Raw genomic sequence first — 43,316 nt, forward strand, 5'->3', positions numbered from 1 at the left:
GGGGCGGGGGCCCCGGGCGGCGGGGGGCCCCCCCCCCCCCCCCCCCCCGCGGGGGCCCCCCGCCCCCCCCCCCCCGGGGGGGCCGCCCCCCCCCCCCCCCGCCCCCCCCCACTTCCCGGGGCTCGGGTTAATCTTGCCGCCGTACCGGACACGGGGTGCCCCGCTCGGGGCTGAGATCACACCCGTCGAACCTGAACCAGTTCGTACTGGCGGAGGGATGTCTTTCATGCCTTTGGCGCATGTTCCCGGCGGGCTGCCCGCCGACAGTCGGCGAGCCGTCTTCGACGGGCGGATGCCCACCGCACCCGGCGACCTCCGTATCGAGGGGCACGGCATCGAGCCGGTTCCGGAGACCCATCGCTACGGAGGCGCGGGCCGCCTGTTCACCGTGTGGTTCGCGCCCAATCTGACCATGACCGGTGTGTTCACCGGGACCATCGGTATCGCGCTCGGGCTCGACTTCACCACCGCGCTCGCCGCGGTCGTCCTCGGCACGGTGCTCGGCGCGGTGCCGACCGCGTATCTGAGCACGTGGGGCAGCCGCACCGGTGCCGGTCAGCTGCCGCTCGCCCGGCTGGCGTTCGGGCGGGCGGTGGCCCTGCCCGGTGTGCTCCAGTGGCTGTCGTCGGTCGCCTGGGACGCGCTGATCGGGCTCTTCGGCGGGGACGCGCTGGCCCGGCTGTGCGACTGGCCCTTCTGGGTGGGTGTCCTGGTGATGATGCTGGCGCAGGGAGCCCTGGGCGTTCTCGGATACGAGGCGATCCACCGCCTCCAGATCGTGATGACCTTCGTCCTCGCGGCCGCCTTCGCGCTGATCGCCCTGCGGATGTCCGGCAGCGTCCACCCGGCCGCCACCGGCAGTGCGCACGGCGCCGACCGGGCGGGCGCGTTCGTGCTGACCAGCACCATCGCGCTCAGCCTGGCCCTGTCCTGGGCGCCGTACGCCAGCGACTTCAGCCGCTATCTGCCGCGTGCCACCTCCCGCTCCCGGATGTTCTGGTGCACGCTGCTCGGGCTGGTGGTGTCCTTCGTGGCCGTGCAGGTCCTCGGGCTGTGGGGCGCGTCCGCGCTCACCGACCAGACGGCGGCGGGGGTCGAGGCACTGCTGGGCGGGGGCGCGGCGGGGGCCTTCGGGCTGCTCGCCGTGGCGCTGGCGGCACTGTGCAGCAACGCGATGAACGACTACAGCGGTTCCCTGGCGCTTCAGACCGTGGGCGTGCGCGTGCCGCGTCCGGCGGCGGCCGCGCTCGCCGTGGTGCTCGGCTTCCCGCTGGTGCTGTGGATGCACGCGGCCGACACGACCGCGCGTTTCCAGAACGTCCTGCTGTTCGTGAGCTACTGGATCCCCGGGTTCGTGGCGATCGTGATCACCGACTGGCTCGCCCGCCGCGGCACCGGCATCGATCTCGCCGCCGAGACGGCCCGGCCGCGACCGGCGTGGCCCCCGCTGCTGGCGTTCGCCGTGGCGTTCGCGGCGGCGGTGCCCTTCATGGACACCGGCCTGTACGTGGGTCCGGTCGCCCGCGCGCTGCACGGCGCCGACGTCTCGTACTACGTGGCGTTCCTGGTGGCGCTCGCGGTGTACGCGCCGCTGCGCGCCCGAGAGAGCCGAGAAGCCCGGAGGGCCCGGCCGTCCCGAGAGGAGGGTCGCGCATGACCGCGCCGCCCCGTGTGCTGACGATCGCCGGATCCGACTCCGGCGGCGGTGCCGGTATCCAGGCCGACCTGAAGACCATGCTGGCGCTCGGCGCCCACGGGATGAGCGTGGTCACCGCGGTCACGGCCCAGAACTCCGTGGGGGTGCAGGGTGCCTGGGAGCTGCCCGTGGAGGCGGTTCGCGCCCAGTACCGCAGCGTCGTCGACGACATCGGCGTCCAGGCGGTCAAGACGGGGATGCTCGCCTCGCCCGCGCTGGTCACGACGGTGGCCGAACTGCTCGCGGACATGGCCGCCCCGGTCGTGGTGGACCCGGTGAGCGTCTCCAAGCACGGGGACCGGCTGCTCGCCGACGACGCGCTGGACGCCGTGCGCACCCGGCTGCTGCCGCTCGCCACGGTCACCACACCCAACCTGGACGAGGTCGCTGAGCTGACCGGTCTGGAGGTGACCGACGAGCCGGGCATGCGCCGCGCGGCCGCGCGCCTGCTCTCGTACGGGCCCCGGTGGGTCCTCGTGAAGGGCGGGCATCTGCCCGGGGCTGCCGTGGACCTGCTGACGGACGGCCGCGAGGAGCACTGGCTGCGCGCCGAGCGCCACGACAACCGGCACACCCACGGCACGGGCTGCACCCTCGCCTCGGCCGTCGCGGTCGGGCTCGCGCAGGGCCTCGCGGTGCCCGAGGCGGTACGACGGGCCAAGGAGTACGTCACGGCGGCCATCGCGGCGGGCTTTGCGCTGGGCGCCGGCATCGGGCCGGTGGACCACGGCTGGCGGCTGCGGGAGGCGGGAGCGTAGACGGCGCCTCTTCCGCCGTGACCTCGCCGCCGGTGCCACCGCCGGGGACTTCGGCGCACCGCAGCCGCTGCCGTTCGCGCTGGTGAGCGTCGGCTGCACACTCGCCGGGTTCGTGGTCGCTTCCACGGCCGGCAGCGACCCGGCCTGGCCGGCGCTGGGCGGGGCACCGGTCCTCGCCGGCCGTGCGCTCGTCCGGCGCCGGGCCACCCGCTCACGGTGGGACGGGCCGCGGCGCCGTCCTTTCCGGCCCTCGTCCTGAAGCCGGGCATCGTGGTGCGGGCCGTCGTCGGCAACGGGCTCGCGGACGCCCTCGGCCGGCTCGTCCCGGACGGGACGGGGCTGCCCGCCCGGCTGCGGATCGCGGCCCCGGCGGCCCTGCCGGCCAACCTGATCGACAACCTGCCGGCGGTGCCGGTCCGGCAGCCGCCGACCGCGCCGCCCGGGCCCTGCGCGGTGCTCGCCGTCCTGCTCGGCGTGGACACCCGCCCCGATCTCACCTATGCGGGATCGCCGGCCAGGCTGCTGTGGCGGCGCATCGTCCACCAGCACAGCCACGGCGTCGACCTCAGGGAGCTCACCCTGCTCGGAGCCATCGCGGTACCGGCCGCGCCGGCGCCGGGCGAGACCCGGCGCAGATCGCTCTGCTCGCGGTGAGCAACCGGCATCCCGCCGTCCGTACTTGACCGGTACAGCGGTACGAGCCGTACCGAGCGACATCCGCCGCACCCGCCGGGCACGCGGGCACGCGGCGGATCCGGACCCGAGGAGCACAGCATGCAGGCGACCGCGCAGATCGGCGTCACCGGACTCGCGGTGATGGGCCGCAACCTGGCCCGGAACTTCGCCCGGCACGGGTACACCGTCGCCGTGCACAACCGCACCCCGACCAGAACCAAGGCGCTGGTGGAGGAGTTCGGGCACGAGGGTGCCTTCGTGGCCGCCGAGACGGCCGAGGAGTTCGTGGCGGCGCTGGAGCGTCCCCGCCGCCTCATGATCATGGTGCAGGCGGGAGCGGCCACCGACGCGGTGATCGAGGAGTTCGTCCCGCTGCTGGAGCCCGGCGACATGATCATCGACGGGGGCAACGCACACTTCGCGGACACCCGGCGTCGTGAGCGGTCGCTGCGCGAGCGCGGCATCCACTTCGTCGGCGCGGGCGTCTCCGGAGGCGAGGAGGGTGCCCTTCACGGGCCGAGCATCATGCCCGGCGGTTCACCGGAGTCGTATGCCGCGCTCGGTCCGATGTTCGAGAAGATCAGTGCGAAGGTCGACGGCGAGCCCTGTACGACGCACGTCGGCACGGACGGCGCGGGGCACTTCGTGAAGATGGTGCACAACGGTATCGAGTACGCCGACATGCAGCTGATCGGCGAGGCGTACGACCTGCTGCGCCAGGTGGCCGGGCTCTCCCCCGCCGCGATCGCCGAGATCTTCCGCGAGTGGAACAAGGGCCGCCTCGACTCCTATCTGATCGAGATCACGGCCGAGGTGCTGTCCCATGTGGACGCGGCCAGCGGCAGGCCGTTCGTGGACGTCGTCGCCGATGCGGCGGGGCAGAAGGGCACCGGGCGCTGGACCGTGCAGACCGCGCTGGAGCTGGGCTCGCCCGTGACCGCCATCGCCCAGGCCACCTTCGCCCGCGCCGCCTCCGGCCAGGCGGCGCTGCGCGGCGCGTACCGCGGGCTGCCCGGCGGCACCCGGTGGGACCTCACCCCGTACGAGGCCGAGCGGTTCACCGCGCAGGTGGAGCAGGCCCTGTACGCGTCCAAGTTGATCGCCTACGACCAGGGCTGGAAGATGATCCTGGACGCCGCCGAAGAGTTCGGCTGGACCATCGACCTCGGGGCGGTCGCCAGGATCTGGCGCGGGGGCTGCATCATCCGGGCCGCCTTCCTGGACCGCATCCGCGCCGCCTACGCGGTGGACCCGGGCCTGGTCAGCCTGCTGTCCGACGCCGGATTCGCGGCGGAGATCAGGGACGCGCAGGTGCCGTGGCGCGAGGTGATCGCCACCGCGGCCCGCCGGGGCGTGCCGGTGCCCGCTTTCTCGGCCGCGCTGTCGTACTACGACTCCCTGCGCGCCGAGCGCCTGCCGGCCGCGCTCACCCAGGGCCAGCGGGACTACTTCGGCGCCCACACTTACCGGCGCGTCGACCGCGAGGGCAGCTTCCACACGCTGTGGGGCACGGCCGACCGTGCCGAGATGGAGGCCTGAGCGGGACGGCTGACGGCTGACGGTCCGGGCTCACGCGGCAGGAGCCCGGACCGGGCGGGCCCGGCGACGCCGTACGCGGTCGGTCACGGCCGGGGGTGCCGTCGCGGTGCCGCCTCGCCGTGGCGTCGTGGCGCCGTCTGCTCGTGCCGCGATGCCCGCCGCGTCGCCGGTTCGGTGCCGACATGCCGTGCAGCCGGGCCGCGCTTAGGCTGACCAGGGCCGGCAACGGCCTGCCGGTCGGCCGACGGGCCGCCGCCGGCATGCCGTCGCCGGGGCGGTGCCGGCCGATCGTCCGGACCGATCGACCGGACCGGTCGTCCGGCCGTCCGGACCCTCGCATCGATCCGAGACGTCAGGAGCCATCGTGGTCGACAGCCCGCTGATTCTGGTGACCGGGGCGGCCGGGAGTGTGGGATCGGTGGGACGCCGGGTGGTCGACGACCTTCGACGACGGGGGCACGCGGTGCGCGCGCTCGTACACCGGGAGGACGAGCGCGCCGACGCGCTCCGCGAAATGGGTGCGGAGGTGACGGTGGGAGACCTGGCGCGCCCGGCGGACGTGGTGCGGGCGCTGGACGGCTGTCACCGCATGTATTTCGGCATGGGCGTGTCGTCGCAGTACCTGGAGGCGGCTCTCGTCAACGCCGCCGCGGCGCGCGCCCGGGGCCGTCTGGAGGTGTTCGTCAACATGTCGCAGATGACGGTCTCCCAGATGGACCTCACCAGCACCGCCGAATCGACGCAGCAACGCGAGCACTGGCTCACCGAGCAGGTGCTGGACTGGTCCGGTCTTCCCGTCACCCAGGTGCGGCCAACGGTCTTCATGGAGAATCCCTTGTTCCGGATCTTCTGCTTCGCCTCGATGGCACGGGACGGGACGATCCGGCTTCCTTTCGGGCAGGGCCGCACCTCTCCGGTGGCGGCCGAGGACGTCGCGCATGTCGTCGCCGCCGTTCTCGCCGATCCCGCCCCTCACATCGGCCGCGTCTACGAGCTGACCGGTCCGGTCTCGCAGGACATGCGGGCCATGGCGGAGGAGTTCTCCTCCGCGCTGGGCCGTCCCGTGACCTACGTCGACCCGCCCTTCGACGAGTTCGAGGACGAGCTGCGCCGGCAGGGCCTTCCGGACCATGCCGTCGAGCACCTGACCACGATGGCGCGGCTGCACGCGCAGAACCGCTATGACCGCGCGACCCAGGACGTGGAGAAGGTCACCGGGCGGCCCGCGTGGGGCGTACGGGAGTTCGTCGAGCACAACCCGGAGCTGTTCCGGTCCGCCGACGCGTCATGAGCCGCCGCTGCGGGTCCGAGTACCCGGAGTACCCGGTGTCCGCCGACCTCAGCGACGTGCCCCTCTTCGAGCATGAGGCCGAGTCATGAACACAGACTTCGATGTGGTGGTCCTCGGTGCGGGGCCGGGTGGATATGTGGCAGCCATTCGATGCGCCCAGCTGGGTCTCCGGACCGCCGTCGTCGAAGGGCGGTTCTGGGGCGGAATCTGCCTGAACATCGGCTGCATCCCGGCGAAGGCTCTCCTGCGCAACGCGGAAGTGGCACACCTTGTGCTGCATGAGGCGGACACCTTCGGCGTGCGGTTCGACGGTGCCGTGAGTCTCGACTACCGGGCGGCGTACCTCAGGAGCCGCAAGGTGGCCGACGGGCGCGCGAAAGGCGTCAACTATCTGATGCGCAAGAACGGCATCGCGCAGTTCGAGGGACAGGGATCGTTCGTCGATCCCCACACCCTGAACGTCCGGATGCCCACCGGGGAGACCACCCTCACCTTCGCCCACTGCATCATCGCCACCGGCTCCACCGTGAAGCTGCTGCCGGGGACCCGCCTGGGCAGACGCATCGTGACCTACGAGGAGCAGATCCTCTCCGACCACGTGCCCGGGAGCATCGTCATCGCCGGAGCGGGCGCCATCGGAGTGGAGTTCGCCCACCTGCTGCGGGCCTACGGCGTCGACGTCACGCTGGTCGAGTTCTTCGACCGGATCGCCCCCCTGGAGGACGAGGAGGTCTCCGCGGAACTGGCCCGGCAGTTCCGTCGGCAGGGGATCACGGTGATGACGTCCACCCGCGTGGAGTCGATGCAGGAGTCGGCCGACGGAGTGCGTGTCGTCGTCTCGCAGGGCGGCCAGGAGAAGGTTTTGGAAGCGGACACGGTGCTCCAGGCCCTGGGGTTCCAGCCGCGCACCACCGGGTACGGGCTCGGGCAGGCGGGCGTCCGGCTCACCGACCGTGGTGCCATCGACATCGACGGCCGGTGCCGTACCAGCCGGCCGCACATCTTCGCCATCGGGGATGTCACGGCGAAACTGATGCTCGCCCATGCCGCCGAGGCGATGGGAGTCATCGCCGCGGAGACCATCGCCGGTGAAGAGACGATGGAGCTCGACTACCGCATGATTCCCCGGGCCACGTTCTGCCGGCCCCAGATCGCGAGTTTCGGCTGGACCGAACGGGAGGCGAGGGACGCGGGGTTCGATGTCCGCGTCGCGAAGTTCCCCTTCACCGCGAACGCGAAGGCGCACGGCTTCGGCGACACGGCCGGCTTCGTGAAGCTCATCAGCGACACCCGCCACGGCGAACTTCTGGGCGCGCACCTGATCGGCCCGGACGTCACCGAGCTTCTTCCGGAGCTGACCCTGGCGCAGAAGTGGGATCTGACGGTGACCGAGCTGGTGAGGAACGTGCACGCGCACCCCACTCTGAGCGAGGCGGTCCAGGACGCCCTGCACGGCCTGGCCGGGCACATGATCAACCTGTGAGCGAAGCGGCCACACGCCTCGGGCGCACGGCGGTGCGCCGGGGGCCTGCGCGAGGCCGCCGAACGGTCCCCTGCCGTCGGGGCGACCTGAGACTCCCTCCGGTCGAGCGCTGATGTCGCGTCATATGTGCGGCACGGGGCAGCGTTTGCTCAGCTCCACGGTTCGGCCGGTGCGGCGCGCCGGTCGTGCGGGACGTGCCGTTCCGTGGGGGCGTCTTCGCAGGGATGCAATGTGCGCGTTACCTACCCCGAGTCGTCATGTGCTTAGGGTGTGAATGTGGCGGGAGGGTTCGAGTCGTTTCGCGGGCCGGCGATGGCGGAGCCGCCCACGTCCGGGGGCGGATCCGTGCCGGGCATCGGCGTCCCGTCCCGGCTGAGTGCGCTGCGCTCGACGGCGGCGCGGATCGGCACCACGCTCGACGAGGACACCACGTGCGCGGAGCTGGTGCGCGAGGTCGCCGGGCAGGTCGGTGGTGCGGCCGCCGTGCTGCGCGGCGGGCGTGAGTTCCGCTCGCGGTACGAGGCCGTCGCCGGGAACCCGGCCGTGCTGCCCGACCCCTGGTCGACGGCGGCTGCGGCGCAGGAGGCGGCGGGCCCGCGAGAGAGCGCAGTCCCTTTCCCGGTGGCGGGGTACCCCGGGCTTGCGCTCTGCGTGCCGCTGGCCGCGAACGGTCACTCCTACGGCGTGCTGGTGAGCGCCCGGCAGGGGACACCGTTCACCCACGAGGAGACGGAGGTCCTGACGTTCCTCGCCGAACATGCCGCTTCCCACATCCGGCACGCCCGGGAGCATGACGCGGTGAGCGGCATCGTCGGAAAGCTCCAGCGTGCTCTGCTGTCGGCTCCCGGCCGGCCGCACCCCAATCTGGATGTGGCCGTCCGCTACCTCCCCGTCGGGCAGAGCGCGCTGATCGGCGGGGACTGGTGCGAGACCGTCCGGCTGCACTTCGGCCGTACGATGCTCGTGGTCGGCGACGTGATGGGCCACGGTCTGGAGGCCGCCGTCGACATGACCGCCTACCGCTCGTCCCTGCGCTACAAACAGGTCGACCCCAATCGCAGCCAGGTGACGATCACAAGCGCGGGCCATCTGCCCCCGGTCGTGATCGACGAACAGGGCCGCGCCTCCCTGTTACCCATACCGGTCGGCCCGCCTCTGGGCACCGGCCTGGGCGGCTACGAGCCCGCCACCTACCGGCTGGATCCGTCCCAGACGCTGGTCCTCTTCACCGACGGGCTCGTCGAGCGCCGCGGTGAGGACATCGAGCAGTCACTGCGCCGGCTCGCCGGGGTCGGCTTCGAGGCCGCCTCGGGGGTCGAGGACGTCCTGGACACGGTGCTCGCCCGCCTCGACGCCCGGCACGCGGAGGACGACGTCGCGGTACTGGCCGCCCGGCTGCACCACCGGTCCGCGCAGGCACACGACACGCGGACCTGAACCGTCGACCCGGCGTCGGCCTCGGATCCGGAAGGGTCCGGACTTTGCGCCCGCCAACGCGACAGGGGCCCTCCGAAGAGAGCCCCTGACCCGTGGAAACTTCCGACACTCACTGTCGGGACGACAGGATTTGAACCTGCGACCCCTTGACCCCCAGTCAAGTGCGCTACCAAGCTGCGCCACGTCCCGTTGCCCGCCTGACCTGGGGTTTCCCCCGGCCGAACGTGCACAGAAACAATACCGCACTCGGGACGGTGGTCGCGCACCCGTTTATGCGCCGTTCACCCTTGTCGTCGCTCTCCTGCCTCGCTCTCCTGTCGTCACCCTCCGGCCGCAAGGCCGAGCTCCGGGTGGTGGTCGAGGAGCCGGGGCGGGGCCGCCTGGCGCCAGGAGTCGGCGAGGATGTCCCGCAGTTCGGCCTCGTCCTCCAGGGCGGCGAGGCGCACCCGGATCCAGGCGAACTGCGCCTCGTGCCCGGCGACCCAGAACTTCCCGGGCTCGGCGAGCACCAGCTCGTCCCGCTCCTCTTTGGGACAGCGCACCGCCATGGACGTCTCGTCCTCGGGCAGCGTGACGAACATCTTCCCCGCGACCCGGAACGTGGGCATGCTCCAGGCGGTCTTCTCGGCCGTCTCGGGCAGGGACAGGGCGATACGGCGTACGTCTTCGGCGTCCGGCATGCCCCGCACCGTAGCCAATGGCACTGACAGTCGGCTCGCGCTCAGGGGGCGGAGACTCCGACCCGTTTGTAGAAGAGCGTGGTCGGGCACAGCGCTCCGGCCGGTGTCGTCGCGTAGTCCGGTATCTCTCCCGCGCGGGTCCAGCCCGCGGAGCGGTACAGGGACTCGGCCGGGCTGCCGGTCTCCGTGTCCAGGTGGAGCAGGGTGATCCCGACCTCGGCAGCGGCCCGCTCCGCCGTGGCCAGCAGTCGGCGTCCCAGGCCGCGGCCGCGGGCGTTGCGGTGCACCATGAGTTTGACCAGTTCGGCGCGGTGGCGGCTGTTCGCCTTGTCCGGGAAGGCGAGACTCACGGTGCCCGCGACCCGGCCCCCCGCCGACGCCGCCCATACGGCGAGACTCCCCGTGTCGACCGCGGCCGCCCGCTGCCGCCACCAGGCCAGGGCCTCGGCCCGGCCGAGCGGGGCGAGGAATCCGACGGAGGCGCCGTCGTCGACGGTGTCGGCCAGCAGGTCGGCCAGTTCCTCGGCACGGGCGAGCACGTCGGAGCCACCGAGCCGGACGATCACGGTCATGGGAGCACCACCACGAGCGCGTAGCGCACATCGCCGGGGCCCGGGCAGCGGAACCGCGTCGGGCCCCAGACCCGCAGCCGCAGGCAGTCACCGGCGGCGAGCCGGTGCTCGACGTCCTGGGCGGTCACCTCCAGCGTCCCGTCGAGGACCCAGATGTGCTGTTCGAGCCCGGGCACGGGCGGCCGGTCGTAGGCGATGTCGGCGCCCGCGGCGAGCCGTCCCTCGACGAGTTCGCCGCGCAGCCCGGGGTGCGGAGGAGACACGGACCGCCGTACGAAGCCGGAGGCCGCGTCCTGCCAGACGGCCTGACCGGCGGCGCGCACCACCTGGGCCGGCTCCGCCTCCACCTCGCTCAGCAGCCGGGACATGGTGCGGCCGTAGACGCCGCAGAGCCGGTTGAGCATCGAGGCGGTGGGGCTGATCTCGGCGCGTTCGGCCCGGGAGAGGGTGGAGCGGCTGACTCCGCTGCGGTCCGCCAGCTCGCCCAGTGACCAGCCCCGCTCCGCCCGCAGTTCGGCGAGGCGTACGGCCAGCCGGGCGTCGACATCGGCGGAGCCCATGACGTCGCTTTCCATGCGGGGAGCCTATCGCGGCCGTCACCATATCTGAGACGCATTCCCGAATGTGGGATGAAGAGGAGTGGTGCCGGGCTCGGCGGTCCGGCCGTCAGTCGACCGCCGCGGCGGCGGTCCGGCCGTCAGTCGACCGCCGCGGCCTCCGTGAGCGCATCCAGTACCGGGCGTATCAGCGGGTGCGCCTCCGCTCCCCGGCGCACGGCCGCGAAGACCCGGCGGGTGGGCGCTACGCCGTCGACCGGGCGGACGACCACACCGCCGAGGTCCATCCCGCGCAGGGCGGAGCGGGGCACGAGGGCCACCCCGGCGCCGGCCGAGGCGAGCGCCACGACCGCGCGGAAGTCGTCCGAGGAGTGCTCGAGGCGGGGCTGGAACCCGGCGTGCTCGCAGGCCAGGACGACGACGTCGTGACACGGGTTGCCCGGGTAGGGGCCGATCCACGGGTCCTTGGCCAGGTCGGCCAGCGGGACCTCCGGTGCGTCGGCGAGGCGGTGGGTGACCGGCACGACCGCGTCGAAGGGCTCGGCGTAGAGCGGGATGGGCGTGAGCCGGGGGTCGTCCGCGTCCGGTGCGCCCCGGTACTCCACGGCGACCGCGACGTCGACCTGCCGGTCCAGGACCATCGGCAGGCTCGCGTCGCCCTCGGCGTCCTGGACCCGGACCCGGATGCCGGGCGCGGTGCGCGTGAGCCGGGCCAGCGCGGGGGCCACCACCAGGCCGATGCCGGTGGCGAAGGAGGCCAGTGTCACCGTGCCCGCCGATCCCGCGCCGTAGGCGGCCAGCTCGGCCTCGGCACGCTCCAGCTGGGCGAGAACGGCGTTCGTGTGGCCGAGCAGGATCTCACCGGCCGGGGTCAGCCTCACACCCTTGGCGCTCCGCTCGACCAGCCGGTGGCCGGTCTCCTGTTCCAGCGCGGCGAGCTGCTGGGACACAGCGGAGGGGGTGAGATAGAGCGCGGCGGCAGCAGCCGTGACGGTGCGGTGGTCGGCCACCGCACGGAGGATGTGCAGCCGCCGCGCTTCGATCATGCAAACGATTATCGCAAGACGCGCGGGCCGGTCAGCCCTCCAGCTCCGCCCGGGCCGCCACGAACGCGTCGACCGCACGGTTGACATCGTCCGTGGAGTGCGCGGCGGACAGCTGCACCCGGATGCGGGCCTGGCCCTGCGGGACCACCGGGTAGGAGAAGCCGATGACGTATACGCCGCGCTCCAGCAGCAGCTCGGCCATGCGTCCGGCCTTCGCCGCGTCGCCGATCATCACCGGGGCGATCGCGTGGTCGCCCGGCAGGACGTCGAAGCCCTTCTCGGTCATCCGGCGCCGGAAGAGAGCGGTGTTCGCGGCCAGCTTCTCGCGCAGGTCGCCCGCCGACTCCAGCAGGTCGAGCACCTTGAGCGAGGCCGCCGCGATCACCGGGGCGAGCGTGTTCGAGAAGAGATACGGCCGCGAGCGCTGGCGCAGCAGGGCGACGATCTCGGCACGGGCGGCGACATAGCCGCCGGAGGCGCCGCCGAGCGCCTTGCCGAGGGTGCCGGTGATGATGTCGACGCGGTCCATGACACCGTGCAGCTCGGGGGTGCCGCGGCCGCCCGGTCCGACGAAGCCGACGGCGTGCGAGTCGTCGACCATGACCATGGCGTCGTACCGGTCCGCGAGGTCGCAGATCTCCCGCAGCGGCGCCACATAGCCGTCCATGGAGAACACACCGTCGGTGACGACCAGCTTGCGGCGGGCACCGCCCTCGGACGCCTCCTTCAGCTGCCGCTCCAGGTCCGCCATGTCGCGGTTGGCGTAGCGGAAGCGGCGGGCCTTGGACAGCCGGATGCCGTCGATGATCGAGGCGTGGTTGAGGGCGTCGGAGATGACGGCGTCCTCGGGGCCGAGGAGGGTCTCGAAGACACCGCCGTTGGCGTCGAAGCAGGAGGAGTACAGGATCGTGTCCTCCTGGCCGAGGAACGCGGACAGCCGTGCCTCCAGCTCCTTGTGCACCTCCTGCGTGCCGCAGATGAACCGCACGGACGCCATGCCGTAGCCCCAGCGGTCCAGGGCCTGGTGGGCCGCGGCGATCACCTCGGGGTGGTCGGCGAGGCCGAGGTAGTTGTTGGCGCAGAAGTTGAGCACCTCACCGGGGCGGCCGCCCGCGGTGACGTTCACGGTCGCGGACTGCGGGGTGCCGATCACACGCTCGGGCTTGTGCAGGCCGGCGGCCCGGATCTCGTCGAGGGTGGCGCGCAGGTCGTCGCGCACGGAATCGAACATGGGGAAGCTCCTCAAAGTGCTTACGCGGTAAGGCGGGCGATACGGGGGACGAGCGCGGAACGGAGCTACGCGGTCCAGTCCAGGATGATCTTGCCGCCCCGGCCGCTCGCCGCGTCCTCGAACGCCGCCTCGTGGTCGCGGTAGTCGTACCGGCCGGTGATCACGGGAGAGAGGTCGAGCCCGCCCTCGAGCAGAACCGACATCGCGTACCACGTCTCGAACATCTCGCGGCCGTAGATGCCCTTGATCGTGATCATGGAGGTGACGATCCGGGCCCAGTCGACGGGGAACTCCTGGGACGGCAGGCCGAGCATGGCGATCCGGCCGCCGTGCGTCATGTTGGCGATCATGTCGCGCATCGCCTCGGGGCGGCCGGACATCTCCAGACCGATGTCGAAGCCCTCGCGCAGGCCGAGCTCGCGCTGGCCGTCGGCGATCGTCGCGTCGGAGACGTTCAGCGCGAGGCTGACACCGATCTTGCGCGCCAGTGCCAGACGCTCCTCGCTCACATCGGTCACGACGACGTTGCGTGCGCCCGCATGCCGGGCCACGGCCGCGGCCATCAGGCCGATCGGGCCGGCACCGGTGATCAGGACGTCCTCGCCCACCAGCGGGAACGACAGAGCGGTGTGCACCGCGTTGCCGAACGGGTCGAAGATCGCGGCGACGTCGAGGTCCACGGGGGCTCGGTGCACCCAGACATTGCCGGCGGGCAGGGCCACGTACTCGGCGAACGCGCCGTCGCGCCCCACACCGAGCCCGACCGTCGCCCGGCACAGATGGCGGCGCCCGGCCAGGCAGTTGCGGCACTTCCCGCACACCAGATGGCCCTCGCCGCTGACCAGGTCGCCCACCTTGACGTCCATGACGTCCCGGCCGGTTGCCACGACCTCGCCGACGAACTCGTGCCCGACCACGAGGGGGGTGCGGATCGCCTGCTGCGCCCAGCCGTCCCAGGCCCGGATGTGCAGATCGGTGCCGCAGATACCGGTCCGCAGGACCTTGATCAGTACGTCACCGAATCCCACGGCGGGCTCGGGGACGTCCGTGAGCCGGAGCCCGGGCTCCGCCTTCTCCTTGACCAGCGCCTTCAACGCTACGGCTCCTGTGATTGAGGTCCCGGTTACGGGCACGGCAAACGAACCCGCACCGGGGAGAGGAGTGGAATCGCGTAGCAATCTGCCCTACGGCGACGCACCGGTCCATCGAGGATTTCTTAAGCGCCGCCACAGCTTTGCTTCACGCCGCCTCAGGTCGCGTCGTTCTCCCGTCGGCCGATTCCCTCCGCCAGCTCCGCGGCCAGTGTCTTGATGGTCTCCAGACCCGCCCGGCCCCAGGGGCGCGGTTTCACGTCGGCGGCGCAGACCGTGCCGAGGGCGGTGCCCGTGCGGTCGACGAGCGGCGCGCCCAGGTAGGAGCGGATGCCGATCTCGTCGACGACGGGGTTGCCGGCGAAGCGCGGATAGTCGCGGACGTCCTCGAGGACGAGCGCTTTGCGCCGGACGACCACATGCGGGCAGAAGCCGTACTCGCGGCCCAGGTGACGGGCCCGCTGCCCGGTGCCGTCCGGGGTGGCGACGGCGGTGAGCGGGCGGTCGCCGGGCTGGTGCAGCCCCGCGAAGAACTGCCGGTGCTCGTCGATGAAGGTGACCATCGCGTACGGCGCCGCGGCGAGTTCCGCCACCCGGTCCGCGAAGGCGTCGAACTCCGGATCGGCGCGCTCTCCGAGTCCGAGCCGGCGCAGCCTGCGGACGCGCTCGGGTGCGTCTCGGTCCTCGGGGGTCAGCAGCAGTCGGCTCAGGGTCATGTGCGGGCTCCGCGCTTCGGGGCCGGTGCCGCCGGGGCGTGCGCGAGGAGGTGGCGGACGAGCGTGAGCAGGGTCTGCACGCCGGAGCTGGAGATACGGGCGTCGCAGCGCACCACGGGGACCTCCGGGCCGAGGTCGAGGGCGGTGCGCACCTCATCGGGGTCGTAGCGGTGTGCGCCGTCGAACTCGTTGACGGCGACGATGAATCCGACTCCGCGCTGCTCGAAGAAGTCGACGGCGGCGAAGCAGTCCTCCAGACGGCGGGTGTCTACGAGAACGACCGCTCCGAGCGCGCCCTCGGACAGCTCGTCCCACATGAACCAGAACCGTTCCTGTCCGGGCGTGCCGAAGAGGTACAGCACGTGCTGCGGGTCGAGGGTGATACGGCCGAAGTCCATCGCCACGGTCGTCTCGACCTTGTTCTCGATCCCTTCGAGGCTGTCGGTCGCGGCGCTGACCGTGGTCAGCAGTTCCTCCGTGCTCAGCGGCGCGATCTCGCTCACCGCGCCCACGAAGGTCGTCTTGCCCACTCCGAACCCTCCCGCCACCAGGATCTTCAGCGCGGTGGGGAAGGGATCAGAGCTGTCGTCGTAGTCCATCGAGCACTGCCTCCAGAAGAGACCGGTCAGTGGGGTCGGGGTGGAATGAGGGGGGTTTGGTGGTGAGTGCCCCGCAGTCGACGAGGTCGGACAGCAGCACCTTGGTGACCACCGCGGGCAGCTTCAGATGCGCGGCCACCTCGGCCACCGAGACGGGGAGCCGGCACAGTCCGAGCGCCTGGGCGTGCTCGGGGCCGAGATGGCCGAGGGGGGCGGTGCCGGTGGCTCTCACCGCGGAGAGCAGCGTGAGGACGGTGCTCGGCCGGGTACGGCCGTTGCTGACCGTATAGGGGCGGATCAGCCGTCCGGCGGCGGCGTCGAGCCAGGGGCCGTCACCGGCCGCGGTCATGCTCAAGGCCGGGTCACCGAGGGCTGGGCGGCACTCCGGCGGGGCGCGGTGGCCAGATAGGGCCGCATGCTCTTGACCAGCATGGCCATCTCGTAGCCGAGAACCGCCGCGTCGGCCTCGCGGTCGGCGAGGACGGCGAGACAACTGCCGGAACCTGCGGTGGTGACGAAGAGCAGGGTCGAATCGAGTTCGACGACGACCTGCCGTACGTCGCCGCTGTCCCCGAAACGGACGCCCGCGCTACGGCCGAGCGAGTAGAGGCCTGAGGCCAGGGCGGCCATGTGGTCGGCGCTGTCGGTGTCGAGGCCGTGCGCGGACTTCACCAGTCCGTCGCAGGAGAGGAGGACCGCGCTTCTGGTGTGGGGTACACGCTGCACGAGTCCGCTCATCAGCCAGTCGAGATCGGAGACATGGGCCGTCGGCACGTCACTCGCCATAGTGGATCGACTCCTTGGGGTACGCGGGTCCGCGAGAGCGGATGGGAGTGAGGGTGGGGGCGGGGGCGGCGTGGGGGTCATCCGGCGGGTGTGTTCCGGTGATGACGCCCCGTCGGGTCGTGATCGGGTGGACGCGGGGCGGCTGCGGGCTCCGCACGGGCGGTCGTCTCGGTGCCGTCCGGCTCCGACTGCTGCCGCGCCTGCGCGAGGAGGATTCCCCGCTGGAACGCGGCCATCAGGCCCGGGTCGTGCCCGGCCAGCGGGCCGGCGTCCTGGCGGACGGGCGGGGTGGGGGCCCCGCGGAGCTGTGGTGCGATGTGTTCCTGGGCGCGTCTGCGGGGCAGCCGGGGCTTGCCCATGGTGCCGCGCACGGCCCCCGTCGGCGACGTCGGATGTCCGCCGGGAGCAGCCACCTGCCGGCCGGGGGCCGTCACAGGGCCGCCGGCGGCCTCCACGGGGACCGGACGGTCGCCGGGGCGGCAGCCGGGCAGCGCTTCGGCGGGGTTGGGACGCGGGGCGTCGGCATAGCGCACGGGCAACGGTGACCGCGCCCGGTCGGCCGGGGCCCCGTGCTCCCACGACTGCCGGGGGCCGGTCGGCACGGGATGCTCCGAGGCGCCCGGCGAAGCGCCGGCGGCCTGACTTTCCCACGGCGGCGGCGCCGGGGCGTGCGCATCCGCCGGATCCGGTTCCCGTGCGCTTGCTCCACCAGGGGGCGCGAGCGGTGTCCGCCCCGTGTGCGTCGTCTGCGGAACGACCGGCGTCCTTCCCGTGTCCCTCGCCTGGGGAATGGGCGGAGTCATGGCCTCGGTCGTGCTCGTGGTGCCCCCGAGCAAGCTCTGGGGCACCACGAGCACGGCTTGGACACCGCCGTAGATGTTGGTCTGCAAGCGGACGTGGATGCCGTGCCGGCGGGCGAGTTGGGAGACCACGAACAGGCCGATGCGGCCGTCCGCCAACAGACCGGCGACGTTGACCTGGTCGGGGTCGGCGAGCAGGGCGTTCATCCTGTGCAGTTCGGCCGGCGGCATGCCGAGCCCGCGGTCCTCGACCTCCACGGCGAGCCCCGAGGTGACGAGGCCCGCGCGCAGCAGCACTTGAGTATGCGGCGCCGAGAACACCGTGGCGTTCTCCACGAGTTCGGCGAGCAGGTGGATCACGTCGGCGACGGCGTGCCCACGCAGGGTGCCCTCGGTCGGCGGCACGAGTCTGACCCGCGCGTACTGCTCGACCTCGGCGGTCGCGGAGCGCAGCACCTCGGTCATGGGCACCGGGGTGCTCCACTGGCGGCGGGAGACGGCGCCGCCGAGCACGGCGAGGTTCTCGGCGTGGCGCCGGATGCGGGTGGCGAGGTGGTCGACGTGGAAGAGGCCCTTGAGCAGGTCGGGGTCCTCGAGCTCGTTCTCCAGCTCGTCGAGGATCGAGATCTCCCGGTGCACGAGGGACTGAAGACGCCGGGCCAGGTTGACGAACACCTCCAGTTTCTGCTCGCTGCCGGCCTGGCTGGAGAGCTGCGCGGCCTGCACGACCGCGGCGACTGCGCCGTCGTGGGCGCGCGCCAGCTCGGCGGCGAGCAGCTCGAAGTCGTCGGCGTCCTCGGTGGGTTTGCCGTGCGGCCTGTGTGCGGGCGGCGCCTCGCCGCGGCGCAGTGCCTCGACGAGAGCACGCAGATCGGCCTCGCCACGCGCGCTGGCGCGTCGCAGCGCGTCGAGGCGGTCCCGCACGGAGGTCGCGGTGCGTTCGGCGGCCACCGCGGCGATCACGATGCCCGCGAGGGCCACGGCCAGGGCGCCCGCGAGAACGGCCCAGAGGGTGATGGTGGGCCGCGCGCCGGCGGTGCGGACGGTGAAGAGCACGGCGGCGCAAGCGCTGAGGGCCACCGCGACGGGCGGCAGGATCGCCAGGCGGAGCAGCTGGGGCCGCAGGGGGGTCTCGGCCGGTGAGGGGGTGGTGTGGGCGACCGGTCGCCCGTGCCGCCCGCCCTCACGGAGGTCTGCGCGTGCGGCCGGTGCGCGGAGGTGAGACATCGGCGTCCTCGTACTGGGTGCGTCGGGGCGTGGGGCTCCCGCGGGTGTGCGCGACTCCGGCGTGCGGCATCGCGGCGCCGGTCGAGACACCGCATATTTCGGCGCTGCGTCGACTGACGGCAACTCAGAGTAGTCGCCCTCCGGGTAAGTGCGGTGGGCTGTTGATAACTCCTCCGGAGAGCTTCCCGCTCTGGTATGAGCCCTCGTACGACAGGCCGATAACCGCGTCGGAGACTGCGCTCACCGCCGCTCCGGAAGCGATCGAGGTCGATCGGAAGCGATCACGGAAGCGATCACCGGAAGACGCCTATTGTTTCGTCCTACACCTAGATGCATAATGCGCTTATGCATAAGCGGCTTATGGACTCGGACGAGTCCCAGGTCTCGCCCCAGGTCTCATCCCAGGTCTCGCCTCAGGTCTCGCCCCAGGTCTCATCCCAGGTCTCGCCTCAGGTCTCGTCTCCGGTCTCGTCCGACGTCTCCCCCGACGTCTCGCCCGAAGACCTGATGATCGCCGTGGAGCGGATGGTCCGCCACGTCCGTCACAGCGCCACCACCGGCGGCCTGAGCACCGCAGCCTCGTCCGCCTTGGCCCGTCTGGGGCGGGAAGGACCGCACCGGCTCACCGACCTGGCCCGGGCCGAGGGCGTCTCCCAGCCCAACATGACCCAGCTCGTCACGCGCATGGAACGGGCGGGCCTGGTACGGCGGTCGACCGACAGCACCGACGGACGGGGCGTCCTGGTCGCGGTCACCGAAACCGGACTGGATGTCTTCCGGGAACGACGCGCCGAGCGCACACGCGCCCTTGTGCAGCTGATCGAGGAGCTCACCGAACCGGAGCAGCACGCGGTGAAGGTGGCCCTACCGGCCCTCGCCCGCGTGATCCAAGACCGTCAAGAGCGTTCCTGAACCGTCCCGCTCACCCCTCACCACCCCACGACGTCACACCCACCCTGTCACACCTCACACCCCGGGAGAACGAGCGCGCATGAGTGCTCCACACGGAGGAGCCGCGAGCCCCTTCAAGCAGCCCAAGGCCGTCTGGGCCGTCGCATTCGCCTGTGTCATCTCGTTCATGGGCATCGGCCTGGTCGACCCGATCCTGCCCGCCCTGGCCGAGAACCTGCACGCCTCGCCCAGCCAGGTCTCCCTGCTGTTCAGCAGCTACCTCATCGTGACCGCGGTGGCGATGCTGATCGTCGGCTGGGTCTCCAGCCGCATCGGGGCCAAGCGCACCCTGGTCACCGGTCTGACGGTCATCGTCGTCTTCGCCGCCCTGGCAGGCACCTCCGGCTCCATCAACGGGATCGTCGGTTTCCGCGCGGGCTGGGGCCTGGGCAACGCCCTGTTCATAGCCACCTCCCTGGCCGTCATCGTGGCCTCCGCCAGCGGCGGCTTCGGCGGCGCGATCATCCTCTACGAGGCCGCGCTGGGACTCGGCATCGCCGTGGGCCCGCTGCTGGGCGGCGAGTTGGGCGCCATCAGCTGGCGCGGCCCGTTCTTCGGCGTCGCCGTGCTGATGGCCATCGCCCTCATCGCGACCCTCGCCTTCGTCCCCGCCCTGCCCAAGCCGGAGCGCCGCACCTCGCCGATCGCCCCGCTCAGGGCACTGCGCCACCGTGGGCTGCTGACCATGGGCGTCATGGCGCTGCTGTACAACTGGGGCTTCTTCACGATGCTTGGCTACGCGCCGTACCCCATGAAGCTCAACGCCCATCAGCTTGGGCTGGTCTTCACCGGCTGGGGCCTGCTGGTGGCCGCGTTCAGCGTCTTCTTCGCCCCGCGTCTGCAAGGCCGTTACGGCACCGCTCCCGTGCTGTATGCCAACCTGCTGGGTCTCGGTGCCGTGATGGCCGTCATCGCCGCCGGCGTCGGCAACCCGACCGTGGTCATCGTGGCGGTCATCGTCAGCGGCGCCTTCATCGGCATCAACAACACCCTGACCACCCAGGCCGTCATGCTGGTCTCCCCGGTCGAGCGCCCCGTGGCCTCCTCCGCCTACGGCTTCCTGCGCTTCATCGGCGGCGGCCTGGCCCCGTACGTCGCCGGCAAGCTGGCCGATGCCACCGACCTGAGCGTCCCCTTCTACGTGGGCGCCGGTACCTTCCTCCTGGCGATCCCCGTCCTGGCCGGCGGCCACCGTCTGCTCCGCCGGGCCGAACAGGACACCGGCGAGGGACGGCCCGTGACCCCCACGCCCACGCTCACCCCCGTCGGCGCACAGGCCGCCGCCACACCTCCTGTGGTGGTCGCCGTCGGCGATCACGACAGGGCCGCCGTGATCGTCGACACCGCGGCACGGCTCGCCCGCGACGCCGGCAGCCCCTTGGAGGTCGTGCACGTGCTGCAGACCGCCGTCGTCGACGAACAGGCCGTCGACACCGAGGACTTCGACCAGGCCCGCGCCGCCGTCACCGCTCACCTCGACCGGCTCTCCGCGCAGGGCATATCCGCCACCGGCCAGATCCTGGCCTCCGTCGGCGACCACGCCGCGGCCGGCCGGGCCCTCGCCCGGCACGCCGCCGAGATCCACGCTCCCACCGTCGCCGTCGGACGCTCTCCGCGCGGCCCGCTCACCCAGTTCGCCGACGGCAGCTTCACGACCGCGCTGGCCCATGCCGCCGACTGCACCGTGGTCCTGGTCGACCCGGACCACATCCCTCGGCCGCTGACCGCGTCCGCCTTGACGGAGCTGCGCAACAGCCCGGCCTGACGCGTCCGAGCCGACAGCGGCCGCAGGTCCAGGGCGACGGGCCCGGACCCCCGCGGCCGCCGCCGCGCGACCTCCGCACGGAATTGTGGCCTCCGCCACAGCGCGGAGCAGCGTGTGCCTGATGGGGTGATCCCCATGAGCGACGGACTCACCTGGCTCGCCGAGCCGAAGTCGATCGACTGGGGCGGATACAGCGTCGTCATCGCCCAGGACCTCGCCGGAGAGACACTGGCGGCGCGTGTCGCCGCCGGCCGGTACGGCCGGAACAAGCAGCGGCCACGCTTCCTCGGAAGCCTCACCGGCGGGCAGGCCGACGACGTCATGAGCGGCCTGTTCGGGGACACCCACAACGCCATCGCCCTCCGCTACGGCGAGATCGGCGAGTGGTCCTACGTCGTCCAGCACGGATTCTGGTACGGGGAGTTCGGCCCGGAACCGCCCGTGTCACGAGGTGGCGCCCACATCTACCGGCTGTGGTACGAGGAAGAGAACGGCAAGCCCGTCCCGCCGTTCTTCTCCTACGAGCACGACGGCCGCACCGTGTGCGGCTTCAACCTGCACCTCGACGGCTCGTGGGGATCCGGCCGGGTCGACGGCGACGCGGACGTCGCCTCCGCCCTCGAAGCGGAGCTGACGGCCGCGGGCCTTCCCCTCGATGATCCCGAACGGCGCGGGGACGACCGCCGCGCGGTGCACCGGACATGTCTGGGCGTCATCGAACGGCACTTCGGCCTCACGCTACCGCGCAACGAGATCCTCAACAGCCCGCTGCCCACGCTGCTGATGAAGGCGAACGTGGCCAAGTGCCCCTTCTGCGGCGCTCAGCAGCCCTGAGAGCCGCACCCGACCGCGGTCGGTCCCCCGGCACCAGGTCGAGATCTTCCCGAGTCGTCGTCCCGGCCGGGCCGGGGACCGGCCATGTCCGGTCGGGCACGTGTCCCAGGATCACGCCGTGCGGCCCCCCGTGCGGGACCAGGCTGATGCCATGTGAGGTATCGAACGCGGTCAGGGCCAGTGTCCATGTGCTGTGTGGCCGCTCAAGCGGCGACGCCGAGCAGGCGCCGCACGCCACAGCCTGCGTGCCGGAACGGCCCGTCACGTCAGGCTCGACGGGACGATCCCGTAGCGGCGCATCTTGCGGTACATCGTGGCGCGGGAGATTCCGAGGTCCTGCGCGGTCCGCTGGACGTTGGAGTTGCGGTCCATCAACCCGCGCAGGATGGCGTCGCGTTCCAGCGCCTCGATGGTGGTGAGGACCTTGTTCGACGACACCCGGCATTCCGGCGGCAGGTCCTCCACTTGGATCATCCGGCCCGAAGGCCGCCGCGCCAGGCCCCGGATCACGGACTCGAGCTGCCGGACGTTCTCCGGCCAGGGGCATCGCTGCAGCATGGTCAGCACATCCGGGGAGAACCTGCTCTCGCCGCTCGGCCGGTACTTGCGCAGGAGGAACTGCGCCAGGTGCTCGATGTCCCCATAGCGATGACGCAGGGGAGGCACCTCCACCGAGGCGCCGCAGAGCTGGTCGAGCTGGTCGTCGGAGCTGACCATCGACGGCTGGCTGGTCATGACGAGTTGCCCGGTCGCACTGCCGTCCAGCTGCATCAGCAGGTTCGCCAGCCGCTGCCGCAGCTGGTCGCCCAGCAGGTGGACATCGCTCAGGACGAGTACGTTGGACGGCACGACAAGCAGCTCTCCGATGTCATGCAGTCAGCGCTCGGTGACGGCCGGTGAATCCGAGGGCGGCGCTTCCGTCATCTCCAGCCGGCGTCCGGCGCCATGGGCCCGGTGCAGGGCCTCGACCAGCGTCCTCTTGCCGACACCGGCTTCGCCCAGGAGATGAAGCCAAGTCCGGGCGACGAACGCTGTTTCGCTCTCGGCGACCGCGCGCAGCCAGTGCGGGGACGAGCCCACGAGTCCCAGGTTGAAGCGGGCGGGGGCGGCGGAAACGGCAGGTGTGGGCTGGGGCCGTCCGATCAGCCGGACTCGGAAGACGGCGCCCGCGTCGCTGTCCTCGCGCCGACAGCGACTGACCCTGAGTTCGGCGACCCGCCCCGAGGGCAGCGCGATGCTGCGTGTCCCCTCCAGCCGGGAGTGGTCGGCGATCTCACGGGCGTGGTCGAGCAGTGCATAGTGATCCGGCCCGGTCACGGCGACACTGAGCTGCTCGTTCATCATGACGACATCGCGGTTGAGGGCCAGCACGGGTCCCGGGCGCACCGAGGAGCACGCCTCCATGTAGTCCTGGAAGAGAGCCCGCTCGCGCCGCGAGGTGATCGCCGCGATTTCGGCCTCGATCTGGGCCGCGACGGAGCGGGCGAAGGCCATCAGCATGCCGTCGGAGCCCTGACGGATGGTGGTGAGGTTGAAGGCTCCCAGCAGGGTGCGCCGGGTGGGATGAAGGATCGGTACGGCCGCGCAGTGGAAGTCCCGCAACGCCTCGACGTAGTGCTCCATTCCGGCGATCACGACCGGGCGGCCGCTGGCCAGCGCGGTCCCGATGCCGTTGGTGCCCACATAGCGCTCGGCGAACACATGGCCCGGGGCCAGGTGCACGCGGTTGAGGTTCGTCGTCAGCCCCTCGTGGGAGACCTTCCGGGAGAGGACCACGCCGTTGCGGTCTGTGATCATCGTGGAGACCGGGTCGTCGGCGAGCTGCTCGTGCAACCTGTCCAGGATCGGCAGCGCAGCCCTTGCGAGGGGGCTGTCCAGGTTGGGGTTGTCCCGGTACGGAGCGTCGAGGCTGCCCGGCTGCACCTCGTATTCCATCGAGCGATGCCATGAAGCCACCACGAGCGGCCGGGCGCTTGGATCCTTGGTGACTTCCAGGTAGAGCTCTCTGGCTGCTCTCAGTGAGCTTCCGGGTTGTTGGCGGGGCATTAGCACTCCCGTACTGCGCGCTTCACAATCCCTCGGTGCAGTGATTGGACCAGTTCGACGGCTTGGCGCCTACCGCGTGTGCCACATTGAGACATTCGCGGACGGATTCTGAGACATCGACCTGCGATCGGCGGCCTGTGTAATCGGCGCACCACCCACCCGCCGACTCGCAGGGAGCCGCTATGAAAGCCGTGCAGGTCATCGAGTACGACGAGCCGCCCGTGCTCGTGGACGTGCCGAACCCGCAGATCACCGGTCCGCTGGATGTGATCGTGAAGATCGGGGGCGCCGGAGTCTGCCGGACGGATCTGCACATCCTCGAAGGACAGTGGAAGGAGAAGAGCGGGGTCACCCTGCCGTACACGATCGGTCATGAGAACGCCGGCTGGGTCGCTGAGGTCGGGCAGGCCGTCACCCACGTCCAGGTCGGCGACCCGGTCATCCTGCACCCGCTGGCGACCTGCGGTCTGTGCCGCGCCTGCCGGGCCGGCGACGACGTGCACTGCATGAACTCGGCGTTCCCCGGCATCGACGTCGACGGGGGCTACGCCGAGTACGTGAAAACCAGCGCCCGTTCGGTCGTGCCCCTCGACCCGTCCCTCGAGCCGGCCTCGGTGGCGGCCCTGGCCGACGCCGGGCTCACGGCGTACCACGCCGTCGCCAAGGCGGCACAGGTGCTGCGGCCCGGGGACAAGGCCGTGGTCATCGGCGCCGGCGGACTCGGACATATCGGAATTCAGGTGCTGCGGGCCCTGTCGCCGGTGGAGATGATCGTCATCGACCGCAGCCCGGAGGCCTTGGCGCTGGCCAAGGAACTGGGCGCCGACCACACCCTCGTCGCGGACGGAGGCGAGGCCGAACGCGTACGGGACCTCACCGGCGGTCATGGGGCGGAGGCTGTCCTGGACTTCGTCGGCGAAGGCGGCGCCGTCGAGACGGGCGTGGCCTGCCTGCGCCGCCACGGCAACTACTACGTCATCGGATACGGCGGCAACTTGAACGTTCCGACGATCGACGTCATCTCCACGGAGATCAACTTCGTGGGCAACCTCGTGGGGTCGTACAACGACCTCTCCGAGCTGATGGTCCTGGCGGCCCGCGGCAACGTCACCCTGCACACCCAGCGGTACCCCCTGGCCTCTTTCCGGCAGGCCCTCGACGACCTGGCCGCCGGTGTCGTACGCGGCCGAGCGATCTTGATCCCCTGACGCGTCCAAGGAGCAGTTCCATGCGCACCAGACCCTACAAGCGGTTCGCCGCCGTCGCGGCCGTCGCGGCCCTGACCGCCACCGCGTGCACCGCCCCGAACCAAGCACAGGACAAGCCGAAGGAAAAGGCCCCGCTCTTCAAGCTCGGCTCGGAGATCAGCTACAGGAAGTACGGCAAGGACTACCCGGACACCAAGGTCGAGGACGTCCCGGGGCCGTGCAGCTATGAGGCGATCAGCCGGAAGGACTACTCCGGGCAGACGCTGAAGATCATCAGCCATGCCGTCCCGGTCATCGGCGAGCCGACCCAGCTGCACGCCAAGCAGTTCGAGGAGATCACCGGGGCGAAGGTCGAGGTGGTGAACGTCCCCTTCGGCGAGCTGCATCAGAAGATCCTCACGCCTCTTCAGGCGGGCCAGCCCGCCTACGACGTGATGTTCTATCCCTCGCTGTGGATCGGCGACATGGCCCCGTATCTCGCACCGGTGCCCGGGAAGTATCTGAACACTCCCGGCATGAAGGATGTCACGGGTACCTACATGGACGTGGCGACCTGGAACGGGAAGGTCGTGCAGTACCCCGTGGACGGGGACCGGCACTACCTCAAGGTCCGCACCGACGTGCTGAACGACCCCAGGCAGCAGGCTGCCTACAAGGCGGCCACGGGCAAGGAACTGAGAGTTCCGAAGACCTGGGCCGAATACCAGGACGTCGCCGAGTTCTTCAGCGGCAAGGACTTCGACGGCGACGGCAAGCCCAACTACGGCAGCGCCGAGGTGACCAAGCGCGACGACCTGACGTTCTCCGCCTTCATCAGCCGGGCCGCGCCGTATGTGAAGAACCCGGACGTCAAGGGCGGTGTCTTCTTCGACGTCAAGACCATGAGGCCGCTGATCAACACGCCGGGCTTCGTCCGCGCGCTGGACGACATGGTGAAGGCCAAGTCGACCTGGGCACCCGGTGGCGCCAACTTCGGCCTGGGTGACGAGATCTTCTCCTTCGGCGGCGGCCAGACGCTGATGTCGTACTCGTGGGACGACGCCTTCATTCAGGCCCAGCAGCCCGACAGCAGGATCCGCAACAAGGTGCAGGCGGCGCCGCTGCCCGGATCCAACGAGGTGTACAACCGCACCACCAAGTCGTGGGACGTGAAGGCGAACCAGGCTCCCTACTTCACCTGGGGCTGGACTTCGGCGGTGGCCAAGGCATCACGCCACCAGCAGATGGCGTTCGACTACCTGTGCTTCTTCAGCAACGAGGCCAACACCGCCCTCGACCTGACCATCGGCCGGTTCGGCGTCAACCCCTACCGCTACGCCCACTTCGACCCGAACTTCTGGGAGCGGCTGGGCTGGGCCCCGAAGGTCGCCGAGTCGTACGTGAAGACGCTCTCCGGCATGGAGGACAGCCGCAACCGCGTCTTCGACCTGCGCGTTCCCGGTGTCAACCAGTACATGTCCGCGCTGGCCAACGGCGTCGCCGCGGCCTTGGCGGGCCAGGACTCCCCGCAGGACGCGCTGGACGGCGTGGCCAAGGAATGGTCCAAGATCACCGACCAGATCGGCAAGGACAAGGTCCAAAGCGCCTACCGCAACGTGGTCGCGCTTGAGGACCACTCCTGATCCGACCGCAGGACGCCCCGGGTGGCCGAACCGGATCGGCCACCCGGGGACTCCCGCCCCCTTCCGCAAGGAGAACCATGGACGGCCTGCGCCGGCACAAGAGCATGTTCCTGCTGCCGGGACTGCTCACACTCTTTCTGATCATCATATTTCCGCTTCTGTTCACCATCCGCGTCAGCTTCTCCGGCTGGAACGTCAGCAACCCTCGGATGAACTTCATCGGAGGGGCCAACTACGCCGCGATGCTGCACGACGGCCGCTTCTGGGCCTCTATCACCCGGCTGATCCTGCTGGCGGGCGGCACGGTCGTGATCCAGTACGTCATCGGGTTCGGCATGGCCCTGCTGGTCTGGCGCGAGGTACGCGGCCGCAGATTCTGGAGGGTGCTGTTCCTCGTTCCCATGATGACCACGCCCGTGGTGATGGCCGCCATCTGGCAGACGATCTTCCATGAGTCGCTGGGGCCGGTGAACGATCTACTGGGGACACTGGGCCTGAGCAGGATCCCCTGGCTGACCGAGTCCGGCCCGGCGCTGGCCGCCCTGATGATCGTCGAGGTCTGGCAGTGGACCCCGTTCATGTTCCTGCTGCTGCTGGCCGGCCTGCTGAGCCTGCCGAAGGAACCGTTCATGGCCGCCGCGATCGACGGCGCCGGCACCTGGCGCACCTTCTGGAAGGTGACCTTCCCGCTGATGGCGCCGGTGTCGGTCGCGGCAACCATCATCCGGCTGATCGAGGCGTCCAAGCTCTCCGACAGCGTCTATGTACTGACCTCCGGCGGGCCGGGCTCCTCGACGGAGACCCCGGGTTACTACCTCTACATCCAGGGGCTCCGCGATCAGCAGACCGGGTACAGCGGGGCGATGTCCCTGACGTACCTCGTCCTGATGATCGTCACCCTCACGGGCGTCGCCGCCCTGCTCACCAGGGCCTTCAAGCTGAAGGGGGACTCATGAGGTCGCACCTTTATCCCATATTCAAATACACCGTGATCGCCCTGTGGGCCTGCTTCGTCGCGGGACCCTTCTTCTGGGCGATGACGACCAGTTTCAAGAACGCCAACGCGGTCCAGGGCGGCCCCACCTACATCCCCTGGGTGCAGTACAAGCCCACCCTCACCGGCTGGCGCAACATCTTCGGTGGAGCCGGTGGTATCGATGTGATCCATCCCTTCGTCAACAGCGCTGTCATCACCATCGCCGCGTCCGCCATCAGCCTGGCCCTGGGGTCCCCGGCCGCCTACGCGCTGTCCCGTTACCGGTTCAAGCTGGGCTTCATCAAGAACAGCGACATCGTCTTCTTCTTCGTCTCCCAACGGATCATGCCGCCCGTCGTCCTGGTGATCCCCTTCTTCTACCTCCTGCAGTGGGGTGGCCTCCTGGACAGCACCCCAGGCCTGGTCATCGTGACGGTCGCGCTGCTGCTGCCGATCGCGGTCTGGGTGATGGTGGACTTCTTCAACGGCATCCCCCGGGAGATCGACGAGATGGCGATGCTCGACGGCTGCCCCCCGTTCCAGACGTTCGTACGGGCGATCCTGCCGAACTCCCTGCCCGGGCTGACCGTGGCGGCGATGTTCTGCGCCGTGTTCGGCTGGAACGACTTCTTCTTCGCCTTCCGGCTGACCTTCACCGAGGTCCAGACCCTGCCCCAGGCGGTCGTCGCCCTCAACTCCTCCATTCCACCGTGGTGGACGCTGTCCGCCGCCGCGCTCTTCGGCGTGGCACCACTGATCCTGCTCGCCCTCTGGGTGGAGCGCTATCTGTCCAAGGGGAACCTGTCGGGAGCGGTCCGATGAACCTCAGCGCCACTGATCTGTGCCTGACCGTCGACGGCGTCGACCACCTCAAGAACGTGACCGCCACCTTCCAACCGGGACGGCTCCACACCGTCATCGGCCGCACGATGGCCGGGAAGACGACACTGCTGCGGGTCCTGGCCGGCCTGCAAAAAGTGGACTCCGGCTCCCTGACCCGGTCGGGAGCGGACTTCCTGAAGACACCGGTGTGGCGGCGCGACACCGCCATGGTCTACCAACAGTTCATCAACTACCCGCATCTCAACGTGTTCCACAACGTGGCCTTCCCGTTGAAGCGGGCCGGGCTGTCACGGCACGAGATCCAGCGACGGGTCCGGCAGAGCCTCGCGCGTGTGGGGCTTGCGGAGTTCGAGAAGCGCAAGCCCTCACAGCTCTCCGGCGGTCAGCAGCAGCGCGTGGCGATGGCCCGCGCCCTGGCACGCGGTACCGGCATCCTCCTGCTCGACGAGCCGCTGGGGAACCTGGACTACAAGTTGCGCGAACAGTTGCGCGACGAGTTCAAGACCCTCTTCTCGGACCAGGGCGACACGATCGTCATCTACACGACCACCGAACCCGCCGAGGCGATGATGCTCGGGGACGTGGTGCTCGTCATGCACGAGGGGCGGATCCTCCAGACCGGCACCCCGCAGGAGGTCTTCGAACGCCCCGCGACCACCACGGTGGCGTCCATCATCAACGACCCGCCCATGAACATCTTCGCGGGCCGGCTCGAGGGCGGTCAGGTCACGGTGGCCGGCTTCCAGGCCACGCACGTCTCCGCGCACCTGGCCGACCTGCCCGACGGTGCCTACCAGTTCGGCCTGCGCGCCACCGACGTCAGCCTGGCTTCCAGCGGGGTCGAGGGCGAGGTCACCTTCGTCGAGATCTCCGGCTCCGAAACCTTCGTCCACGTGGTCGTCGGCGAAACCCCCTTCGTCGTACAGATCGAGGGCATCCACGACGTGGCCCTCGGCGACCTGGTCAAACTGCGGCTCCGCCCCGACCGGCTGTTCGCCTTCGACGATAACGGGGCGCTCGTGCGCACTCCTTCACACGCTCTCGCCTCAATGGAAGGCCGTTGACATGGCACAGTTGGACATCGTCGACGTCGGGCACGCGTACGCGCCGGGCGTCGAGGAGGAGCGGTGGGCTCTCAAGCCGCTGAAGCTGACCTTCGAGTCCGGCAAGACCTATGCGCTCGTCGGCCCCTCGGGCTGCGGCAAGACGACACTGCTGAACATCCTGTCCGGCCTGGTCACACCCTCCCGGGGACGGGTGCTCTTCGACGGTGCCGACGTCACCGCCCTGCCCACGAAGGCCCGCAACATCGCCCAGGTCTTCCAGTTCCCCGTCATCTACAAGTCGATGACCGTCTACGAGAACCTCGCCTTCCCGCTGCGGTGTCGGCGCTGGGACAGGGCGAGGATCGACGCCAAGGTCCAGCAGGTCGCCGAGGCCCTGGACCTCCACGACCGGCTGGGGCAACCCGCCCGCAGGCTCACCGCCGACGACAAGCAGCTGATCTCACTCGGCCGCGGCCTGGTCCGTGACGATGTGGCGGCCGTCCTGATGGACGAGCCGCTCACCGTCATCGACCCACAGCTGAAGCACTCACTGCGGCGCAAGATCCGAGAGATCACCGAGCAGTTCCGGCCAACGGTGATCTACGTGACGCACGACCAGTACGAGGCGATGAGCTTCGCGCAGGAAGTGCTCGTCATGAAGGACGGCCGCGCCGTGCAGCAAGGCACCCCGGAGCAGCTCTTCGAGGCACCCTCCTCCACCTACGTCGGCTACTTCATCGGCTCACCGGCGATGAACTACCTGACCGTGGACCGGAACGACGGGCCCTTCACGCTGGGCGGCCGGACGCTGTCCGTCGCCTGGGACATCCCCCACAGCGCGACCGAGGTCCACGTCGGCGTCCGACCCGAATACGTCAAGGTCGTCACGGACCCGGGCCCCAACACCTTCCCCGGCAGGCTGCGGGGCATCAGCGACCACGGCGCCCAGCGCGTGCTCGAGGTCGAGGTCGCCGGGCAACTCGTCAGAGCGAAGACGCCGCGGGAGGAGGGAGTACCGGCCGGGGAGGAGATCCTCGTGCACCTGCCGCGGGCCAAGGTCCTTCCGTACGCGGACGGTCAGTTGGTACTCCGATCGTAACGATCCGTCGGGCATGCCCGCGCCGCCTACCCACCCGGGGCGGCGGGCCGCCGATCAGGTGACCCGCCGCGACGGGCAGGGCGCCGCGGCCGTGCGGCGGAGTGCCGACGCGGGGTGTCGTGTGGTTCCCAACTCGGCGACGGCGAACGGAGGTCGTACGATCATGTCGCCATGAATCCTGGTGGCGCGGCCGGAAAGCAAGCGAAGCCCCGCCCGTCCGTGGATGCGGAGCCGCCCCGCCCGTACCGTACGCGGCTCCTGTCTCGATGCAGGTGGATGCCCTGCGCCGACCGGGGCGACCGCTTCCCCTCCGCCGCGCCACAAACGGCGCAGAAGACGCACAGACATCAACGAAGGAATCCCATGATCTTCATCACCGCCAAGTTCCGAGTCCGTCCCGAGCACGCCGACCGCTGGCCCGAGATCACCGCAGACTTCACCCGGGCCACGCGCGCCGAGCCCGGCTGCCTGTGGTTCGACTGGTCGCGCAGCGTGGCGGACCCGACGGAGTACGTCCTGGTCGAGGCCTTCCGCGACGACGAGGCCGGGGTCACGCATGTGCAGTCCGCCCACTTCAAGGCTGCGCAGCAGACGCTGCCGCCCCATCTGGTCGAGACGCCGCGCATCGTGAACGCGACCGTTCCGCAGGACGACTGGTCGCTCCTTGGGGAGATGGCGGTCCCCGGACAGGAATAGCTCCCTGTCTGGAGGCATCCTCACGAGGCGTCAGCGACCACTGCGCTCACAGCATGACCGGCTGCGACTCCCCGCTCCGTGCGCTGCGGTCGCGGCAGGGCGAGTGCGGTCATGCCGAGGGCAGGGCCGAGCAGATTGCCTGCGATGTCCTGGGCGTCGGCGGCGCACAGCAGAGTGACAGCCGACCGAGGACACGCGCCGTGCTGACGGCCGTGGGGCCGTCGTGGCGCCGTTCGGTGTCGAGGTCAGCCCTCGCCCACAAGGTCGAGGTCGTCACGAGACACCTCCGGGGTGATCTCCGGAACGGGCCACTTGTGGTCCGGTACGTACCCCACACCGCGCCACCACGGATCCGTGGGCAGCACTCCGGCAGGCTCGAACGGCCGGCCCGGGACGGGGAGGGCGGCCGCCTGTCCGACGGCGTCGGCGGCGGCCTTGGTCCACTCGCCGGGCTCGGCCCAGGCGTGCGGTGCCAGGTTGAAGGTGCCCCAGTGGATCGGCAGGAACACGCCGTGCGGCCGCCCGCCCTGGAGGTCGAGGTGGGCACGCATGCCCTCCTCGGGCGTCATGTGGATGTCGGGCCAGAACTCGGAATAGGCGCCGATCTGGATCATCGTGGCGTCGAACGGGCCGTGTTCGGCGCCGATGTCCTTGAAGCCGTCGAAGTATCCGGTGTCACCGCTGTGGTAGATCCGGTGCCGGTCGCCTGCCACGGACCACGACGCCCACAGTGTGTGCTGTGCGTTGCGCAGGCCGCGGCCGCAGAAGTGGCGGGCCGGGGTGGCGGTCAGAGTGATGCCGCCGACCTTCGTCGACTCGTGCCAGTCCAGCTCGCGCAGCCGGTCCGGGGACACACCCCAGTGCTCGAGGTGGGCGCCGACGCCGAGGGGTATCGCGAACACGGTGTCCGTGCCGGCCAGGGCCTTGATGGTGGGCAGGTCGAGGTGGTCGTAGTGGTCGTGGGAGATGACGACGACGTCCACCGGGCCGAGCGCGGCGAGCGGCAGGGGCACCGGGTGCAGCCGCCTGGGGCCGACGAAGTCGAGGGGTGAGCAGCGCTCGCCCCACACCGGGTCGAAGAGCACCCGGTGCCCGTCGATCTCGGCGAGCACACTGGAGTGCCCCATCCACGTCAGCCGCAACCCGCTCGCCGGGGGCTTGGCCAGATCGGCGTACGTCGTCGGGTGCACCGGAACCGTGCCGGTCGGGACGCGGCGGGCCCGGGAGTCCTTGCGGAGGAAAACCTTCGCCAGTTCCAGCGTGGAGTTCCCGGACGGGCGGATCCGGGTGCCTTCCGGGTTCACGAAGACACCGTCCGCGAAATGCGGTGATCTGTGGATGCGCGCCAGGCGCTCCCCGCTCGGATCCGCGCCGAAGGCGGCGGGCCGCAGCGCGCGGAGGCCGGAGCTCAGGGAACGGGAACCGGTCACGGGACCTCCAGTGGAGTGGGTGAGGCCCTCCATTATGAGCGGGCCCCTCCGACAGCGCCGGGTCGGCCGTGTCACAGCGCGATGTGCCCGGCGTTCAGCGCGATGTGCGGGCACGGATGTCACCGCCAGGTGCTCCGCGCCCGTACCCTCCCAACCCCGCGCCGCCCGTTCTTCTTCCGCGTTGCTGCCCGCGTGCGCCCCGGGCACCCCCCGGAGCGCCGCATTCGACTGAACGGCGGTTCAGTACAGTGTTGCGCATGACCATCGATCGGGACGCTCCCCTGATGACGCTCGCCTGGACCGACCACGTCACCGGCCGACGCGGGTACCTCGTCGTCGACCGGCTGGTCCGGGGGGTCGCGAGCGGCGGGCTGCGGATGCGGCCGGGCTGTTCCGCGGACGAGGTCGCCGGGCTGGCCCGTGGCATGACCATGAAGGAGGCGCTGCACTACGACCCCGACAGCCGGTACGTCCCGCTGGGCGGCGCCAAGGGCGGCATCGACTGCGATCCCCGGGCCCCGGAGGCATACGACGTCCTCGTGCGCTATCTGCGTGCCATGAAGCCGTACATCGAGACCGTGTGGACCACCGGCGAGGACCTCGGGCTCACCCAGGACCTGGTGGACCGGGCGGCCGCCGAGGCGGGGCTCGTGTCCCCGGTGCAGGCGGTGTACCCGCTGCTCGACGACGAGGCGGCGGCACGCCGCCGGCTCGCCGGCGCGTTCGCGGTCGAGGTGGACGGGATCGGTCTGGACGTTCTGGTCGGCGGGTGCGGAGTCGCCGAGTCCGTCCTGACCGCCCTGGACCGGGCCGGCGTGCCCTACCCGGGAACGCGCGTCGCCGTGCAGGGTTTCGGCACCATGGGCGGGGCCACGGCACGCTTCCTGGCGCGTGCGGGGCTCGCGGTCGTCGCCGTCGCCGACGTCAAGGGCACGATCGCCAACCCGGACGGGCTCGACGTCGAGGCGCTGCTCGCCGCGCGTGACACGTACGGGACGGTGGACCGTGCGGCGCTGCGCCCCGCCGACCGGGAACTGCCGGGCGACGCCTGGCTGTCGGCCGAGGCTGAGGTGCTGGTGCCGGCGGCGGTCTCGTACGCCGTCGACACGGTGAACCAGGAGCGGATCGGCGCCCGGTGGATCGCCGAGGCGGCCAATATGCCGGTGCTGCCCGAGGCGGAGGAGCTCCTCGCCGCACGCGGGGTGACCGTGTTGCCGGACGTGGTGGTCAACTCCGGGACGAACGCCTGGTGGTGGTGGACGCTGTTCGGCGACATAGCGGCGGACGCCGACGAGGCGTTCGCGTACACGCGGCGCGCGATGCGGGCCCTGGTCGGCCGGATGCTCGACCGCGCGGAAGCCGAGGGGACGAGTCCCCGGGCGGCCGCGCACGGGCTCGCGGCGGACCGGCTGCCGGTCATCGCGGAGCGGTTCGGGTGGTACCGGTGACATAGGGTGGCCGCGTGACGAGGGTGCGGTTGAGCGTGGCCCGGCGGCGCGAGGAGCTGCTCCGGGCCGCCGTCGGTCAGATCGAGGCGCGGGGCGTGGCGGCGGTGCGGATCGCCGACGTGGCCTCGGCCCTCGGGGTGAGCAACGCGCTGGTGCTGTACCACTTCTCGACCAAGGAGAAGCTGGTCGCCGAGGCCTTCGCGTACGCCGCCGAGGACGATCTCGCCCATCTGCGCAAGCTGCTCGGACGGCGGACGTCGGCACTGCGCCGGCTGCGGACGGCGGTGCGCTGGTACGCGCCGACCGGGCAGGCCAAGGGCTGGCGGCTGTGGATCGAGGGCTGGGCGGCGGCGCTGCGCGAGCCCGCGGTGCGGGAGGTCACACGGGACCTCGACCGTCAGTGGAAGGCCGCGATCACCGAGGTCGTGGCGGAGGGGGTCGCCGCGGGCGAGTTCCGCTGCCCCGACCCGGCGGGCACGGCGCTGCGACTGACCGCACTGCTCGACGGGCTGGCCGTGCAGATGACGGCGTACGAGGGCACGGTCTCCCGGGCGCGCGCCCTTGAGTGGGTGGACGAAGCGCTCGCTCGCGAACTGGGCGTGGCCCGCGCGGAGTTGACGACGACGAAGGGCTGACCCGCACTCGCCGCCGCGCATCGGGCCGGGCTCGGCATGTGCCCCCTGCGGAGGCCCGAGGCCGGGCCCGCGGCCCGGGCGTAGAGCCCGGGCCGCAACCGGTACGGCGATCCCGACCGCACCGCGGGCAAGCCGCATCGGACCGCTCGCGGCGTCGGATCAGACCGCCTGCGTGATCGGATCAGACCGCCTGCGTGATCCGCATCTTGATGTCGTCCGGCGACAGGGCCCCCTTCGCCACCACGCGATCCCCGGATGACTCACCGCGCAGCCTGCGCCCGATCCACGGGACCAGGTGCTCGCGCGCCCAGTGGATGTCGTCGCGCCGCACCTCGAACGTGCCGCGCGGCGGCAGGGGCGGCCAGGGCTGGTCCGGGTCGGCCGGCACCTCGAGGCCGAGCACCTGACCCGCCCGCAGGGCGACTCGGGTGTGCCCCTCGGGCGAGAGGTGGAGGCGGTCCTCGTCCCAGGCGCGCCGGTCCTGCACGGTCTTCAGGGACCACAGGTCGAGCACCGGGCAGCCGTACCGGTCGGCGATCGCCCGGACGTGCCCGTTGTACGTGGCGATCTTGCCGCGCAGATGCTTGAGCACGGGCACGCCGCGGGTGTCGAAACCGGTGGTGACCATGACGGTGCCGACGGCGGAGGTGAGGCCGGCGACGGCGCGCTCGAAGCGCTCTGCGACCTCGTCGGGGTCGGTTCCGGGCCGGATGATGTCGTTGCCGCCCGCACAGAAGGAGACCAGGTCCGGGGCCAGTTCAAGGGCCTTGGGGACCTGGTCCGCGATGATCTGGTCGAGCAGTTTGCCGCGTACGGCGAGGTTCGTGTACCGGAAGTCGCCCTCGGGACGCCGGTCGGCGAGGAGCACCGCGAACCGGTCGGCCCACCCGACGAACTGTCCGTCGGGGCCGGGGTCGCCGACGCCCTCGGTGAAGCTGTCCCCCACCGCCACGTACGACCCGATCAGTGATCTGTTGTCATTCTTCGAATCGTCTGCCACATCGGACCATGATTCACCTTCGGATGTGAGCTACGCGACCGTAGGAAGGGGTTGACGGGCGGTGAGATAGACCACTCGAGATATCCGTGCCGATTCGGAATAAGCCTGGGAGCAGGGGTGTTGGGGCGGCCGACATGAGGCCGACGCGAGCTCGCGGAAAGCTCAGACGCGGCGCAGCCGGATCACCGTCGCATCGAAATCGCCATGCAGTCCCGTGAGCAGACCGTGGTGCAACAGCACGGCACCCCGGTGGATTTCACCCGTTTCACGGCATTCATACGATGCCGTAGGGTCGAGGCCCCGGAGGCGCAGCGGTGCGACCGGCTCGCCGTAGTGCTGCGCCTGGAGCAGGGCGAGGACGACGGTCTCGTCACCGAGCACGTACTGGACCGCACTCAGGCCCCCCTCCGGAGGCCGGAGCCGGTAGAGGTCGCCGCGCTGCACGACGGGGCGGATCTCCTTGTAGAGGGCCACCCAGTCCCGGGCCTCGGCCAGCTCTTCCTCGGTCCACTCCGTCAGGTCGCCGCCGACGCCGAGCACCCCGGCCATGGCGCTCACGAAACGGAAGCGCAGGGAGCTGACCCGCCCGTTGAGCTGGGTGTTGGGACTGTCGGTGACCCAGGCGGCCATGACCCGGGCGGGATGGACCTGACTGAAGCCGTGCTGGATGGCGAGGCGGTCGAGCGGGTCGGTGTTGTCGGAGGTCCACACCTGGTCCGTACGGCTCATGACGCCCAGGTCGACGCGCCCGCCGCCGCCCGAGCAGGACTCGAAGGCGACCTGGGGGTGCGCCGCCCGCAGCCGGTCCAGCAGGCCGTAGAGCGCGTGCACATGGTCGACCCACAACCGCTGCGGGTACTCCTCGCCCGGCCAGCCCGCATCAGTGAAGCAGCGGTTGAAGTCCCATTTCACATAGTCGATCGGGGCGCTGGAGAGCAGCCCGTCCAGCTGCTCCCACAGATGTTCGCGCACGTCCTCGCGCGCCAGGTTGAGTACGAGCTGATTGCGGAACTCCGTTCGCTTCCGTCCCGGTTGGTACTGCACCCAGTCGGGGTGGGCGCGATACAGGTCGCTGTCCGCGTTGACCATCTCGGGCTCGACCCAGATGCCGAACCGCATTCCGAGGGCGTGCACATCGTCGGCGAGCGGCTTAAGCCCGCCCGGGAAGCGGTCGGGGTTGGGGATCCAGTCGCCGAGCCCGGCCCGGTCGCTGGTGCGGGCTCCGAACCAGCCGTCGTCGACCACGAACAGCTCGACGCCCATCGCCGCGGCCCGCCGCGCCAGCGCCCGCTGCTGCTCCTCGGAGATTCCGAAGCCGGTCGCCTCCCAGGAGTTGTAGAGCACGGGCCGGTCCCGGTCGGCGTCCGGGATGACATAGGCCCGCTGGTAGGCGTGCCAGGCGCGGCTCGCGCCGCCGAATCCTCCCTCGCTCCACAGCCCGGCGAAGACGGGGGTGGTGTACGTCTCTCCCGCGGCCAGCTGCAGCAGGCCCGAGTCGTCGTATCCGGCCCCGCCGGTGATCTGCACCCGGGCGTCGGGGAGCTGGGCGACGGCGATCCGCCAGCTGCCCGACCAGGCCAGTGCGCAGCCGTAGACCTCGCCGCGTTCCTCGGTGGCGTCCGTGTCGAGCGCGACCCAGGGAAGGTGCTGGTGCCCTGTGTGGCCGCGACGGCTGCCGATCACCTTCTCGCCGTAGGTGAGGCCGGACCGGGTGAGCCGGGACTCGGCCGCCCAGCGGCCGTGCAGCTGCGACAGCCGCCAGCCCTCCCGCTCGGGCAGGGTCCAGGCGGCCGAGTCGGCGCGCAGGAGTTCCACCGGGGCGGGGCCGTCGTTGGCGAGGGTCACCCAGCGCTCGACGACATCGCCGCGTATCCGGTAGTGAAGGGTGATCAGGAGTCCGGTGTCGTCGAAGCGCAGCCGCAGCTCCTCGCCGTCCGCCTCGTACGCCTCGAAGGCCCACTCGGTGCCGCGGCGCTCTTCGGTGCGGACGGAGAGTGCGGGCCGTACGAATCGGGGGCCGCCCTCGACCGGGTACTCCTCGCGGCCGTCCAGCGGGGACTCGAAGGGCCGGTACGGGGGTGCGGGCAGTGCGGCGAGGGCCTCGGCGTCGGCGAGGGCGATGCGTGGGCCCCAGTGCAGATGCAGCAGCTCGCCGGCCTCGGTGAGGCGCAACGCATAGCTGCTCGCGGGCCCCGACAGCAGCCAGGTACGACCGTCAGCACCGATCTCCAACATGCGACCCCCACAGATTCGAACAGGTGCGATCAGGTCTCAACATCATCGACCCTGAGGGGCCTGATGGGCAACGGCTTCGGTGCGGTTCCGGCCCGGCACTCCGTCCGGCCTCCTGTGCCAGACCTGCCTGATGATTGCCTGATGAACCGATGTCGTATCGTCGATGCGCTGGCCCGTCGACGAACAGCGGCGACGGACGGATGGGAGGAGCCCCCGTGACACAGCAGGTCCCCTCTACCGAGCCCGAACTGACCGGAGTGCGCAACTTCCGTGACGTGGGGGGCCTGCCGACCGTGGACGGGCGGCGTGTACGGCAGGGAGTGCTCTTCCGCAGCGGCCACCTCGCGCACGCGACGGAGGAGGACGCGGCGTTCCTCGCCTCCCTCGGCCTGCACACCGTCTTCGACTTCCGCAACGCTGCCGACAAGAAGCTGGAAGGGCCGGACGTCGAGCTGCCGGGTGTACGGAACGTCAGCCTTCCGCTGACGGACCCGGCGGACGGGGCCGAGTTCTGGAAGATGGTCCGCGACGGCGACCTGGAGCAGCTGCGCCGGCTGCTCTCCGGCGGCAGGGCGGCGAACCGCATGATCGCCTCGTATCGCACGATCATCCGGCAGCGCACGGCCGAGCACTCCCGGGTGCTGCACGCGCTGGCCGAGGACAGCGTGCCGGCGCTGATGCACTGTGCCGCGGGCAAGGACCGCGCGGGACTGTCGATCGCGGTGACGCTCCTCGCCCTCGGGGTCGAGCGGGAGGCGATCGTCGCGGACTACCTGGAGTCCAACGCCAAGCACCGCCGGTACAAGGTGTACCGCAACGGCTCCTCGCCCGACACGTACTCTCCCGAGGTGATGGAGCTGCTCAGCCCCCTGTTCGACGCGCGGGTCGAGTACCTGACGGCGGCTATCGAGACCGTCGAGGAGACCTGGGGCGGCGTGGACGCCTATCTGGAGCAGGGGCTCGGCGTGACGGAGCAGGTGCGGGAGCGGCTGCGCGGGCGGCTGCTGGACTGAGCCGCCCGGCCACCGGACCGGACCGCGCCCGGCCGAGTCCTACTTCGCACCCACCTGGAACAGCAGGTAGATGAAGGCGGCGAAGACATGGCCGACCGCGATGTAGATGATCAGCCGCACCCACAGGGCGCGGGGGAACTTCTCTTCCATGTCACTCATGGTGTTTCTCCGGGGTGGGGGCCGAGACAGAGCGCCGTGATCGGGCTCTGCAGCAGGGTGTGGACGAAGAGCAGCTCGGCGCCGCCGTGATCGGCGGCCGCCAGGCGGTGCGGGGTCAGCGAGTCGAAGTGGGCACTGTCCCCCGGCATGAGGACGTGCGCGGTGTCACCGAGGCGCAGGTGCAGGCGTCCCTTGAGGACGTACAGCCACTCCTCGCCCGGGTGGACGCGCACGATGTCGCCCTGGGTCCCGTACGGGACGTGGACGCGGAGGGCCTGCATCCCGCGTCCGGGCGCACCGGCCTGCCAGTACGTCCAGCCGCCCGCCCGGGTCGGTTCCATGGCGGGGGCTCGTAGGACGGCGTCCCGGTCGGCGACGGTCTCGCCGAGCAGGTCGGAGACCGTCGTACCGTAGATACGGGCCAGTGCGAGCAGCATCGGCAGCGAGGGCTGGCGCTGCCCGGTCTCCAGCCGGGACAGGTGCGCGGGCGAGAGCCCGGCGGCGCGGGCCGCGGCCTCCAGGGTGAGCGAGGAGCGGCGGCGCAGCGCACGCAGCTGCGGCGCGACGACCGGCAGGTCCTCGCCCGGCCCGGGGCCGGTCTCGGGAGTGCTCATGCACTCCATTCAGCCGGAGCTTTGCCTCAGCGGCAAATTTCTTGCCTCTGAGGCAAACACCCCCGAGCCCTCCCCGGCCGCTCAGCGGTTCGCCACGGCCTGCCTGATCAGTGTCTTTCCGAAGTCCCACATCAGCCCGCCGCCGTGCGCGTCGTCCATCACAGCGGTGAACGCGTCCACGAACCGGTCGACGTCCTGCTCGCCGACGATCAGCGGCGGGATCAGCTTGATCACCTCCAGGTGGTCGCCGGAGACCTGGGTGAGGATGCGGTGGCGTTGCAGCAGCGGGACGACGACCATCTGCGCGAAGAGGCCCTTGCGGGCGGCCTGGAGCATGGTCCACCGCCCACGCAGCCGGAGCGAGCTGGGCCGGCCGAACTCGATGCCGATCATCAGGCCCCGGCCGCGTACGTCGCTGAGCAGCTCGTACTTGTCCACGAGCGCCGTGAGCCGGGACTTCAGCTGCTCGCCGACGGCCCGTGCGTTGGCGACGATCTGCTCGTTCTCCATGACGGAGAGGACGGCGAGCCCGGCCGCCATCGCCTGGGCGTTGGATCCGAAGCTCGCCGAGTGCACGAGCACCCGGTCCATGGACGAATAGACCTTCCTGAAGATCCACTCCTTGCCGAGCGTGGCGCCGACCGGTACGTAGCCGCCCGAGAGCGCCTTCGCCACGCACACCAGGTCCGGTTGGACGCCGTCCTCGTGCTGGTAGGCGTAGAAGTCCCCGGTCCGGCCGAGACCGGTCTGCACCTCGTCGGCGATCAGCAGCGCCTTGTGCCGGTGGAGCAGCTCCTGGGCGCCGCGCAGATAGCCGGGCGGGGCCTCGTGGACGCCCTTGCCCTGGATCGGCTCGACGATGAGGGCCGCCACGTCCCCCCTGGCCAGTTCCCGGGCCAGGGCGTCGAGGTCGCCGAGCGGGACGGCCGTGTCGGGCAGCAGGGGTGCGAAGCCGTCGCGGAAACCGGATTCGCCGTTGACCGACAGGGACCCGGTGGTCAGCCCGTGGAAGGCGTGGGTGCAGTACAGGATCCGGGGCCTGCCGGTGGCGTACCGGGCGAACTTCAGCGCGGTCTCCACCGCCTCCGTCCCGCTGTTGCCGAAGAACACCCGGTCCAGATGGGGGCTGTGCGTCAGCAGCTTCTCCGCCAGCAGCCCCGGAAGGGGCTGGCAGTCGAAGCGGGTGAGGTCGGCGAGCTGCGAGTCCAGCACGTCGTGCAGGGCCTTGCGCACCACCGGGTGGTGGCGCCCCAGGCCCATCACCCCGAAGCCGGCGAGCATGTCCAGGTAGTCGTTGCCATCCGCGTCCCAGAAGTGGGCGCCCTCGGCCCGCTCGTAGACCTTGTCGAAGCCGATGGTGTGGAGCATGCGCGGGAGCTGGTGGTTGAGGTACCTGGCGTGCAGGTCGTAGCGCTCGGCCCCGCGCTCGGCCAGGAGCGCGCCGAGGTCGAACTCCCCGTTGCCGGAAGGGGTGGTCATTGCTGTTTCTCCTTGGACAGCTCATCCTTGACGGCCAGGCAGGCACTGATCCGTCCCGCGATCTCGACCGGGGTGAGGCCGATGTCGGCGAGCACCTCTCCGCGCTTGGCGTGCGCGAGGAACTGCTCCGGGATCCCGAACCGGCGTACGGGTACGTCGACGTCGGCGTCGCCGAGCGCCAGCGCGACCGCGGATCCGACGCCGGCGGAGCGGCTGTTGTCCTCGACGACCGCGACCAGGCGGTGGCCGGCCGCCAGCCCCGGCAGGGACGGGTCGACGGGCTTGACCCAGCGCGGGTCGACCACCGTGCAGCCGATGCCGCGCGCCTCGAGCAGTTCGGCGGCCTGAAGGCAGACGGGCGCCATGACACCGACGGCGACCAGCAGCACCTCGGGCAGCTCGGCACGGTGCAGCACGTCCAGGCCGCCCACCCGGTCCACCGCCGGGATCGTCGGGCCCACCGACTCCTTCGGGAAGCGGATCAGGGTCGGCGCGTCGTCGACCGCGACCGCCTCCCGCAGCTGCGCCCGCAGCTGGTCGGCGTCGCGTGGTGCGGCGATCCTGAGGCCCGGCACGACCTGAAGGATCGACATGTCCCACATGCCGTTGTGCGAGGGGCCGTCGACGCCCGTGACCCCGGCCCGGTCGAGCACGAAGGTGACGCCGCAGCGGTGCAGGGCGACGTCCATGAGCAGCTGGTCGAAGGCGCGGTTGAGGAAGGTCGCGTAGACGGCGACGACGGGGTGCAGTCCGCCGGTCGCGAGCCCGGCCGCGGACACCGCCGCGTGCTGTTCCGCTATGCCGACGTCCCACACCCGGTCGGGGAACCGCTCCGCGAACTCGGCCAGGCCGACCGGGTGCAGCATGGCCGCCGTGATGGCCACGACGTCCTCGCGCTCCTCGCCGATCCGGGCGATCTCGTCACCGAAGACCGACGTCCACGAGGGGCCGCCGGACGGCTTCAGGGGCGCGCAGGTCAGCGGGTCCATCACGCCGACGCTGTGGAAGTGGTCCTCCTCGTGGGCGAGCGCGGGCTCGTAGCCGCGGCCCTTCTCGGTCAGGCAGTGGATCAGCACCGGTCCGTGAAACCGTTTCGCGCGGCGCAGCGCCGACTCGACGGCCCGGATGTCGTGTCCGTCGATGGGCCCCACGTACTTCAGGCCCAGGTCCTCGAAGAGCCCCTGGGGGGCGAAGGCGTCCTTGAAGCCCTTCTTCGCGCCGTGCAGGGCCTCGTAGACGGTGTTGCCGACCACGGGGGTGCGTTGCAGCACGTCCTTGCCCCAGGCCAGCACCTTCTCGTACCCGTCGGTCGTCCGCAGGGTGGCGAGGTGATTGGCGAGGCCGCCGATGGTGGGCGCGTACGAGCGCTCGTTGTCGTTGACCACGATGATCAGCGGGCGGTCCTTGGCGGCGGCGATGTTGTTGAGCGCCTCCCACGCCATGCCGCCGGTGAGCGCGCCGTCTCCGATGACCGCGACCACATGGCCCTTCTCCCCCTGTACCTGCCGTGCCTTGGCGAGCCCGTCGGCCCAGCCGAGCGCGGTGGAGGCATGGCTGTTCTCGATGACGTCGTGCTCGGACTCCTCGCGCGACGGGTAGCCGGACAGCCCGCCCTTGCCGCGCAGTTTGGAAAAGTCCTGACGTCCTGTCAGGAGCTTGTGGACATAGCTCTGATGACCGGTATCCCACAGGATGCGGTCGACCGGTGACTCGAAGGCCCGGTGGAGCGCGATGGAGAGTTCCACCACCCCCAGATTGGGCCCCAGGTGACCACCCGTCCTGGCGACCGCGTGGATCAGGAACTCCCTGATCTCCTCGGCCAGTCGACTCAGTTCCGCCTCGGACAGTGCCTTCAGGTCACGTGGTCCCCGGATGCTCTCCAGAATCGTCACGCTCGGGCCCCCTCTCACGTCCGTGCTGTTCAGCTCACGGTGACTGCCGGTTCTCCGGCTCCGGCGCCGTCCTTCTCCATCTGCTCGGCGAGCTTCATGGCCTCCTCGATCAGGGTCTCCACGATCTTCGACTCCGGCACC

Annotated in this window: 39 protein-coding genes, 1 tRNA gene, 1 pseudogene and 1 riboswitch; of the genes and pseudogenes, 20 read left to right on the forward strand and 21 right to left on the reverse strand. The window is 70.8% G+C overall.

Features of this window, described 5'->3' with window-relative positions:
* Positions 1-141: 141 nt before the first annotated feature.
* Positions 142-235, forward strand: a riboswitch (TPP riboswitch).
* From LZ604_RS31540 to LZ604_RS31570, 7 genes and pseudogenes are all read left to right on the forward strand, one after another.
* On the forward strand, positions 227-1,657 hold the full coding sequence (locus LZ604_RS31540; RefSeq protein WP_234519356.1) for a purine-cytosine permease family protein: 1,431 nt from the start codon (positions 227-229) through the stop codon (positions 1,655-1,657). It overlaps the preceding riboswitch by 9 nt.
* Positions 1,654-2,454, forward strand: coding sequence for a bifunctional hydroxymethylpyrimidine kinase/phosphomethylpyrimidine kinase (gene thiD / locus LZ604_RS31545; protein WP_234519358.1), 801 nt, complete (start codon positions 1,654-1,656; stop codon positions 2,452-2,454). Before LZ604_RS31540 ends, thiD begins: the two co-directional genes overlap by 4 nt.
* Before the next feature lies 1 nt (position 2,455).
* A pseudogene (locus LZ604_RS31550) lies at positions 2,456-3,108 on the forward strand (transporter permease); the annotation flags it as partial.
* Between the two features lie 120 nt (positions 3,109-3,228).
* Positions 3,229-4,668 (forward strand): NADP-dependent phosphogluconate dehydrogenase, encoded by a 1,440-nt coding sequence (gnd, locus tag LZ604_RS31555; protein ID WP_234519360.1) that lies wholly within the window; start codon positions 3,229-3,231, stop codon positions 4,666-4,668.
* 364 nt (positions 4,669-5,032) lie between these two features.
* Positions 5,033-5,959, forward strand: a complete 927-nt coding sequence (locus tag LZ604_RS31560) for an NmrA family NAD(P)-binding protein (protein WP_234519362.1) — start codon at positions 5,033-5,035, stop codon at positions 5,957-5,959.
* 85 nt (positions 5,960-6,044) lie between these two features.
* On the forward strand, positions 6,045-7,442 hold the full coding sequence (gene lpdA, locus LZ604_RS31565; protein ID WP_234519364.1) for a dihydrolipoyl dehydrogenase: 1,398 nt from the start codon (positions 6,045-6,047) through the stop codon (positions 7,440-7,442).
* A gap of 276 nt (positions 7,443-7,718) precedes the next feature.
* Positions 7,719-8,879, forward strand: a complete 1,161-nt coding sequence (locus LZ604_RS31570; protein WP_234519365.1) for a PP2C family protein-serine/threonine phosphatase — start codon at positions 7,719-7,721, stop codon at positions 8,877-8,879.
* A gap of 115 nt (positions 8,880-8,994) precedes the next feature.
* Here LZ604_RS31570 and LZ604_RS31575 read toward each other — a convergent pair.
* The 12 genes from LZ604_RS31575 to LZ604_RS31630 form a co-directional block, all read right to left on the reverse strand.
* Positions 8,995-9,068 (reverse strand) — tRNA-Pro (locus LZ604_RS31575).
* A gap of 131 nt (positions 9,069-9,199) precedes the next feature.
* Complete coding sequence (locus LZ604_RS31580; protein WP_234519366.1) at positions 9,200-9,559, reverse strand: MmcQ/YjbR family DNA-binding protein; 360 nt, start codon at positions 9,557-9,559, stop codon at positions 9,200-9,202.
* A 41-nt stretch (positions 9,560-9,600) separates the two neighbouring features.
* Complete coding sequence (locus tag LZ604_RS31585; RefSeq protein ID WP_234519367.1) at positions 9,601-10,131, reverse strand: GNAT family N-acetyltransferase; 531 nt, start codon at positions 10,129-10,131, stop codon at positions 9,601-9,603.
* Positions 10,128-10,706 carry a helix-turn-helix domain-containing protein gene (locus LZ604_RS31590; RefSeq protein WP_234519368.1) on the reverse strand — a complete coding sequence of 193 codons (579 nt, stop codon included), beginning with the start codon at positions 10,704-10,706 and terminating at the stop codon, positions 10,128-10,130. The genes LZ604_RS31585 and LZ604_RS31590 overlap by 4 nt, the downstream gene beginning before the upstream one ends.
* A 122-nt stretch (positions 10,707-10,828) precedes the next feature.
* Positions 10,829-11,734 (reverse strand): LysR family transcriptional regulator, encoded by a 906-nt coding sequence (locus LZ604_RS31595; protein WP_234519369.1) that lies wholly within the window; start codon positions 11,732-11,734, stop codon positions 10,829-10,831.
* Between the two features lie 31 nt (positions 11,735-11,765).
* On the reverse strand, positions 11,766-12,965 hold the full coding sequence (locus LZ604_RS31600; protein ID WP_234519370.1) for a glycine C-acetyltransferase: 1,200 nt from the start codon (positions 12,963-12,965) through the stop codon (positions 11,766-11,768).
* Positions 12,966-13,030: 65 nt separating this feature from the next.
* Positions 13,031-14,059, reverse strand: coding sequence for an L-threonine 3-dehydrogenase (gene tdh, locus LZ604_RS31605; RefSeq protein WP_234519371.1), 1,029 nt, complete (start codon positions 14,057-14,059; stop codon positions 13,031-13,033).
* 155 nt (positions 14,060-14,214) lie between these two features.
* A complete protein-coding gene (locus tag LZ604_RS31610) occupies positions 14,215-14,772 on the reverse strand; it encodes a GAF domain-containing protein (protein WP_234519372.1) in 558 nt (185 codons plus the stop codon).
* Complete coding sequence (locus LZ604_RS31615) at positions 14,769-15,371, reverse strand: GTP-binding protein (RefSeq protein ID WP_234519373.1); 603 nt, start codon at positions 15,369-15,371, stop codon at positions 14,769-14,771. Before LZ604_RS31615 ends, LZ604_RS31610 begins: the two co-directional genes overlap by 4 nt.
* Positions 15,349-15,720 carry a DUF742 domain-containing protein gene (locus LZ604_RS31620; RefSeq protein WP_234519400.1) on the reverse strand — a complete coding sequence of 124 codons (372 nt, stop codon included), beginning with the start codon at positions 15,718-15,720 and terminating at the stop codon, positions 15,349-15,351. The genes LZ604_RS31615 and LZ604_RS31620 overlap by 23 nt, the downstream gene beginning before the upstream one ends.
* A 2-nt stretch (positions 15,721-15,722) precedes the next feature.
* The gene (locus LZ604_RS31625) at positions 15,723-16,157 is read right to left on the reverse strand and encodes a roadblock/LC7 domain-containing protein (protein ID WP_234519374.1); all 435 of its coding nucleotides are present in this window, start codon (positions 16,155-16,157) and stop codon (positions 15,723-15,725) included.
* Positions 16,158-16,234: 77 nt separating this feature from the next.
* A complete protein-coding gene (locus LZ604_RS31630) occupies positions 16,235-18,184 on the reverse strand; it encodes an ATP-binding protein (RefSeq protein ID WP_234519376.1) in 1,950 nt (649 codons plus the stop codon).
* Between the two features lie 507 nt (positions 18,185-18,691).
* Here LZ604_RS31630 and LZ604_RS31635 point away from each other — a divergent pair.
* The 3 genes from LZ604_RS31635 (at position 18,692) to LZ604_RS31645 (ending at position 21,734) form a co-directional block, all read left to right on the forward strand.
* Positions 18,692-19,096, forward strand: a complete 405-nt coding sequence (locus tag LZ604_RS31635; RefSeq protein ID WP_234519401.1) for a MarR family winged helix-turn-helix transcriptional regulator — start codon at positions 18,692-18,694, stop codon at positions 19,094-19,096.
* A 79-nt stretch (positions 19,097-19,175) separates the two neighbouring features.
* Entirely contained in the window at positions 19,176-20,900 is a 1,725-nt protein-coding gene (locus LZ604_RS31640; protein ID WP_234519377.1) for an MFS transporter, read from the forward strand.
* A gap of 135 nt (positions 20,901-21,035) precedes the next feature.
* The gene (locus tag LZ604_RS31645) at positions 21,036-21,734 is read left to right on the forward strand and encodes a hypothetical protein (protein ID WP_234519378.1); all 699 of its coding nucleotides are present in this window, start codon (positions 21,036-21,038) and stop codon (positions 21,732-21,734) included.
* Positions 21,735-21,995: 261 nt separating this feature from the next.
* On the opposite strand, the gene LZ604_RS36140 is transcribed toward LZ604_RS31645, so the two are convergent.
* Positions 21,996-22,583: an AAA-type ATPase lid domain-containing protein gene (locus tag LZ604_RS36140; RefSeq protein WP_234519379.1), complete on the reverse strand. Its 588-nt coding sequence runs from the start codon at positions 22,581-22,583 to the stop codon at positions 21,996-21,998.
* A 27-nt stretch (positions 22,584-22,610) separates the two neighbouring features.
* Positions 22,611-23,780 (reverse strand): GAF domain-containing protein, encoded by a 1,170-nt coding sequence (locus LZ604_RS31655; RefSeq protein ID WP_505016494.1) that lies wholly within the window; start codon positions 23,778-23,780, stop codon positions 22,611-22,613.
* 182 nt (positions 23,781-23,962) lie between these two features.
* Between LZ604_RS31655 and LZ604_RS31660 the strand changes: the two genes are divergently transcribed.
* The 7 genes from LZ604_RS31660 (at position 23,963) to LZ604_RS31690 (ending at position 31,270) form a co-directional block, all read left to right on the forward strand.
* On the forward strand, positions 23,963-24,988 hold the full coding sequence (locus LZ604_RS31660; RefSeq protein WP_234519382.1) for an NAD(P)-dependent alcohol dehydrogenase: 1,026 nt from the start codon (positions 23,963-23,965) through the stop codon (positions 24,986-24,988).
* Between the two features lie 20 nt (positions 24,989-25,008).
* A complete protein-coding gene (locus LZ604_RS31665; protein ID WP_234519383.1) occupies positions 25,009-26,610 on the forward strand; it encodes an extracellular solute-binding protein in 1,602 nt (533 codons plus the stop codon).
* A gap of 77 nt (positions 26,611-26,687) precedes the next feature.
* Entirely contained in the window at positions 26,688-27,566 is an 879-nt protein-coding gene (locus tag LZ604_RS31670) for a carbohydrate ABC transporter permease (protein WP_234519384.1), read from the forward strand.
* Positions 27,563-28,408 carry a carbohydrate ABC transporter permease gene (locus LZ604_RS31675; protein ID WP_234519385.1) on the forward strand — a complete coding sequence of 282 codons (846 nt, stop codon included), beginning with the start codon at positions 27,563-27,565 and terminating at the stop codon, positions 28,406-28,408. Before LZ604_RS31670 ends, LZ604_RS31675 begins: the two co-directional genes overlap by 4 nt.
* Complete coding sequence (locus LZ604_RS31680) at positions 28,405-29,493, forward strand: ABC transporter ATP-binding protein (RefSeq protein ID WP_234519386.1); 1,089 nt, start codon at positions 28,405-28,407, stop codon at positions 29,491-29,493. The genes LZ604_RS31675 and LZ604_RS31680 overlap by 4 nt, the downstream gene beginning before the upstream one ends.
* Position 29,494: 1 nt before the next feature.
* Positions 29,495-30,574, forward strand: coding sequence for an ABC transporter ATP-binding protein (locus LZ604_RS31685; protein WP_234519387.1), 1,080 nt, complete (start codon positions 29,495-29,497; stop codon positions 30,572-30,574).
* 363 nt (positions 30,575-30,937) lie between these two features.
* Positions 30,938-31,270: a putative quinol monooxygenase gene (locus tag LZ604_RS31690; RefSeq protein WP_234519388.1), complete on the forward strand. Its 333-nt coding sequence runs from the start codon at positions 30,938-30,940 to the stop codon at positions 31,268-31,270.
* 245 nt (positions 31,271-31,515) lie between these two features.
* Here LZ604_RS31690 and LZ604_RS31695 read toward each other — a convergent pair whose 3' ends face one another.
* Positions 31,516-32,700: an MBL fold metallo-hydrolase gene (locus LZ604_RS31695; protein WP_234519389.1), complete on the reverse strand. Its 1,185-nt coding sequence runs from the start codon at positions 32,698-32,700 to the stop codon at positions 31,516-31,518.
* 257 nt (positions 32,701-32,957) lie between these two features.
* Here LZ604_RS31695 and LZ604_RS31700 point away from each other — a divergent pair, with 257 nt between their 5' ends.
* A complete protein-coding gene (locus tag LZ604_RS31700) occupies positions 32,958-34,148 on the forward strand; it encodes a Glu/Leu/Phe/Val dehydrogenase dimerization domain-containing protein (protein WP_234519391.1) in 1,191 nt (396 codons plus the stop codon).
* 14 nt (positions 34,149-34,162) lie between these two features.
* Positions 34,163-34,783 (forward strand): TetR/AcrR family transcriptional regulator, encoded by a 621-nt coding sequence (locus LZ604_RS31705; RefSeq protein WP_308283700.1) that lies wholly within the window; start codon positions 34,163-34,165, stop codon positions 34,781-34,783.
* A gap of 181 nt (positions 34,784-34,964) precedes the next feature.
* Here LZ604_RS31705 and LZ604_RS31710 read toward each other — a convergent pair whose 3' ends face one another.
* Positions 34,965-35,750 carry an SGNH/GDSL hydrolase family protein gene (locus tag LZ604_RS31710; RefSeq protein WP_234519403.1) on the reverse strand — a complete coding sequence of 262 codons (786 nt, stop codon included), beginning with the start codon at positions 35,748-35,750 and terminating at the stop codon, positions 34,965-34,967.
* Between the two features lie 195 nt (positions 35,751-35,945).
* Positions 35,946-38,018, reverse strand: coding sequence for an alpha-galactosidase (locus LZ604_RS31715; RefSeq protein ID WP_234519394.1), 2,073 nt, complete (start codon positions 38,016-38,018; stop codon positions 35,946-35,948).
* A gap of 215 nt (positions 38,019-38,233) precedes the next feature.
* Here LZ604_RS31715 and LZ604_RS31720 point away from each other — a divergent pair, with 215 nt between their 5' ends.
* Complete coding sequence (locus LZ604_RS31720) at positions 38,234-39,031, forward strand: tyrosine-protein phosphatase (protein WP_234519395.1); 798 nt, start codon at positions 38,234-38,236, stop codon at positions 39,029-39,031.
* 39 nt (positions 39,032-39,070) lie between these two features.
* On the opposite strand, the gene LZ604_RS31725 is transcribed toward LZ604_RS31720, so the two are convergent.
* The 4 genes from LZ604_RS31725 to dxs all read right to left on the reverse strand — a co-directional run bounded on the left by LZ604_RS31725 (position 39,071) and on the right by dxs (position 43,175).
* Complete coding sequence (locus LZ604_RS31725; RefSeq protein ID WP_234519396.1) at positions 39,071-39,190, reverse strand: DUF6126 family protein; 120 nt, start codon at positions 39,188-39,190, stop codon at positions 39,071-39,073.
* Positions 39,187-39,804 (reverse strand): helix-turn-helix domain-containing protein, encoded by a 618-nt coding sequence (locus LZ604_RS31730; protein WP_234519397.1) that lies wholly within the window; start codon positions 39,802-39,804, stop codon positions 39,187-39,189. Before LZ604_RS31730 ends, LZ604_RS31725 begins: the two co-directional genes overlap by 4 nt.
* A gap of 81 nt (positions 39,805-39,885) precedes the next feature.
* The gene (locus LZ604_RS31735; protein WP_234519398.1) at positions 39,886-41,283 is read right to left on the reverse strand and encodes an aspartate aminotransferase family protein; all 1,398 of its coding nucleotides are present in this window, start codon (positions 41,281-41,283) and stop codon (positions 39,886-39,888) included.
* Complete coding sequence (gene dxs / locus LZ604_RS31740) at positions 41,280-43,175, reverse strand: 1-deoxy-D-xylulose-5-phosphate synthase (RefSeq protein WP_234519399.1); 1,896 nt, start codon at positions 43,173-43,175, stop codon at positions 41,280-41,282. Before dxs ends, LZ604_RS31735 begins: the two co-directional genes overlap by 4 nt.
* Positions 43,176-43,316: the final 141 nt, after the last annotated feature.

The organism is Streptomyces glomeratus, from assembly GCF_021462825.1.
GTDB classification, from domain to species: domain Bacteria; phylum Actinomycetota; class Actinomycetes; order Streptomycetales; family Streptomycetaceae; genus Streptomyces; species Streptomyces glomeratus.

Excerpts from the sequence above, each read along its gene's own strand:
- LZ604_RS31590 (WP_234519368.1), bottom strand. The coding sequence starts at position 10,706 with ATGGAAAGCGACGTCATGGGCTCCGCCGATGTCGACGCCCGGCTGGCC.
- LZ604_RS31610 (WP_234519372.1), bottom strand. The coding sequence starts at position 14,772 with ATGACCCTGAGCCGACTGCTGCTGACCCCCGAGGACCGAGACGCACCC.
- LZ604_RS31715 (WP_234519394.1), bottom strand. The coding sequence starts at position 38,018 with ATGTTGGAGATCGGTGCTGACGGTCGTACCTGGCTGCTGTCGGGGCCC.
- LZ604_RS31730 (WP_234519397.1), bottom strand. The coding sequence starts at position 39,804 with ATGAGCACTCCCGAGACCGGCCCCGGGCCGGGCGAGGACCTGCCGGTC.
- LZ604_RS31600 (WP_234519370.1), bottom strand. The coding sequence starts at position 12,965 with ATGTTCGATTCCGTGCGCGACGACCTGCGCGCCACCCTCGACGAGATC.
- LZ604_RS31635 (WP_234519401.1), top strand. The coding sequence starts at position 18,692 with ATGATCGCCGTGGAGCGGATGGTCCGCCACGTCCGTCACAGCGCCACC.
- LZ604_RS31675 (WP_234519385.1), top strand. The coding sequence starts at position 27,563 with ATGAGGTCGCACCTTTATCCCATATTCAAATACACCGTGATCGCCCTG.
- gnd (WP_234519360.1), top strand. The coding sequence starts at position 3,229 with ATGCAGGCGACCGCGCAGATCGGCGTCACCGGACTCGCGGTGATGGGC.
- LZ604_RS31690 (WP_234519388.1), top strand. The coding sequence starts at position 30,938 with ATGATCTTCATCACCGCCAAGTTCCGAGTCCGTCCCGAGCACGCCGAC.
- LZ604_RS31620 (WP_234519400.1), bottom strand. The coding sequence starts at position 15,720 with ATGACCGCGGCCGGTGACGGCCCCTGGCTCGACGCCGCCGCCGGACGG.
- LZ604_RS31655 (WP_505016494.1), bottom strand. The coding sequence starts at position 23,780 with ATGCCCCGCCAACAACCCGGAAGCTCACTGAGAGCAGCCAGAGAGCTC.
- LZ604_RS31625 (WP_234519374.1), bottom strand. The coding sequence starts at position 16,157 with ATGGCGAGTGACGTGCCGACGGCCCATGTCTCCGATCTCGACTGGCTG.
- LZ604_RS31665 (WP_234519383.1), top strand. The coding sequence starts at position 25,009 with ATGCGCACCAGACCCTACAAGCGGTTCGCCGCCGTCGCGGCCGTCGCG.
- LZ604_RS31660 (WP_234519382.1), top strand. The coding sequence starts at position 23,963 with ATGAAAGCCGTGCAGGTCATCGAGTACGACGAGCCGCCCGTGCTCGTG.
- LZ604_RS31645 (WP_234519378.1), top strand. The coding sequence starts at position 21,036 with ATGAGCGACGGACTCACCTGGCTCGCCGAGCCGAAGTCGATCGACTGG.
- LZ604_RS31735 (WP_234519398.1), bottom strand. The coding sequence starts at position 41,283 with ATGACCACCCCTTCCGGCAACGGGGAGTTCGACCTCGGCGCGCTCCTG.
- LZ604_RS31580 (WP_234519366.1), bottom strand. The coding sequence starts at position 9,559 with ATGCCGGACGCCGAAGACGTACGCCGTATCGCCCTGTCCCTGCCCGAG.
- LZ604_RS31725 (WP_234519396.1), bottom strand. The coding sequence starts at position 39,190 with ATGAGTGACATGGAAGAGAAGTTCCCCCGCGCCCTGTGGGTGCGGCTG.
- LZ604_RS31670 (WP_234519384.1), top strand. The coding sequence starts at position 26,688 with ATGGACGGCCTGCGCCGGCACAAGAGCATGTTCCTGCTGCCGGGACTG.
- LZ604_RS31700 (WP_234519391.1), top strand. The coding sequence starts at position 32,958 with ATGACCATCGATCGGGACGCTCCCCTGATGACGCTCGCCTGGACCGAC.
- thiD (WP_234519358.1), top strand. The coding sequence starts at position 1,654 with ATGACCGCGCCGCCCCGTGTGCTGACGATCGCCGGATCCGACTCCGGC.
- lpdA (WP_234519364.1), top strand. The coding sequence starts at position 6,045 with ATGAACACAGACTTCGATGTGGTGGTCCTCGGTGCGGGGCCGGGTGGA.
- LZ604_RS31680 (WP_234519386.1), top strand. The coding sequence starts at position 28,405 with ATGAACCTCAGCGCCACTGATCTGTGCCTGACCGTCGACGGCGTCGAC.
- LZ604_RS31685 (WP_234519387.1), top strand. The coding sequence starts at position 29,495 with ATGGCACAGTTGGACATCGTCGACGTCGGGCACGCGTACGCGCCGGGC.
- LZ604_RS31595 (WP_234519369.1), bottom strand. The coding sequence starts at position 11,734 with ATGATCGAAGCGCGGCGGCTGCACATCCTCCGTGCGGTGGCCGACCAC.
- LZ604_RS31630 (WP_234519376.1), bottom strand. The coding sequence starts at position 18,184 with ATGTCTCACCTCCGCGCACCGGCCGCACGCGCAGACCTCCGTGAGGGC.
- LZ604_RS31540 (WP_234519356.1), top strand. The coding sequence starts at position 227 with ATGCCTTTGGCGCATGTTCCCGGCGGGCTGCCCGCCGACAGTCGGCGA.
- LZ604_RS31615 (WP_234519373.1), bottom strand. The coding sequence starts at position 15,371 with ATGGACTACGACGACAGCTCTGATCCCTTCCCCACCGCGCTGAAGATC.
- LZ604_RS31585 (WP_234519367.1), bottom strand. The coding sequence starts at position 10,131 with ATGACCGTGATCGTCCGGCTCGGTGGCTCCGACGTGCTCGCCCGTGCC.
- LZ604_RS31640 (WP_234519377.1), top strand. The coding sequence starts at position 19,176 with ATGAGTGCTCCACACGGAGGAGCCGCGAGCCCCTTCAAGCAGCCCAAG.